General features: G+C 39.9%; 45 protein-coding genes, 1 pseudogene and 1 riboswitch (1 of these 47 running past the window's edge). Of the genes and pseudogenes, 41 read left to right on the forward strand and 5 right to left on the reverse strand.

What is annotated here, in order from left to right; all coding sequences use genetic code 11:
- Positions 1 to 153 precede the first annotated feature (153 nt).
- From eutB to ACIFOT_RS00060, 10 genes are all read left to right on the forward strand, one after another.
- Positions 154 to 1,140, forward strand: a complete 987-nt coding sequence (gene eutB / locus ACIFOT_RS00015) for a hydroxyectoine utilization dehydratase EutB (protein ID WP_430060801.1) — start codon at positions 154 to 156, stop codon at positions 1,138 to 1,140.
- A 238-nt stretch (positions 1,141 to 1,378) separates the two neighbouring features.
- Positions 1,379 to 2,563, forward strand: coding sequence for a M24 family metallopeptidase (locus ACIFOT_RS00020; RefSeq protein ID WP_430060317.1), 1,185 nt, complete (start codon positions 1,379 to 1,381; stop codon positions 2,561 to 2,563).
- Positions 2,564 to 2,588: 25 nt separating this feature from the next.
- Positions 2,589 to 3,593 carry a cyclodeaminase gene (locus tag ACIFOT_RS00025; protein WP_430060319.1) on the forward strand — a complete coding sequence of 335 codons (1,005 nt, stop codon included), beginning with the start codon at positions 2,589 to 2,591 and terminating at the stop codon, positions 3,591 to 3,593.
- A gap of 15 nt (positions 3,594 to 3,608) precedes the next feature.
- Positions 3,609 to 4,811, forward strand: a complete 1,203-nt coding sequence (locus ACIFOT_RS00030; RefSeq protein ID WP_430060322.1) for a cystathionine gamma-synthase family protein — start codon at positions 3,609 to 3,611, stop codon at positions 4,809 to 4,811.
- 33 nt (positions 4,812 to 4,844) lie between these two features.
- Positions 4,845 to 6,095, forward strand: a complete 1,251-nt coding sequence (locus tag ACIFOT_RS00035) for a M20 metallopeptidase family protein (RefSeq protein ID WP_430060324.1) — start codon at positions 4,845 to 4,847, stop codon at positions 6,093 to 6,095.
- On the forward strand, positions 6,092 to 7,147 hold the full coding sequence (locus ACIFOT_RS00040; RefSeq protein WP_430060327.1) for a homoserine dehydrogenase: 1,056 nt from the start codon (positions 6,092 to 6,094) through the stop codon (positions 7,145 to 7,147). Before ACIFOT_RS00035 ends, ACIFOT_RS00040 begins: the two co-directional genes overlap by 4 nt.
- Positions 7,148 to 7,172: 25 nt before the next feature.
- Entirely contained in the window at positions 7,173 to 8,609 is a 1,437-nt protein-coding gene (locus ACIFOT_RS00045; protein ID WP_430060803.1) for an aldehyde dehydrogenase family protein, read from the forward strand.
- Between the two features lie 66 nt (positions 8,610 to 8,675).
- Complete coding sequence (locus ACIFOT_RS00050) at positions 8,676 to 9,851, forward strand: M24 family metallopeptidase (RefSeq protein WP_430060330.1); 1,176 nt, start codon at positions 8,676 to 8,678, stop codon at positions 9,849 to 9,851.
- Positions 9,852 to 9,884: 33 nt separating this feature from the next.
- Positions 9,885 to 11,180, forward strand: a complete 1,296-nt coding sequence (locus ACIFOT_RS00055) for an MFS transporter (protein WP_430060333.1) — start codon at positions 9,885 to 9,887, stop codon at positions 11,178 to 11,180.
- Positions 11,181 to 11,552: 372 nt separating this feature from the next.
- Positions 11,553 to 12,737, forward strand: coding sequence for a cytochrome P450 (locus ACIFOT_RS00060; RefSeq protein WP_430060336.1), 1,185 nt, complete (start codon positions 11,553 to 11,555; stop codon positions 12,735 to 12,737).
- 213 nt (positions 12,738 to 12,950) lie between these two features.
- Here the strand turns inward: ACIFOT_RS00060 and yjcZ are convergent, their stop codons facing one another.
- Positions 12,951 to 13,130: a sporulation protein YjcZ gene (gene yjcZ / locus ACIFOT_RS00065; protein WP_430060339.1), complete on the reverse strand. Its 180-nt coding sequence runs from the start codon at positions 13,128 to 13,130 to the stop codon at positions 12,951 to 12,953.
- Between the two features lie 332 nt (positions 13,131 to 13,462).
- Between yjcZ and ACIFOT_RS00070 the strand changes: the two genes are divergently transcribed.
- The 9 genes from ACIFOT_RS00070 to ACIFOT_RS00110 all read left to right on the forward strand — a co-directional run bounded on the left by ACIFOT_RS00070 (position 13,463) and on the right by ACIFOT_RS00110 (position 23,257).
- Complete coding sequence (locus ACIFOT_RS00070; protein WP_430060340.1) at positions 13,463 to 14,953, forward strand: spore germination protein; 1,491 nt, start codon at positions 13,463 to 13,465, stop codon at positions 14,951 to 14,953.
- Complete coding sequence (locus tag ACIFOT_RS00075; protein WP_430060343.1) at positions 14,946 to 16,043, forward strand: GerAB/ArcD/ProY family transporter; 1,098 nt, start codon at positions 14,946 to 14,948, stop codon at positions 16,041 to 16,043. Before ACIFOT_RS00070 ends, ACIFOT_RS00075 begins: the two co-directional genes overlap by 8 nt.
- Entirely contained in the window at positions 16,040 to 17,167 is a 1,128-nt protein-coding gene (locus tag ACIFOT_RS00080; protein ID WP_430060346.1) for a Ger(x)C family spore germination protein, read from the forward strand. Before ACIFOT_RS00075 ends, ACIFOT_RS00080 begins: the two co-directional genes overlap by 4 nt.
- Before the next feature lie 317 nt (positions 17,168 to 17,484).
- The gene (locus tag ACIFOT_RS00085) at positions 17,485 to 18,069 is read left to right on the forward strand and encodes a nucleotidyltransferase family protein (RefSeq protein ID WP_430060349.1); all 585 of its coding nucleotides are present in this window, start codon (positions 17,485 to 17,487) and stop codon (positions 18,067 to 18,069) included.
- 115 nt (positions 18,070 to 18,184) lie between these two features.
- Positions 18,185 to 20,347 carry a xanthine dehydrogenase family protein molybdopterin-binding subunit gene (locus ACIFOT_RS00090; RefSeq protein ID WP_430060352.1) on the forward strand — a complete coding sequence of 721 codons (2,163 nt, stop codon included), beginning with the start codon at positions 18,185 to 18,187 and terminating at the stop codon, positions 20,345 to 20,347.
- The gene (locus ACIFOT_RS00095; RefSeq protein WP_430060355.1) at positions 20,344 to 20,820 is read left to right on the forward strand and encodes a (2Fe-2S)-binding protein; all 477 of its coding nucleotides are present in this window, start codon (positions 20,344 to 20,346) and stop codon (positions 20,818 to 20,820) included. The genes ACIFOT_RS00090 and ACIFOT_RS00095 overlap by 4 nt, the downstream gene beginning before the upstream one ends.
- Complete coding sequence (locus tag ACIFOT_RS00100) at positions 20,805 to 21,674, forward strand: FAD binding domain-containing protein (protein ID WP_430060358.1); 870 nt, start codon at positions 20,805 to 20,807, stop codon at positions 21,672 to 21,674. Before ACIFOT_RS00095 ends, ACIFOT_RS00100 begins: the two co-directional genes overlap by 16 nt.
- A gap of 28 nt (positions 21,675 to 21,702) precedes the next feature.
- Entirely contained in the window at positions 21,703 to 22,497 is a 795-nt protein-coding gene (locus ACIFOT_RS00105; RefSeq protein ID WP_430060361.1) for an XdhC family protein, read from the forward strand.
- A gap of 253 nt (positions 22,498 to 22,750) precedes the next feature.
- Positions 22,751 to 23,257, forward strand: a complete 507-nt coding sequence (locus ACIFOT_RS00110) for a hypothetical protein (RefSeq protein WP_430060364.1) — start codon at positions 22,751 to 22,753, stop codon at positions 23,255 to 23,257.
- 256 nt (positions 23,258 to 23,513) lie between these two features.
- Here ACIFOT_RS00110 and ACIFOT_RS00115 read toward each other — a convergent pair whose 3' ends face one another.
- Positions 23,514 to 24,122, reverse strand: a complete 609-nt coding sequence (locus tag ACIFOT_RS00115; RefSeq protein ID WP_430060367.1) for a TetR/AcrR family transcriptional regulator — start codon at positions 24,120 to 24,122, stop codon at positions 23,514 to 23,516.
- 122 nt (positions 24,123 to 24,244) lie between these two features.
- On the opposite strand from ACIFOT_RS00115, the gene ACIFOT_RS00120 reads away from it, so the two are divergent.
- From ACIFOT_RS00120 to ACIFOT_RS00130, 3 genes are all read left to right on the forward strand, one after another.
- On the forward strand, positions 24,245 to 24,814 hold the full coding sequence (locus tag ACIFOT_RS00120) for a cysteine hydrolase family protein (RefSeq protein WP_430060370.1): 570 nt from the start codon (positions 24,245 to 24,247) through the stop codon (positions 24,812 to 24,814).
- Positions 24,815 to 24,905: 91 nt separating this feature from the next.
- Positions 24,906 to 26,123 (forward strand): multidrug efflux MFS transporter, encoded by a 1,218-nt coding sequence (locus tag ACIFOT_RS00125; protein WP_430060372.1) that lies wholly within the window; start codon positions 24,906 to 24,908, stop codon positions 26,121 to 26,123.
- Positions 26,124 to 26,308: 185 nt separating this feature from the next.
- Entirely contained in the window at positions 26,309 to 27,121 is an 813-nt protein-coding gene (locus tag ACIFOT_RS00130; RefSeq protein WP_430060375.1) for a protein phosphatase 2C domain-containing protein, read from the forward strand.
- Between the two features lie 41 nt (positions 27,122 to 27,162).
- Here the strand turns inward: ACIFOT_RS00130 and ACIFOT_RS00135 are convergent, their stop codons facing one another.
- Entirely contained in the window at positions 27,163 to 27,780 is a 618-nt protein-coding gene (locus ACIFOT_RS00135; RefSeq protein WP_430060377.1) for an NUDIX hydrolase, read from the reverse strand.
- A gap of 279 nt (positions 27,781 to 28,059) precedes the next feature.
- Between ACIFOT_RS00135 and ACIFOT_RS00140 the strand changes: the two genes are divergently transcribed.
- The 8 genes from ACIFOT_RS00140 to ACIFOT_RS00175 all read left to right on the forward strand — a co-directional run bounded on the left by ACIFOT_RS00140 (position 28,060) and on the right by ACIFOT_RS00175 (position 46,264).
- Positions 28,060 to 28,467 carry a hypothetical protein gene (locus ACIFOT_RS00140; RefSeq protein ID WP_430060380.1) on the forward strand — a complete coding sequence of 136 codons (408 nt, stop codon included), beginning with the start codon at positions 28,060 to 28,062 and terminating at the stop codon, positions 28,465 to 28,467.
- Positions 28,468 to 29,346: 879 nt separating this feature from the next.
- Entirely contained in the window at positions 29,347 to 29,514 is a 168-nt protein-coding gene (locus ACIFOT_RS00145) for a Fur-regulated basic protein FbpA (protein WP_430060383.1), read from the forward strand.
- A gap of 282 nt (positions 29,515 to 29,796) precedes the next feature.
- Positions 29,797 to 32,421 (forward strand): phosphoenolpyruvate synthase, encoded by a 2,625-nt coding sequence (gene ppsA / locus ACIFOT_RS00150; protein ID WP_430060805.1) that lies wholly within the window; start codon positions 29,797 to 29,799, stop codon positions 32,419 to 32,421.
- A 215-nt stretch (positions 32,422 to 32,636) separates the two neighbouring features.
- The gene (locus tag ACIFOT_RS00155; RefSeq protein ID WP_430060386.1) at positions 32,637 to 34,355 is read left to right on the forward strand and encodes a hydroxysqualene dehydroxylase; all 1,719 of its coding nucleotides are present in this window, start codon (positions 32,637 to 32,639) and stop codon (positions 34,353 to 34,355) included.
- Positions 34,356 to 34,607: 252 nt separating this feature from the next.
- A complete protein-coding gene (locus ACIFOT_RS00160; RefSeq protein WP_430060389.1) occupies positions 34,608 to 36,845 on the forward strand; it encodes a hypothetical protein in 2,238 nt (745 codons plus the stop codon).
- A 26-nt stretch (positions 36,846 to 36,871) separates the two neighbouring features.
- Positions 36,872 to 40,231 carry a tubulin-like doman-containing protein gene (locus ACIFOT_RS00165; RefSeq protein WP_430060392.1) on the forward strand — a complete coding sequence of 1,120 codons (3,360 nt, stop codon included), beginning with the start codon at positions 36,872 to 36,874 and terminating at the stop codon, positions 40,229 to 40,231.
- A 25-nt stretch (positions 40,232 to 40,256) separates the two neighbouring features.
- Complete coding sequence (locus tag ACIFOT_RS00170) at positions 40,257 to 42,422, forward strand: hypothetical protein (protein WP_430060394.1); 2,166 nt, start codon at positions 40,257 to 40,259, stop codon at positions 42,420 to 42,422.
- Positions 42,419 to 46,264, forward strand: coding sequence for a hypothetical protein (locus ACIFOT_RS00175; RefSeq protein WP_430060395.1), 3,846 nt, complete (start codon positions 42,419 to 42,421; stop codon positions 46,262 to 46,264). Before ACIFOT_RS00170 ends, ACIFOT_RS00175 begins: the two co-directional genes overlap by 4 nt.
- 138 nt (positions 46,265 to 46,402) lie before the next feature.
- Here the strand turns inward: ACIFOT_RS00175 and fabG are convergent, their stop codons facing one another.
- On the reverse strand, positions 46,403 to 47,137 hold the full coding sequence (gene fabG / locus ACIFOT_RS00180) for a 3-oxoacyl-ACP reductase FabG (RefSeq protein ID WP_430060398.1): 735 nt from the start codon (positions 47,135 to 47,137) through the stop codon (positions 46,403 to 46,405).
- Between the two features lie 450 nt (positions 47,138 to 47,587).
- Between fabG and ACIFOT_RS00185 the strand changes: the two genes are divergently transcribed.
- From ACIFOT_RS00185 to ACIFOT_RS00225, 9 genes are all read left to right on the forward strand, one after another.
- A complete protein-coding gene (locus tag ACIFOT_RS00185) occupies positions 47,588 to 47,983 on the forward strand; it encodes a hypothetical protein (RefSeq protein ID WP_430060401.1) in 396 nt (131 codons plus the stop codon).
- 37 nt (positions 47,984 to 48,020) lie between these two features.
- Positions 48,021 to 48,764, forward strand: a complete 744-nt coding sequence (gene phbB, locus ACIFOT_RS00190; protein WP_430060404.1) for an acetoacetyl-CoA reductase — start codon at positions 48,021 to 48,023, stop codon at positions 48,762 to 48,764.
- Positions 48,765 to 48,840: 76 nt separating this feature from the next.
- Complete coding sequence (gene phaC, locus ACIFOT_RS00195; protein WP_430060807.1) at positions 48,841 to 49,920, forward strand: class III poly(R)-hydroxyalkanoic acid synthase subunit PhaC; 1,080 nt, start codon at positions 48,841 to 48,843, stop codon at positions 49,918 to 49,920.
- Between the two features lie 254 nt (positions 49,921 to 50,174).
- A complete protein-coding gene (locus ACIFOT_RS00200) occupies positions 50,175 to 50,864 on the forward strand; it encodes a hypothetical protein (RefSeq protein WP_430060407.1) in 690 nt (229 codons plus the stop codon).
- 127 nt (positions 50,865 to 50,991) lie between these two features.
- A riboswitch (TPP riboswitch) is annotated at positions 50,992 to 51,100 on the forward strand.
- 151 nt (positions 51,101 to 51,251) lie between these two features.
- Positions 51,252 to 51,836 carry a thiamine phosphate synthase gene (locus ACIFOT_RS00205; RefSeq protein ID WP_430060809.1) on the forward strand — a complete coding sequence of 195 codons (585 nt, stop codon included), beginning with the start codon at positions 51,252 to 51,254 and terminating at the stop codon, positions 51,834 to 51,836.
- A gap of 1 nt (position 51,837) precedes the next feature.
- Positions 51,838 to 52,968 carry a glycine oxidase ThiO gene (gene thiO, locus ACIFOT_RS00210; RefSeq protein WP_430060410.1) on the forward strand — a complete coding sequence of 377 codons (1,131 nt, stop codon included), beginning with the start codon at positions 51,838 to 51,840 and terminating at the stop codon, positions 52,966 to 52,968.
- Positions 52,969 to 52,979: 11 nt separating this feature from the next.
- Positions 52,980 to 53,183, forward strand: a complete 204-nt coding sequence (gene thiS, locus ACIFOT_RS00215; protein ID WP_335713930.1) for a sulfur carrier protein ThiS — start codon at positions 52,980 to 52,982, stop codon at positions 53,181 to 53,183.
- Between the two features lie 2 nt (positions 53,184 to 53,185).
- On the forward strand, positions 53,186 to 53,953 hold the full coding sequence (locus ACIFOT_RS00220; protein ID WP_430060413.1) for a thiazole synthase: 768 nt from the start codon (positions 53,186 to 53,188) through the stop codon (positions 53,951 to 53,953).
- Complete coding sequence (locus ACIFOT_RS00225) at positions 53,950 to 54,969, forward strand: thiazole biosynthesis adenylyltransferase ThiF (protein ID WP_430060415.1); 1,020 nt, start codon at positions 53,950 to 53,952, stop codon at positions 54,967 to 54,969. Before ACIFOT_RS00220 ends, ACIFOT_RS00225 begins: the two co-directional genes overlap by 4 nt.
- Positions 54,970 to 55,151: 182 nt before the next feature.
- On the opposite strand, the pseudogene ACIFOT_RS00230 reads toward ACIFOT_RS00225, so the two are convergent.
- Positions 55,152 to 55,220: pseudogene (locus tag ACIFOT_RS00230) on the reverse strand (YjcZ family sporulation protein); the annotation flags it as partial.
- Positions 55,221 to 55,755: 535 nt separating this feature from the next.
- Here ACIFOT_RS00230 and ACIFOT_RS00235 point away from each other — a divergent pair.
- Positions 55,756 to 56,079: a heterocycloanthracin/sonorensin family bacteriocin gene (locus ACIFOT_RS00235; RefSeq protein ID WP_430060418.1), complete on the forward strand. Its 324-nt coding sequence runs from the start codon at positions 55,756 to 55,758 to the stop codon at positions 56,077 to 56,079.
- 165 nt (positions 56,080 to 56,244) lie between these two features.
- Positions 56,245 to 57,671, forward strand: the 5' portion of a protein-coding gene (locus ACIFOT_RS00240; protein ID WP_430060421.1) for a putative thiazole-containing bacteriocin maturation protein. 511 nt of this gene lie beyond the right edge of the window; only the first 1,427 of its 1,938 coding nucleotides appear in the window; it begins with the start codon at positions 56,245 to 56,247; the stop codon falls past the right edge of the window.

Raw genomic sequence — 57,671 nt, forward strand, 5'->3', positions numbered from 1 at the left:
GGGAGACCCCGCAGGCGCTAAAGCGCCGAGGAGGCTCCCCGGCACGCCCGCGGAAAGCGAAGTGCCTGGAGTGGAAATCAACAGACAACTTTAACACAGCCAATTAAAAAATAGTTTGGTCTTGGAGGGAAGAATAAATTGACTTCTACAAAAATGACAAAAGAAACCAAAGGGATAAATATCCGTGATGTATGGGAAGCAAGAAAAAGAATTGGCCATTTAGTAAACAAAACTCCCATTATCCATTCTTCAATCCTATCAGAAAAAATGGGGCGCAATGTTTATTTAAAACTGGAAACGGTTCACGAAGTTGGAGCATTCAAGGTAAGAGGGGCGGCCAATAAAATCCTAAGTTTGAGTGACGAGGAAAAAAAACGAGGTGTTGCAACATACTCAACCGGAAATCATGGTATGGCCGTAGCATACGTAGCGAAAAAACTTGGTATTGATGCGATTGTGTGTATTTCAAATCGGGTTCCTAAAGCAAAAGTGGATTCATTAAAAAGGCTTGGGGCTCAAATCGAGATAGTGGGTGAGAGTCAGGATGCCGCAGGCGTTCGCTGTTATGAACTTGAAAAAGAGATGGGATTAACGGTTATTGAGCCTTTTGATGACCCGCATATTATTAGCGGCCAAGGAACCATTGGGCTGGAATTGTTGGAGGATCTTCCTCAATTAACAGATGTAATTGTTCCTCTTTCTGGCGGTGGGCTGCTGTCCGGAATCGGTTTGGCATTAAAGTCCAATGATCGAGACATTCGAGTAACAGGTGTTTCAATGGAAAAATCAGCCGTCATGTATGAAAGTTTAAAAGCCGGTAAACCAGTATTACTAGAGGAAAGCGAGACACTCGCTGATAGTTTACTAGGAGGAATTGGACTCGAAAATCAATACACATTTCAATTGGTTCAAAAATATATGGACGATTGTCTTTTGATTCCAGAAGATGAAATAGCGTATAGTATGGGCTTTATGATGGACAAACATCGTATGATTATGGAAGGTGCCGCTGCCACAGGAATTGCTGCTGTTTTAGGAAATAAAATCCCCTGTCATGAGGGCGATATAGCTGTGATTATTAGCGGTCAGAATATTGATCTATCTATAGTGCACACAGTAATTCAAGATTATCTAAAATAGGTGACCGTCAAAATAATCCGTATAGAAAAGGATTATTTTGACGGTCTTTTTTTCTATCAAGATTTGGTTAACCATACATTGATTCATTTATCTATTTGATAATTTTGACTATGAATCAACAAAATCTTTCATACAAAATGTCAGATGAAAAACCATCACTCAATTTCTTATAATACAAACAAATATAAATATTCAAACAATTTAATAAAGTTATGTTCAATTAGGAGGGAAAGGAACAATGTCTTTCTCAAAACACGAGTATAAAGAGCGAATCCATAAAACAAAAGAACGAATGGCAGAAAAAGGAATCGAAGTACTGCTCATTACAGATCCAGCGAATCTAAATTATCTTTCTGGCTATGATGGATGGTCGTTTTACGTACATCAGATGCTGATTTTAATGATTGATGAAGAGCAGCCAAAATGGATTGGGCGCGGGCAGGATGCAAACGGGGCAAAAGCAACAACATGGATCTCCCATGAAAACATTATTTCCTACCCAGATGACTATGTTCAATCCGATATCAAGCATCCGATGGATTTTGTCGCTGATCGATTAAAAGAATTTGGCAAGGCCAGGTGCTCTATTGGCGTAGAAATGGAAAACTATTATTTCACAGCCAAATGTTATGAGCAGTTAAAGAAAGGCCTGCCGAATGCTAGTTTCCAAGATGCTACTTTACTAGTTAATTGGGTACGTTTAATAAAGTCTGATGTGGAAATTGGCTACATGAAACGTGCAGCAAAGATTGTCGAAAAGGCGATGCAGGCAGGAATGGATTTAATTGAAGCTGGTGTAAGGGAATGTGATGTGGCGGCAAAGATTTTTTACACGCAGATTACAGGAACAGAAGAATTTGGCGGAGATTACCCATCCATTGTTCCACTGCTGCCATCTGGCGAAAAAACATCTACACCACATTTAACCTGGACGGATGAGCGCTATAAAAAAGGTGATGCCGTCATTTTAGAAGTGGCAGGTTGCTATAAAAGGTATCATTCACCGCTAGCCAGAACCGTTCAGATCGGAAAGCCCCAAGAAAAAATGAAAACCCTTTCAGATGTGGCGGTAGAAGGAATAAACACCTGCTTGGAAATGATCCGTCCGGGTATCGCCTGTGAAGAGATTGAAGAAACATGGAGAAAAACAATCGAGAAGAGTGGATTTGTAAAGGAATCGCGTCTTGGCTATTCCATGGGATTGAATTATCCGCCAGATTGGGGTGAGCACACCGTGAGCATCCGAAAAGGAGATAAAACGATTCTGGAGCCAAATATGACGTTCCACCTCATACCAGGATTGTGGTTGGATGATTACGGATTTGAAGTAAGTGAATCCATTCGAATTACGGAGAACGGTTGTGAAACATTCGCCAACCTCCCAAGGAATTTAACTGTAAAGGATTATCTCATTACCAAGTAATTGAAGTTTGGAGGTGTATAGTAAAATGCTGATTTTTACAGAACAGGAATTAAAGCAATTTGTTCAACTGAACGAAACGGCAGTGAAAGTGATTGAAGATGCCTTTACCAAACTGGCAAAAAATGAGACTATCATGCCGCCCATAATGAGAGTGGACATTGAGGATCAAAATGGTGAAGTGGACGTCAAAACAGCTTATATCCAAGGGAAAGAAATGTTTGCGATCAAAATTTCTTCCGGTTTTTTCAATAATTATCAGCTTGGCCTACCATCTGGAAATGGAATGATGGTCTTAATCAGCACTCAAACGGGAATTCCGGAAGCCATCCTGTTAGACAATGGATATTTAACAGATGTCCGGACTGCAGCTGCGGGAGCTGTAGCGGCTGCCTATCTATCAAAAGATACTATTGAAACAGCTGGTGTCATTGGGGCAGGGTCACAGGCAAGGTTTCAACTAAAGGCTTTAAGTCTTGTAAGGAAATTCAGTAAAGTCCTGGTTTATGCCCGGTCAAAAGAACGCGCCCGGAAATTTGCGGAAGAAATGACAGTTGATTTAGGGGTTGAAGTGGTTGTAGCTGAAAGTGCTGAAGCTGTGGTCAGAAACAGTGATACAGTTATTACCACCACACCTGCAAATAATCCGATCATAAAAGCAGAATGGCTGCATCCAGGTCTTCATATTACCGCAATGGGATCGGATGCTGAACATAAGCAAGAATTGGAGCCGGAAGTGTTGGCAAAAGCTGACATCCTTATCTGTGATACAAAAGCTCAATGCGCTCGATTAGGGGAACTTCATCATGCTCTTACAAAGGGTGTTCTTTCGAAGGAATCGGCCATTCTTGAATTAGGTGAACTTACATCACTGAAAGCTGCCGGCCGAACAAACGAAAAGCAAATAACCGTATGTGATTTAACAGGAACGGGTGTACAGGATACAGCCATTGCCCTGTTTGCTTATAAAGAATTGATTAAAAGAAATAAAGGTTTACGAATTGAAAATAACAAAATCCTACAAAAAAACTAACAAGGAGTGTTTTACATGACAAATACAAATCCAAAAATGGGAACGAAGGCAGTCTGGGCAGGAGAAAAAGATTATTTAGTACATGGAGCAACACAAGTACCTGTTGTGTTAAGTGTAGCCTACGGCTATGACGATATGGATGAATGGTATGATGTAGCAATTGGAAAGAAGAAGGGCCATATCTATGGGCGTAATACAAACCCTACAGTTCAGGCTTTTGAGGATAAAATCAAAATCCTTGAAGGCGCGGAAGCAGCAACAAGCTTTTCCACTGGGATGGCAGCCATCAGCAATACACTTTCTACATTTTTAGTACCAGGAGATCGAATTGTTTCCATTAAAGATACTTACGGTGGGACGAATAAAATCTTTACTGAATTCCTTCCACGTCAAGAAATTGAAGTAGCGTTATGTGAAACCGGAAATCACGATCAAATCGAGCGTGAGGTTGCCAAAGGCTGCAAAATTTTATATTTAGAAACGCCGACGAACCCAACGGTAAAAATTACCGACATTGAATTGATGGCAAAAGCAGGCAGAGCAGCTGGAGCACTTGTTGTTGTCGATAATACATTTGCTACCCCAATGAATCAAAATCCGCTTTCTTTAGGAGCTGATTTAGTTATTCATAGTGCAACTAAGTTTTTGGGAGGCCATGCCGATGCATTAGGTGGTGTGGTATGCGGATCAAAAGAATTAGTTGAAAAAATTTATCATTTCCGTGAAATTAATGGGGCAACAATGGACCCAATGGCAGCTTACCTGATTTTGCGCGGTATGAAAACACTACATTTGCGTGTTCGCCAGCAATGTGAAAATGCCATGACTCTAGCAAAATACTTACAAACAAAAGAAATCGTAGAAGCTGTGTATTATCCAGGGCTTGAAACTCACCCACACCATGATGTTGCGAAAAAACAAATGAAAAACTTTGGCGGAATGCTTAGCTTTGCGGTTAAGGGCGGTGTAGATACCGTTCGGGATCTTCTGCCTAAATTGCAGTATGCCAATCGTGCTGCTAACTTGGGTGCTGTCGAAACAACTGTTGGACCAGCCCGTACAACAAGCCATGTAGAATGTACACCGGAAGAACGTGCAGCAATGGGAATTCCTGAAGGGCTCATTCGAATTTCTTGTGGCATCGAAGAAATCGAAGATATTATTGCCGATTTTGAGCAAGCATTCAACCATGTTGAAAGTATTTTAAAAGTTAACTAATCTTCCATTCAAGTCGCAGGGGGAAATAAACAGATGGCCGATCATTCTAAACATCCTACCGTCATTCAGGCAAATGGGTTATCAAATCAACTGATTGAATGGAGACGCAGATTTCATCAACATCCCGAACTCAGTTTTCAAGAGTTCGGGACCTCCCAATTCGTTGCTGAAGTCCTAAAAAATATAAAAGGTTTACGTGTTGAAACAGGCATTGGAGTAGAAACAAGTGTAGTTGGTACCTTAACTTCAGGGGAAGGACCTGTGATTGCAATTCGTGCCGATATGGATGCACTGCCAATCAACGAAGAAAATATCTTCGATTACAAATCCAACAATGAAGGTGTTATGCACGCATGCGGTCACGATGTTCATACAGCAATCTTACTTGGAACAGCTCATCTTCTTGCAGAAAAATTTGAAAAAGATGAGTTGAAGGGAACAGTCAAATTTATTTTTCAACCAGCAGAAGAGAGTACCGATGAAAACGGACTTTCTGGTTCGCCGTACATGGTTCAAGCTGGCGCGTATGACGATGTGGATGCTGCCATTGCCCTTCATATGTGCCCATGGCTTCCGGTTGGATCGGCACAAGTGAATGATGGATACAGCATGGCAAATGTCGATGTGTTTACGGCTAAAATTTTTGGAACGGGGGGCCATGGGGCCTATCCTGAACTTGGAACGGATCCGATATGGATGCTTGGAGTCGTGATGCAGACATTACATGGCATCGTTGCCCGCAAACTTCCAGCTTTAGAAGCTGGAGTAATTAGTATTGGACAGATTCATGCGGGAACGGCCAGTAATATTATTCCGAATGAAGTTGTGATTACAGGTACGTTCCGCAGTTATACACCTGAAGTAAGGGACTTATTGAGTTCAGAACTAAAGAAAGCACTTTCCGTTGTAGAACCAATGGGGGGAGCCTATTCGCTCCATGTGGAAAGAGGAGAACCTGCCTTAAAGAATGATGAACGTATAAATGGTCTCTTTTTAAAATCAATTGAAGAAATGTATCCCGATTTTCAGATTATCAAGCGTCCGTTTGGCATGGGCGGAGAAGATTTTGGCTATGTGACGCAATTACTGCCTGGTGCATTATTTTTCCTTGGAAGTGGAACAAAGGATGGTATTCAAAGGGATTTACACACCCCGATCTTTGACATTGATGAAAACAGTCTGACAAAAGGTGCAGCAATTCTTACCCAAACGGCTGTTCATTTTTTAAAAGAAGAATCCCATTCGTCACTCAACAAAAAAGAAAAGGAGATTTTAGGTACATGACTCATAAATTAGCATTTATCGGATTCGGAGTCGTTGGTCAGGGTCTAGCAGAAATTTTGCTAAAAAAAAGAGAGGAACTAAAGCAAAAAGAAGGATTTGAAGCAACCGTTGTTGCCATTTCTGATTTTATAAAAGGCTCGATTTATAACCCAAGCGGCCTTGATTTAGATGTCGTTTTAAAGACCTTAAAAGAAACAGGAAATTTAGAAAATTATCCACAAACTCCTGGATTAATAACAGGATGGGACAGTTTAAAAACAATCGTTGATACAAACGCGGATACGATTATTGAGGTATCCTATACGGATGTAAAAACGGGGCAGCCTGCGATTGACCACTGTAAAGCTGCCTTTGAAAGTGGAAAAAATGTGGTGATGACAAATAAAGGTCCGGTTGCCCTTGCCTATAAGGAGTTAACAGAGTTAGCCCAAAGGCATGATGTTTCCTGGGGATTTGAAGGCACTGTCATGAGTGGTACACCATCTTTAAGAATGCCGATTGTGACTTTGGCAGGAAATGAAATTAAAGAAATACGCGGAATCTTGAATGGTACAACGAATTACATTTTAACGAAAATGGAACAGGAAGGCGTTTCCTATGAAACGGCTTTAAAAGAAGCCCAAGAGCTAGGCTATGCGGAAGCAGATCCTACAAATGATGTAGAAGGATACGATGCAAGATACAAGATTGTTATTCTTGCAAATTATGTCATGGGCGTACCTTTGAAAGTGGAGGACGTATCCTGCAAAGGGATCACCGATATATCGTTAACAGATATTGAAGAAGCAAAAGCTGAAGGAAAACGCTGGAAATTGCTGGCGAAGGTTAAAAATGAAAACGGCCATGTGGCGGCTTCCATCGCACCGGAAAAAGTCGACATGACGGATTCTTTAGCTTCAATCGGCGGCGCTGTCAATGCGATTACCTATGAATGTGATTTACTGGGGCCTGTCACATTAAGCGGGGCTGGAGCAGGTAAAACAGAAACAGGCTTTTCTCTTCTAATAGACTTGATTAATATCAACCGTACACGTAAACCTGTATTCGTTTAATAATAAACAGAAGGGCGGGAAGATGATGGCAGTTCAAATTAGAGGTCAGAGGATGCTGATTGGCGGGAAATGGAAAGATAGTGAGCAGATTATTGAAGTACGTGATCCCCAAGATAATAGTTTAATTGATACCGTTCCTGCAGCTACGAAGGAAGAGATGCTTCATTGTATTGAGGAGTCAAAGGAAGGGGCCAAGATTGCTGCCGCAATGCCTGTGCACGAACGGATCCGAGTGATCAATGCTGCTGCAGACTATATTGAAGAATATAAGGAAAGATATGCTCTTATCATAAGCAAAGAAGGCAGCAAAACCATAAGAGAAGCGCAAAAAGAAGCAGCCCGTTGTATACAAACATTACGAATTAGTGCCGAAGAGGCAAGAAGAATCAATGGTGAAACTCTTTCCTTTGATCAAATGCCTGGAAGTGAGAATCGAGTTGGATATTACTATCGTTTTCCAATCGGTATTATAGCGGCGATTACCCCATTTAATGATCCGTTAAATCTTGTAGCCCACAAAGTTGGACCAGCCATTGCGTCCGGAAATGCCATTATTGTGAAACCGGCAAGTGTGACACCGCTAAGTGCACTTTTACTGGCTGAAGCATTTTTGCATGCGGGTCTTCCTTCAAAGGTTTTATCCGTTATCACAGGCCATGGCAGCGAGATTGGCGATATTCTGGTCTCTCACCCTGATATTCGTATGATTAGTTTTACTGGAGGTTTAACAGCAGGGGAAGACATCGTTCGTAAGGCAGGGCTGAAGAAAATCAGTATGGAGCTTGGCTCCAATTCTCCGGTTATTGTTTTGGAAGATGCAGATATCGAGGATGCGGTGGAATCGACCGTTTCCGGAGCATTTTGGGCTGCCGGCCAGAATTGCCTGGGAGTACAGCGAATCTATATTCAAGATAGGATTATGGCGGAATTCCAAAAAGCCTTTATATCACGAACAGAGCAATATAAAGTAGGGGATAAACAATCAAACCAAACGGATATGGGACCTTTAATTAATGAAAAGGAAGCAATCCGAGTTGAAAAAATGGTGGAGGAAGCGATTGAAAAAGGTGCTCTTTTACTTACCGGCGGTCAGCGTAACGAAGCGTTTTATACTCCGACTGTTTTAACCAATGTTCCAAAGAATTGTAAAATCGCAACGGAAGAAATTTTTGGTCCAGTTGTTATACTTTACCCAGTAGCCGATCTGGATGAGGCCATTGAACAATCAAATAGTGTGGATTATGGTTTGCAAGCCGGTATTTTCACAAAGAACATTGAAAAAGCTCACAAGGCTATTGCCAAATTGGATGTTGGCGGCATTATGATCAATGACAGCAGTGACTACCGGATTGATGCCATGCCGTTTGGCGGGGTTAAAAAATCGGGATTAGGCAGAGAAGGCATAAAGTTTGCCCTTCAAGAAATGACAGAACCAAAAGTCGTGTGCTTTAAATTAAATTAGACCGGTAACTAGGTAAAACTTTTAAATATGGAATGCCGATTCCAGGCTTAGGAGGAAATTAAAACAATGTCATTTGCAACCTATGAGTATAAAGAGAGAATTCGAAAAACAAAAGAACGAATGATGCAAAAAGGAATCGATGTTCTGCTCATCACGGATCCGGCCAATATTAATTATCTATCCGGTTACGATGGCTGGTCGTTTTACGTGCATCAGATGTTAGTCCTTATTATTGACGAAGATCAGCCTATGTGGATCGGAAGAGAAATGGATGCCAACGCTGCAAAGGTAACCACATGGCTTTATCGTGAAAACATTATTCCTTATCCCGATGATTATATTCACTCCGACATCAAGCACCCAATGGATTTCATAGCAGGAATCTTAACGGAAATAGGTCAAGACAACCGCTCCATTGGTGTGGAAATGGAAAACTATTATTTCACAGCCAAGAGCTATGAGCAGCTTAAAAAAGGGCTGCCAAATGCTAAATTTCAGGATGCTACTCTATTAGTGAATTGGGTGCGGCTGATAAAATCGGATGCAGAAATCGAATATATGAAACGAGCAGCTGTCATCGCGGAAAGAGCCATGATGGCTGGCATTGAATTAATTCAGGAAGGTGTAAGGGAATGTGATGTGGCGGCAAAGATTTTCCACACGCAAATCACGGGAACAAAGGAGTTCGGAGGGGATTATCCGGCTATCGTACCGCTGCTGCCATCAGGTGAAAAGACTTCGACACCGCATTTGACCTGGACCGATGATCGCTATAAAGACGGTGATGCCGTGATTATAGAATTAGCTGGATGCTATAAAAGATATCATTCACCATTAGCCCGAACCGTTCAGATTGGCAAGCCGAATAAAGATATGAAAACCCTTTCAGAGGTGGCGGTAGAAGGCATTAACGCCTGCTTAGAAATGATTCGTCCAGGCATCGCTTGTGAAGAGATAGAAGAAACATGGAGAAAAACGATTGAAAAAAGTGGATTTGTAAAAGAATCACGGCTCGGCTATTCAATGGGATTGAATTACCCGCCTGATTGGGGTGAGCACACTGTAAGCATTAGAAAAGGAGACAAAACGATATTGCAGCCGAATATGACCTTTCACCTTATTCCGGGATTGTGGCTTGAACATTATGGTTTTGAAGTCAGCGAGTCCATCAGGATCACAGAATCGGGATGCGAAACCTTTGCCAAAATGCCAAGAAACCTTGTGTTGAAGGAATTTGTTTAGTTTAATCAAGTTTAAATAAAAGGGGATGGATGAATGAAGAAAGCTACTATGGCTACTGCAATAGGAAATCTAGTCGAATGGTATGAATACGGTATATATAGTTATACTGCTGCAATTATCGGAGCTCAGTTTTTTCCAGAAGAGAGTAGTTCTGTAGCATTATTATATGGTTTTGCGGTGTTTGCTATCTCGTTTTTCTTTAGGCCGCTTGGAGGTATCATTTTTGGCTCTATTGGGGACAGGCTTGGCCGAAAGAAGATCTTAATTGTAACGATTCTGATGATGTCATTTGCTACTGCTTTCATTGGAATTGTGCCAAATTATGAGTCTGTCGGGGTAATTGCTCCACTATTATTAATAGTCATGCGGATGGTTCAGGGATTAGCAGCAGGAGGAGAATATACAGGTGCATCTGTATTTATGAATGAGTCCGCGCCTAATTCCAGACGTGGTTTATTTACTAGTTTACTTGAATCAGGTTCATTGCTCGGCTACATACTTGGTTCCGTGTTTGTAGCGATTCTCACTACTACACTAAGTTCAGATCAAATGTCAGCATGGGGGTGGAGGATACCATTTATTTGTTCATTGCCTTTAGCATTAGTAGGAATGTATGTAAGAACGAAAATCGATGATACACCAACTTTTATCAAGATGAAGAATGATAACGATTTGTCTAAGCAGCCTTTGAAAGAGATGTTTTCTACAGCACGGAAACCGTTGGTTATCTCATTTTTATGTGTGGCATTCGCCAATGGGGCTTATTATACATTATTGACCTACCTTCCTTCGTATTTTGAGACGCAAGTTGGATTAACGACGATGGAATCATTAGTAGTCACAACCAGTGGAATGGTATTTATGATGATTCTATTCCCGATTTTCGGTATTCTAGCAGATCGATATGGCAGAGTTAAATTTCTCCTTTTATCAGCTTTACTGGCTATAATTTCAGCGATTCCGATTATTTCTTTTGTTTCGGGTGGTTCGTCATCGGGTCCGCTTGTCGGTTTCTTTGCCTTAGGCATCATAGTGGCTATTTTTATTGGCGTATTCCCTTCCACACTTCCTATGTTGTTTCCGAATCGAGTAAGAAATAGCGCCTATGGTATCTCTTACAATATTTCCACTGCCATTTTTGGCGGCGGGGCGCCTTTTATCATCACATCCATGCAGAACGCAACAGGAAATAAACTAATGCCGGCTTTTTATTTAATCGTAACAGCTTTAATGGCAATCGTGTCGATTATGTTATTGCCTAAATCAGTGAAAGTAGATAGTGCATCCAGAGGGGGCATTACGGATATAAAAACACAGGATGTAATTTAAAAACATTAATAAAAGTCCTTCACTTTATTTAAGTGAAGGACTTTTACTAATATTTTTCAAAAATCTCGCCCCCGGAGTAGACCCGACCGAACTTTGTGACAAAATGGGGAATTCATGGGTGGGTGGGCTAAAGAATGAATTCAAGAAACCGACAATAGAATAGCAGTAACGAATGATAGCTTTTATCATTTTTACAAAGATAAAGTGATATATGTGGAGCAAATCGATAATATAAAATAGTAAACTCCTTCAGTCATTTACTGAAGGAGTATTCTTTTTAAAAGACTATTAGTACAAATAGTCATTAATCATTAGATTAGGTTATATTTATATTTGTAGACTTAAATATCATTGATTAATGGGGCTGATACAATGGAATCATTCTTTTCACCAGAAATACGCCGGAATCCTTATCCAATGTACAAAATGATGCGTGAGACACAGCCGGTACTATTCTTTGAACCCTACAACATCTGGTCTGTTTTTCGCTATGATGATGTTAAAACAGTCCTATCAGATCATACTCGATTTTCATCACAATACGTTGATAAAAACTGGCCGCAAGCAACTGCCTCCATGCAAACCAGAATGAACTCTAGTTTGATTACGAGTGATCCGCCACGACACACGAAATTGCGTTCACTTGTCAGCCGTGCATTTACTCCAAGAGCAATTGAAGCAATTGAACCACGGATTCATGCCATTACGAATGAGCTTCTTGACCGAATTGCAGATAAAGAAGATTTTGATCTTGTTCAAGATCTCTCATATCCTCTACCCGTTATCGTCATAGCCGAAATGCTGGGGATTCCAAGTGGGGACCGTGAACAATTTAAGTATTGGTCAGATGAAGTCGTTGCCTCCGCAGATCAAGCAATCGGTGGAACGAGTGCAGACTCGACAAAAGCACACAAGGAAATGAATGAGTATTTCCGAAAGATTATTATGAAACGAAGAGAATGTCCGCAAGGTGATCTTATCAGCGCCTTAATTCAAGCTGAGGAGGATCATCAGCACTTAAGCGAGGAAGATGTATTATCTTTCTGCTGGCTCTTGCTGGTTGCCGGGAACGAAACAACCACAAATCTAATTAGCAATACGGTCCTAACCTTATTGGAGCAGCCGAATGAGTTCGAACGACTTCGCAACAACATGGAACTTATACCTTCTGCAATTGAAGAAACGCTGCGTTATCGTTCTCCAGTCCAAGCCATGTTCCGGTTTGCGAAGCAAGATATTGAAATTAGCGGCACAACCATTCCTGAAGGAAGTCGAATCATCGCATGGATCGGGTCAGCTAATCGTGATCCCGATAAGTTTGCTAATCCGGAACAATTTGATATGAATCGTAATCCTAATCCGCATATAGCATTTGGTCATGGAATCCATTTTTGCTTGGGTGCACCATTAGCTCGAATGGAAGCAAAAATTGCATTATCGTTGCTCCTATCTAGAATTTCTTATTTCGAAAGGATAAATAATGAACCACTAGAAATGGCTCGTGGTTTTATCGTGCATGGAGTGAAGAATCTTCCACTAAAGATCGTTGGAAGATAATACAATGCATTTGCAAATCGGCTAGATGAAGTAGGAGAAAAAATGGCTCAATATGTAGAGTTCCTATGTCTTTCCTGGACAAGGAACTTTTTTATTTCATGAAAAACCTTACTAACTCTTTTGTAGATTCCTTCTCCCAACTAGTCCATTTTTGTTAAGGGAATAATCCTCACTCTTGAGTAAAGAGGAGGATTATTAAATAGAGCTCCTTTTTCAGCAGAAGCAAACTGCACCAACAATAATTAATAAAATGAACAGCACTACTATGATGATAAAATCGTGGCACCCATGATGAGGAAAACAACCTCCATAAACAGGTGCTGCATAGCCGTAAGACAATGGTGGGTGGGGAATAACATTAGCACCAGCAATATGCGGTATGGCATTATCCATTTTTTACACTTCCTTTCTAAAGATGGAGAATTACTTAGACATTACACTATATAATACACGGAGAAAGGATATTAGAGCCCGTCTATATCAAATATGGGCAGAATTATAGAAATTGTGTTATGGCCCAAAAGTATTATTTTGACCAGAATTCAAAATAAGTTAATAGAAAAGGAGAAAAACATGTACTTAAAAAAGAAGAAAAAACTCAGTTCACGGTGAACTGAGTTAAAGTAAGGTAAACACAATCCCTGATAGTTATTAAAAAGAATAACCCCTTTTTGTACTGGAAATACTTATATAAATTGTTAAAAAGTGAGTAAAGGATGTTGTACATGCTCAGAAAATGGATGGCAAAAGGGAAAAGTTCGAATGAACGTGAAAATTTGCAACAAGAAGAAAAGAAATATTTCTCTTCCAACATAAATGACAACATCCTTTTTATTCAACATTCACTTGTTCATACTGAAGATTTGATTATTCATGAGGTATTTGAAAAGGGTTCTCTGCTCTTTATTGAATCCCTAGTCGATTTAGAGAAAATCTCTGATCAAGTTTTAACCCGGACTATGGGCAGTGAGGATGAAATCATATGCGATAAGAAAATCGTAAACTTATATGATGCCACAAGTTTGCTTTTAGATGGATATTGTCTTTTCGTTCCGGAAGGGAAGACCTTCGCGGCCGCTTTCTATACTATAGCTATAGAAAAGAGGACGATTCAAGAGCCTATAAGTGAAAAAGTGTTAAGAGGTTCACATGATGGTTTTATTGAAAGCTTAGAAACGAACATTAAATTAGTTCGAAGATCCATTAAAAATCCGAAACTGTTGGTAAGGTATATGACGCTGGGAGAGAGGTCCCGTACAAAGATTGCCATCATCTATATCGAGGATTTGATGAACAACGACATTGTTAATGAATTGTTCCGTCGATTATCTTACGTAAAGGTAGATTATATCCAGTCCCCTGGATCCATCCAAGAATTTATTGAAGATGAAGCATTTTCACCTTTTCCGCAAATGTTGAATACGGAACGGCCGGATCGGGTGGTGTCGAACCTAATGGAAGGAAGATTTGCCATTTTTTCAGAGGGGAGTCCTACTGCCATTATCGCGCCCATTAATTTTTTTGCTTTTTTGCAATCACCTGACGATTACAATAATCGCTGGGTTATTGGTTCCTTTATTACGTTATTCCGATTATTAAGTATCACGATTGCGATAGGGTTACCTGCATTATACATTGCCGTGGTTTCGTTTCATTATGAGGTTATTCCGTTTGAACTTGTCTTTGCTTTAAAAGGCACATTGGAATATGTGCCTGTTGTTCCCATCGTTGAAGCCTTGTCCATGCTCATTATCCTGGAACTTTTAAGTGAGGCGGCGACCCGTTTGCCAAGTCCGATTGCCCAAACGATTGGTGTGGTTGGCGGTTTAGTCATTGGAACAGCGGTAGTGGAGGCAAATTTAGTATCGAATTCCATGATTGTGGTCGTTGCCTTAACGGCAGTTGCGTCCTATGCCATTCCCGTCACTGAGATGGGAACAACGATTCGTCTGATGGGTTTCCCTCTCATGATCGGTGCTTCTCTATTTGGCTTTATCGGGATTGTCATTGGGTTAATGATTATTCTCGTTCACTTATGTAAGTTAGAATCCTTTGGTACGCCCTATTTTTCACCCTTAGCACCTCTTAAGTTATCGGAAAATAAATCTACCATCGTCCGACTTCCGATTTGGAAGTTGATTAAAAGGCCTACAAGTACACGACCAAAGGATATCGTCAGGACAGGCAATCCTAGAGGGTGGAAACGAAATGAATGAAAAGAGCATCACCCAAACACAATTATTCTTTTTGATTTTTCAATCCCAAGTAGGGATCGGGTTACTTTCCCTTCCCTATAGTGTTCATGAACACGTCCAAAGTGATGGATGGATTTCTGTCCTTTTAGCCGGCGCTAGTATACAGCTATTGATTATACTATTGTGGATTTTGCTTTGGGGATTTAAAGGAAAGAACATCTATGAGATTACCGTCATTGTTTTTGGCAAGTATCTGGGGAAATTTATTAATTTCTTATATATCTTTTTCTTTCTGCTTGTTATGTCTTTAGTGGCTCTTTTGTTTGCGAATCTTTTAAAGAAATGGATTTTAGATTATACCCCTTTTTCGATCATCATACTTCTATTAATTGGAACAGGAATCTATATTGGAAAACATAATTTGCGGGTCTTAGCCCGGTTTTACACGCTTGCTACCGGGTTAATCATTATTGCCATCGCTCTCCCTTGGTTTTCCTTTTCGTCTAATTTTCAATTTGCCTATCTATTTCCAATTGGGCAATCAGGGGTGAAAAATATTGTTATAGGAGCCCACAGGGCCATTGTGGCCATGATTGGATTTGAGTTAATTTTGGTGATTCTTCCCTATGTTGAAGGGACCTATAAACGATCACTAAAGAACATATCATTGGCTAATACGATGGTAACATTGTTATATGTGTATTTTACCGTGAGCTGCTATTTGATATTTAGCCCTGAGGAGATAACCATCGTTCCAGAACCGGTTTTGTATATATTGAAAGCCGCCAATTTTCAATGGATTGAGAGGCTGGATTTAATCTTTTTATCAATTTGGATCATACCCATGATTACCTCTTTTGTGACCTATTTATATCTTGCCAGTTCAGGAGCAGCGACGATCCTGCATAAAGGAAAAAGAAAGTACCCTGTTTGGTACCTGCCGGTCATTGTGTTTCTGATTGGATTCTTATTTTCCTCCGAGTCCGACATTGAACATTTTGATAAATATGTTTCTTTTATCACTTATGTCTTTCTTGCCGTTATTCCACTCCTTACTTTATTCGTATCTTTGGTAAGGAAGAAGTTCAATTATAGGAGTCCCTCCATATGAGAAAAAGAGCGGTTATCTGCTTTGTGATCATCTTGTGGTTATTAAGCGGGTGTTGGGATCAACATCTTTTAAAGGATAATAGCTTAGTGTTGGGAATTGGCTTAGATGCATCGAAAGGCGAGAAAATAGTCAATACGGCAGTCATTCGGCTTCTAAAATCAGAGAGCGGCGGGACGGGAAAACCTTCTTCCACGAACGTCCTTTATAGTGCGACTGGAAATACATTTCGGGAAACCCGGGCTGGGATTGAAAAACAATTAGGCGGAGAATATGCTCCTAATAAATTACGGGTTCTTGTTATTGGAGAAGAGTTAGCCGGAAAGGATATTTATCCTATTTTAGATATCCTTTATCGAGATCCAAGGAATTCTTTAACGGCGAAACTGGTGGTTGCCCAAGGCACGGCTAAAGAACTTTTGAAAATAAAAAAGTCAAAGGAAGTTTTTATTAGTGAAAAACTGCTGGATGTCGTCAATAGATCAGAAGAACGTACCCTTATTCCAATCGAAACCATTCAATCGATATGCCCTGATTTATTTGACCCAGGGAAAGATTTTGCATTGCCATATGTGACTTATAAAGGATCAGACTCTATTGAAATACAGGGAATGGCTCTTTTCCATGATAAAAAGTTCACAGGTACAATAATGGAAGGAGAAGATGCAACGGTCTTGTTATATCTGAACGGAGAAGAGGGGAATGTAGCAAGGTTTACCCTTAAGGTCAATCCAGAAGAAGCAAGACGTCAAAATCAATTTATATCCATCAGCTCTTTTTTAAAGGATCATAATTTAAAAGTGAAAGTAGATAAACATCATAAAATCTCAGCTGAAATTACCTTAAAAATTAATATCACAGCAATAGAATATCCGCTAAATCAACTTTCCAAGCAAACTGAAATAAATAAATTGAATAAAGAAATCTCAAAACTATTAACACAAAGAGCTGAATTTGTCATAAAGGAACTACAACAAGCAAATTGTGATTACTTTGGAATAGGCAGGAAAGTGATGGCGTACCATCCTGAAACATGGAAGGCGATTAATTGGGCAGATACCTTTCCAACCATTGATATCAAGACGAAAATAGAAACGAATATAACAGGGACGGGTATTATTAAATAACTAAATATTAAATTCACACTATATACAAGAAGAGGTGTCCTGCGTTTAAGCAGTGGCATCTTCTTTTTCATTCAGCTAGGAGCGGCCTATATTTTGAATACACACTATAAATACCTTACTCTTTTTAGGGAAAATGAAAATCTAGCAATAAGTAAAAAACTAACCAACTGAACTCAACCAGACTTTGTGAAAAATGAGGATTTCATGGGTGCGTGCACTTAAGAATTAATTCGGGATACCGGCCATAGAATAGAAATAATGAACAATTACCATTTGGGACTAGGATTAAGATTCAACGATAGGTAGAAGGTGATACTATGGAAGCAATCGTCCTGGCTGCTGGATATTCCAGTCGAGCGGATGCCTTTAAAATGACGCTGCCACTGGGCCAAAAGACTATATTGGAGCAAACGGTATCCAAATTTGAAGGAGTATGCAGCAGGGTCATCGTCGTTGCTGGGTTTCAAGCAGAAATCATTCAAGAGGAAGTGGCAAAACTCAACAGTAAAAACGCCTACTCCTTTCAAATCAAGTTTGTTAATAATGAAAACTTTTACCAAGGAATGTTTAGTTCCATTCAAAGGGGCTGCAACGAAGTAAATGCTTCATCCTTCTTTATAACACCCGGAGATTGTCCCCTTGTAAAAAAGGAGACGGTTCAGCTACTAGCAAAACACAAAGGAGAAGTAGTGATTCCGAGCTTTAACTATAAAGGGGGCCACCCTATCAAGTTATCAAGCAAAGTGAAACAGAAAATTCTCGAAACCAATCCAGAAAGTAATTTGCGTGTGGTCCTTGGCGGATATGAAAAGAAATACGTGAATGTAGATGATCCTGGAGTATTAATGGATGTTGATACACTGGAGGATTACCAACAAGCAATGGATTATGATAAAGCTTAATATTTTTTGTATAAAAATGAATCATAAAAGATTATTCTCATTTATAAAATCGTAGGAAGAGGGTTTCTATTAAAATGTGTCCAATTTAAAAAACGAGTCGAAGGGTGTTGTTGCAATGAGTCTCAAAGACATTAGTACCTCAGTGCCCAAAAAGGATCATAAAGGTAAAGTTTCGGGCCAGCTGCCCTATATTAGTGACGTGAAAGTAGAAAATATGGTGTATGGGGTTTTGGTTCGGTCGCCGATTGCTTATGGAAAAATCAAATCCATTCAATTGCCGAACCTTCCGGAAGGGTATGAAGCGGTAGGTACGGAGCACATCCCCGGACCAAATAATGTGAAAATTATCCAAGAAGATCAGCCCATTTTTGCCAATGAGTGGGTCAATTATATTGGCGAGCCGATTCTCATGCTCGTTGGAAAAGACCTGAATATCCTCTACAGTTTGTTAGATGAAGTGAAGGTTGATTTTGAAGAACATCCGGCTATATATACTTTGGACGAAGCAATCCAACAAAAATCAGTATCCGGGGTAACTATGGCAAGCTATGAATTCGGGGAAAGCTTAGAGACCATAGCTGCAATCGAGCAAGGAGCTCATCAACTCATCGAAGAAGAATATGATACGGGTTATCAGGAACATGTCTACCTTGAACCGCAAGGAATGCTCGCCATTTATAAGGAAGATGAAATTGTCGTTCAGGGATCAATGCAATGTCTTTATTATATAAAAAATGCTTTGATAAGCGCGTTAGACTGTGGGGACAATGAAGTCCGTGTTGTTCAAAGCCCGACCGGCGGAGGCTTTGGCGGCAAAGAAGAGTTTCCTTCGATGATGGCTTGTCATGTAGCGGTTGCGGCAAAAGCCGTCAAAAAATCGGTGATGCTCGTATTCGACCGGTCTGAGGATATGGTGGTGACGACGAAAAGGCATCCGGCCAAACTCAAGTATCGAACGGCCCTTGATAAGGAAGGAAATATTTTGAGCATGTGTGTGGAAATCTACCTCGATGGCGGAGCGAATGCAGGATTGAGCCAAGTCGTACTGCAGCGCGCCTTAATAAACAGTGCAGGTGTTTATAATATTCCGCATTTCCATGCAAAAGGCTATGTTTTAAAAACCAATACCGTTCCGAACGGCGCTTTCAGAGGCTTTGGAGCGCCGCAAAGCTTTGCCGGAATCGAAAGCCATATCGGACACCTTAGTAAACTGGCAAACTTCGATCCACTAGAATATAAACGAAAATACCTCGTCAAACAAGGAGACCCCACCATCACCAAAGGAGAATTCCGAGACCCGATCTTAGTGGAAGATATGATTGCAGACCTGCTCAACGCGTCACAATACAAAACGAAAAAGGCGGAGTTTCAGCGTAACAATCAACAAAATCAGCGTTATAAAAAAGGCATCGGAACTTCATTGTTCCTCCATGGATGTGGATTTACAGGCAGCGGCGAAAGAGATCATATTAAAGCAACGGTAAAGCTGGTGAAATCAAGCGACGACCTGGTATCACTAAAAATCTCTAATTCTGATATGGGACAAGGAATCTATACGACGTTGAGTAAAATTGTCGCCCAAGAACTCGACCTTCCGTACAATAGAGTTTTGTACCCTGATCCCGATACAAAAGAGGTTCCCGACTCTGGTCCGACCGTAGCCTCGAGGACGACAATGATTGTCGGGAAATTGCTGGAACGGGCCGCAAAAAGCCTGAAGGCCCAGTGGCAAACAGGGGTAGAACAGGAAGTCGTGGAGCATTATGTTCATCGTGAAATGATTCCATGGGACGAGAAAACCTTCACAGGAGATGCCTACCCGGCTTATTCCTGGGGTGTGAATATGGTGGAGGTAGAGGTAGATACGTTAACAGGAAATGTAAAGCTGGAAAAAGTATACGGCAATTATGAAGTGGGGAAGGTCATCGACGAACGGATTATGAAAGGCCAAATTGACGGTGGTTTGGCCCAAGGGCTAGCGTACGGTTATTTAGAAAAGATGACATCAAAGCAAGGCAGAATCCAACAGAAAAGCATATCAGATTATGGACCGCCGACTGCAATGGACGTTGTCTCCATCGAAAGCAAGGTCTTTGATAACCCCTATGCGGATGGTCCATACGGGGCGAAGGGCGCAGGTGAATTGACGTTAATCGGCGGCGCTCCAGCCGTTCAAGCAGCGATTGAGGATGCACTGCAAACCTCTTATCGGCAAATTCCGATTACACCGGAAGTCATTATCGAAAGCCTTTGGAGGAAAGAAGGTGAAAAGGTATGATTAAATTTACCCTAAATGGAAGAAGCGTAGAAACGGACGCCCCTCCTACCGCAAGATTACTAGATTTAATCAGAGATGAGTTTGACTTAATCGGAACAAAGGAAGGCTGCGGGGAAGGGGAGTGCGGAGCCTGCAGTGTGTTTGTGAATAACCTCCTGCAAAACAGCTGCCTTATTCCAATTGGCTCGATTGCGGGTGCGGATATTCAAACAATCGAAGGAATCATGGAAACGGAACAATTTAAGCTTTTAGATGAGAGCTATTCTAATGCCGGGGGTGTACAATGCGGCTATTGCATTCCGGGGATGATTATGGCAAGTGCCGCTTTGTTATCAAACAATCCTCATCCTTCGGAGGCTGAAATTCGGGATGGCATTTCTGGAAATCTGTGCCGGTGTACGGGCTACAATATGATTGTAGATGCGATTACAATGGCAGCGAAAAAAGGTGACGGCCTATGGCAGAAAAAATAACCGCGTATCGCTTCGATCGTTTAGACCAAACATTGAGCCAATTGAATAAAGAAGACTGTGCGATTATCGCCGGCGGCACGGATGTCATGGTTCTTCACAAAAGCCGAAGGGGAGTACCTCCGAAAATCCCGAAACCAATTGTTTTTGTTGAACATCTTTCAGAATTAAAACAGGTATATCATCTTTACAAGGATCTCCACATCGGGGCCTGCTGTACCTATAGTGAATTACTTGAACATCCGTTAATTCCAATTCCATTAAAGAATGCAATTAGAACCATTGCGGCCCCGGCCATTCGAAACCGAGGAACATTAGGCGGTAATATCTGCAACGCCTCCCCAGCCGGTGATACGCTTCCATTATTATATGTATACAATGCAAAGCTTCTGCTGCGCTCCGTAAAGGGTAATCGCATCGTTGCGATTAGCGATTTTATTCAAGGCCCACGACGTGTGCAGCGCGACCCAAATGAAATCGTAACGGAGATTATCCTGCCGTCCGTATTAGAAGAAGGCTCTCATGTCGTGTTTGAGAAAGTTGGCAACCGAAACGCAGATGCCATTGCTAAAGTAGGGTTTGCAGGCTATATCCGGATTAATGATGCTCGAATCGAAGATGTTCGCTTTGTCTTCGGGGCAGTTGGACCGACGATGGTTCGTTCCATTGATATTGAGAAGAAGCTGGTTGGAAAAACCATCCCATTAGCCGATACAGACATGGCTGAGATTGTGGCAGACTTCGATAAGATCATTAAACCCATCGACGATCAGCGCTCCACGGCCATCTACAGAAAAACCGTCGCGTTAAATCTATTACGCTATTTTCTTAGCTCGAAGCAATATCAAACGAATTGATTTTTTCAAAAAAGGGGGAGGGCTATTCATGCTACTGATGGAAAAAGTGGCCATGCTTAACCGTCAAAACGAAACATTTGCTTTAGCCATGATAATAGAATCCAAGGGCTCGACTCCCAGGCATGTTGGAAAAATGATTGTATACCGTGATGGGTCGATTGAAGGGACAGTCGGAGGGGGATTGGCTGAACACTATATCATCCAAGAAAGTGTAAAGGCAATCCAAAATGGTCAATCGAAAATCGTTGAATATAAATTAAATAGACATGCAAAAGACGGAATTCAAATGAGTTGTGGCGGTACGTTACGGGTGTTTATTGAAGTCTATACAAGCAGGCCTGAACTCGTTCTGTGTGGGGCTGGCCATTTAGGCTTTGCCTTGGCAAAGCTCGCTGATTTTCTCGAATTACCATATTGCATTGTCGATGACCGTGTTGATTTTTGTACGAAGGAGCGCTTTCCAAATGCGACAAACCTTTTTGTAGACGAAGATATTGGAAAGGCAATGCTTGCAGCCAATCTCAATGAAAAGTCATATGTGGTGATTGTGACAAAAGATGGTGATGATATTGTCTTGAAAACGGCACTACAATTTCCGTGTGCCTATGTGGGAATGGTCGCCAGCAAGCGCAAGGTCATAACCATATTTGAAAAATTAAAAAGCGAAGGGGTCACACAAGAAAAGTTGGAGCAGGTTTATTCTCCAATCGGATTGGAAATGGGCTCGGAAACAACAGCAGAAATTGCCATCAGTATTATTGGTGAAATCATTAAAGTAAGCAAAGAAAAAAAGTCTGTGAAAGTGAAACAATTAATTAGATAGCATGTATCCACCAAAACAACATAAAATTTCACCGAACTAGCATAAACGCCTTCAATTATCATTGAAGGCGTTTTTTGTACCGTTTTGCTACTTTTTATCTTTTTGTTAGTAATCTTTCCGCCTTTGGAATTTTTAAATAAAAAATAAATATCAAATAAGCCGCAAAGACTCGATAATTTGTCCATTGCAAATAGTTGTCCTTTTGCATTAACTAAGTAATGAAAGATTATATTATTGAAAGGATGATTCAATTATGGCGATTTTGCGTACAGGCCCCTTTCTAATTCCAAATTTCACGCTCGGTGCACGCCCCATAAATATTGTAATTGTGACATTAAGCAACCTAACCAACCGAATCCTGAATGTTAGGGCTATGATTAAGCAATCTTCAACTGCTACGGTCCCAGTTATTTCTCCTGTTTCATTTTCCCCACTCCTTCCGGAAACGGATATTTCACTACCACCGAAATCAGTGTCGAGTCTGGCTGTTCCTTTGTCTGTAACCAAACCAACAGAATCAGATAGTCCACAACCAAACAGTCCGCGGGTTTTATCCGTTATTGTCAGCGGTGACATCCGAAAATCAGGTGACCTAGCTCTAGTGACGGTCACAGGAGGCTCTTCATCTGATGGTTATTCACTCGACATTTCCGAACCGACGTTGTTCTTTCGACATAGTGACTTTGTAGAAGTACATCATTACCATCCATTCCCTTTTTATCATCCTCTAGATCCTAACAATGATGAAAACAATAAATAAATGAGTAATTACACAAATTTTCCATCACTCTAATCTTTAATAAATCATCATCAATAAGGAGTGATGGAAATGAGCACCTTGTTATAATGAAAGACGAAATGAAAGAGAGGATACGTTCTATGGAACTGAAGTTAATCTAATCGTTAAGGATGGAGATTTACTTAGTACATAGCATAGCGAGTTTATATAAAGCAGATAAAGGAGGCGCAATTCTAAAAAAGAATTGCGCCTTTTTGGAGGAAATAAATTATTCTAATTATTTGAAAATAAAAGTTGAACAGAGCAGTTCCAAAATTTCCTCAGGAGAATACCCACGTACATCCTTTTGGAAAAAATACGAATCGCTGCTCAAAGCCATTAATACCATATCGGCTTTAAAGGCACTGTGTGAATAGGTCTGTTCGTTTGCTTCCATTTCGTCAAAAAGTTCGACCAATATTTGATGCAATTCAACATATAAAGGGCTTTGGGTTCGCGACTTAAGTGGGTTTGTTGACTTGGCTTCCTCGACTCCTGTTAGCAGTTGTGCTTTTTTTTCCCTAAAACGAATAAAAAAGCTTAGTACTTCCTTCAATCTTTGAATTGGCGGCTCTTGATCATTCTCCTTCAAGTATTCTTCAATATCCTCGAAAAAAAGATCAACACTGTCTTTAATTAAATCCTGGCATAACTCACCTTTGTTTCGATAACGGCGATAAAGTGTTCCCGGACCAATTTGTGCTTCTGTGGCAATTTGATTCATACTTACCTGTTCAACACCAAATTTCTCAAATAACCTATGGGCTGTATCCAATATAAGCTGTCTATTCTTGGCAGCATCACGTCGTTCAGTCCGAATACGGGGTGGATTCTCGTCATTTATCATGCTTTCACATCCTAAAAAATTCAATACATACCTAGAACTTGACAAACGGAGAGGTCTCCATTTAGTATTAAAAGGAGAACTCTCCGTTTAATTTTAATCCAAAAGGGAGGAATTTACAACGTATGCAAAATCAAAATAAGAATAGTGCATTGTTAGTAATGGATCTGCAAAATGGTATTGTATCCCGTTTCGCAGAAAATACAGATGTTCTTCACCCATTTCAAAAAGCAATTGAAGCGGCTCGTCAAAACCAAATTCCCGTTATTTTTGTTCGAGTAGGGTTTAGCGAGGGATATCCGGAAGTTAGCCCACAAAATAAAGTATTCTCAGCCATTTCTAAAAACGGCGGAATGACCGTTTCTGATCCAGCCACACAAATTCACGAAGCTGTTCAGCCCAAACCAAATGAACCCGTTATAACGAAGTATCGAATTAGTGCATTTGCCGGCAGCAATCTAGAAGTAATTCTTCGTGCCCAACAAATCAACAAACTTATTCTTAGCGGCATTTCTACAAGTGGAGTCGTATTATCCACATTGAGGGAAGCGGCAGATAAAGATTTTGCCATTACAGTGCTTTCGGATGCATGTCTTGATGCTGATTCTGAGGTTCACCGTGTTCTCACCGAAAAGGTATTTCCACGCCAAGCAGATGTTCAGACTGTGGACACTTGGATTAGTACTTTAAATTGACATATTTACTCGTGTAAAACCAACAAGCGCCTCTTAACCCAAAGAGGTGCTTATTGGATTTTATAACAAAAGGAAAGGACAGCTTCCATTTATGCCAATTTGGAAAAGGAATTTAATTGTATGTTGGTTTGGGATGTTTATGTCCAGTATAGGGATGAGCCAAATAGCACCAGTACTACCTCTGTATATTAACCATCTCGGAGTTCATAATACAGCTTTAATTGCCCAATATTCGGGATTTGCGTTTGGGGCTACTTTTATCATTTCGGCTGTGTTTTCACCTATTTGGGGAGGTGCGGCTGATAAGTATGGACGAAAGCCCATGCTTTTGCGGGCAAGCCTCGGAATGGGAATTGTTATTGGATGTATGGGGTTTGCACAAAATGTCTTTGAACTGATTGGGTTAAGATTACTGTTAGGTGTGATTTCTGGTTATGGTTCTGCCTGTACAGCTTTGATTGCGACTCAAACAGATAAAGAACATGCAGGATTTGCGCTGGGTACACTTTCAACTGCTAGTACAGCAGGTTCATTGATTGGTCCAATGGTTGGCGGTTATTTGGAAGAGAGTACTGGATTGCAAAATGTATTTTTTATAACAGGCGCTTTGTTGGTTATTTCATTTATTGCCACTGCTTTATTTGTAAAGGAAACCTTCAATCGCCAAGATAAAAAAGTACTTCCTATTAAAAAAATATGGAATCAGGTTCCAGAAAAAAGTTTAACGATAACTTTGTTTGTAACCTTCTTTATACTTACATTTGCTCTTTATTCAATTGAACCTATCATTACAATTTATATTACTCTATTAACAAAGAATTCTAGCCATGTTGCTTTGTTAGCTGGAATGACATTCTCGGCAGCAGGACTGGCAAGTATCATGGCTGCCCCAAGACTTGGTAAACTATCGGATAAACTAGGAGCACAAAAGGTGATCTTTGCTGCACTTATTGTGGCAGGATTGATGTTTATACCACAAGCGTTTGTAAAAAATCCCTGGCAGTTAATGGTATTAAGATTTATTTTAGGATTGGCATCAGCAGGACTAATGCCTTCTGTAAATACTTTGCTTAAGAAAATTACACCGGATTTCCTTACGGGTAGAGTGTTTGGCATTACAATGTCTGCGGGGTATTTAGGGGTTTTTGGAGGAGCAACTATAGGTGGACAGATGGCATCGTCTTTTGGAATCAGATCTGTGTTTCTGATTACAGGTGCCTTATTACTAATTAATGCTGTTTGGGTTTATTTTAATGTCCTGAATAAAATGAATCATAAAGAAAATACATCGTACCAATCATTAAAATAAAAACGTAGAAATACATTTAGAACCAGCGAGCAGTCAAGTACTGTTCGCTTTTCTTTTGACTATGTAAGGGATGGTAACAGTTTAAAAAAGAGAAAAATTGGATGCACTAAATACCTCCAAGTGGGATTTACTGTAGAAAAGTGTTTTTTTCAACAATTAAATTGTAAAAAAGAGGTGAACAACCAATGAAGGTTGAGTCATTTTTAAGGGCTGCCCCACATAAAAGTGAAAGTGAAGATTCAGTCTTATTAAATGAAGGCTTAAATGTTTATGGTGTTTTTGATGGGTCTACACCACTAATACCATTTAAGGATGAAAACGGAAAGAACGGTGCATATTTAGCAGCTAATATATTTAAAGATTATTTCTTAAGACTCTATCGAAGTAACCTTTCATTAGTTGAAGGAATCGTGACTGCGAATAGAATGCTGAGAGAACACATGAAAAAATACAAGGTGAATCAGGAAAAATATGAAAATCTTTGGTCAACATGTGCGGCAGTGATAAAAATTGAAAAAGACGGCAGGATTTCTTATGCACAGCTGGGTGATTGCATGATCATTGCTGAGTATCAAAACGGTATGATAAAAGCCTTAACAAGGGATACAGTAAAGGATCTAAATAAAAGAGCAAAAGTATGGCGTGAGGAACAAAGAAAACAAGGAATTAACATACCAGGTGAGGAGTATTTTCAAGATATTACTAAACAGCTTGTCTTTAATCGATCATTGGCGAATAAGCAATATGGTTACACTGTAGCGAATGGAAAAGAAGACGTGATAGACTTCATTCAGCATGGTCAAGAAAATATCCGGGAAATGAAGACATTATTAATGATAACAGATGGGCTTTTTCACCCCAATTTTTCAATCGAAGAAACATTTAAAAAGATTCATATGTCTGGTATTGACGTTTATTCCCTAGAATTAGAACAATTTGAAAAAAAGAATCATCTACGTCAAGATGATAAAGCGGGGATCATTATAAGATTTGTGTAAAAAAAACGGTTTAAGAGGACCGTAACTGAAGCAAAATGAATTTAATCAAAATAAACGGTTTCTAGTGGATTTTTTAAGTATTGAAAAGCCATTTCAATTTGTGATTTTGTATTCCGGGGAGTTGAGAGAGTAGGGAGTTCGTTTTCAGCAAAGAACTTTACTTCACTTGTTTCAACGCCTTTGGAGGGCTTTCCTCCTACTATTTCACAAAGGATAAATATTTTATAAATATGAAAAGCTGAAGGAGGGTGCGGATGGCATTTATTATCGGTTATAGCTAATAATTTGATTGCTTTTACATCGAATCCCGATTCTTCTTTTACTTCCTTAACAGCAACTTCACTTAGGGTAAGTCCAATATCAGCCCAGCCGCCGGGTAATGCCCAGTTTCCATCGGAATTTTCCTGAACCATCAGTATTTTTTCATCCTTAAAGACTACAGCCCTAATATCGACCTTAGGTGTTGCATAACCTTTATCGCTAGCAAATAAATCTTTGATTACTTGCCTTTCCATATTTGAGCAATGGGCTAAGATATCCACGCTAATATTTCTTATTAACTCAAATCTCTCCAAGTCATAAACATCTTTTGAATATGTTAATCCCGCTTGAGCAATAGACTGAAGTTGCTTTGCCCAATCGAGCCATTTAGGTTCCAAAATCATCACCTCTTTTTAGTATATTAATACTTTACAATACCATATATATTAATCTAGCAAAAATCTGGTACAACTCCTGTACTAGATTTGAAAATAAAGTTTAATAAAGAATGCCATATGGAAGGTTCTCATGTCTCAAAGGAAGTAATTTTTCAGTAACAGCGAACAGTCCAGCATTGTTCGCTTTTCTTCTGTATGCGGCGCGATGACAGGCACCAACACATTTTTTCCTCATATACATGAAAAGATTTACTGATTAAAGAAAGGGGGGAGGCTGCATTGTATCCAAATTATCCTTACCAGCCTTTCTATCCATATTACTATGACTACAGACAAGGCCTATTCTCAAAAATTCTTGCTTGTTATCAGCAAAAGCGATGGATCAGATTATCTTTCCGAGATGGAACAATAGTTGAAGGTTTTATAAAGACGTATGACCCTTTAAAGGGCGTATTAATTTATTTACCGCTGCAAAGGTACACGATTTCGTGTGAAGGTGTAAAGGTGGATTCTTTGCAAAAAGCTCAAAATTGTATAGGTAAAAGATCAACTCTGACACTTCCCAACAGTATAAGCCTTACATTTTCAATTGAAGGTGTTGACCAAAATCAAAATATTGGTGGTTGGGTTAACATAAATGAACTAATGGCGGTATCTGGACAGGTAATGGATGCCAATTGTATTTAGTTGGGATGCTAAACTGAGGACATTAAATCTCCAAGCTTGAACTGGGTTGTAGCAAACGAATAACTACCTTAAGGAACCTCAGACAATATTCTAGTAATAATAGGACCTCCAAAAAGTGGAGGTCCATTTTTTTATCATGACCCTACTTCGAATGAATTTGTAAAACAATTAACATAAGCATGCTTCATTTTTCAGAATATTATGTAACAACCTATTTCGCACAAATAGGTTGGCAATGTTTAAAGAAAAAACACGTAAAGGGGGATTTCTAATGGATATTTGCATTTCCTGCGGAGAGGAGTTATGTATTCTGGAAAGAAATCGTACGGTATGCTGGGAGTGTAGAGACACAACAGCGGAGACATATTCAGAATCAGAATGACGTCAGTGGGGGATCACAAACTGAAAAAAATAATCTCTGATATCAACTGAGATTACTGAACAATCAAAGCCAGCTGTCCTTTTATTAAAGGTGCTGGCCTTCCTTTTTCATTGAGAAGTTCTTGAGTAGAACAAGAAACTGTAATACTAGTAACTTTTTTGTAAAATCAAAAACCTATATATATCCTCTTAAACTCCTTATTAACTCATATACATAACATATTATTTGAAGCAAAAAACGGAGAAGCCACTATTTCTCCGTTTTTTTTTGGAATATTAAATTTACTACTATATGACAAGTTCTTCTTTTTTTATAGAAATTTAACAATTCAATTAAGTGTTGTTAAATCCAGATAAAACGACAAATTATTAAAAGATTGCTTGTCTATAATTAGAACTGTCAAAGGGAACGGAGTAAAAAATACTAATAGAAAGTGAAATTCTATGAAAATTTGTCCTGAAGACAAAAAATAAACATTTTAAGATGAGGTGTAAAAAATGGGAAATTTACTTCGAAATGCTGTTTACTTAAAAAAGCAAAATTTAATTAATAAACTAATTAAATTTGGAATTTATAAAAAAAATAGCAAACAACTATATGAATTAACTTTGAGTGAACTTGAAAAAGAATATAGATTATATTTGGACACAAATGGCCTTGCATAATTGGAAATTAACCCCACTTTACCTTCCGCACGTACAAAATCCTAAATATCAGTTTTCTAATAAAATTATTCAAAAAGTGACAATCAACTTTAACTTTAGTTGGGTCACTTTTTATTTTTATTCTAGTTGTTTGTTGGCAGATAAAAAATGCATTTGTCAATGATTTGCAAAGTGGCGATACTAAGATCCTCTAATTCTAATCAATAAGGGTATGCAAGGATTACATTGGCGATATCCTCAATAAAATGAAAGAAGAAATCATTTATTTAGGAGGGGTCTTCCATAAATGCCTATGTGCTGGGTTTTCGAGAGATCGACCATACAACGCTTATGGCTGTTGGGGGCAAAGGGCTAAACCTTGGGGAACTGTCTAGGATTAAAGAAATTCGGGTACCGGATGGCTTTTGCGTTACCACAGAAGCATACAAAAAAATCATCTGCAATAACTGTGAGATGAGCGACTTCCTGGATAAACTCGGGCAGCTAAGAGCCGATGATAGGGGACAAATCAGTGTAATTACCGGAAAGATTCGCAGCGTGATCGAGAAAACGGAAATACCCCTGGATATCGAAACCGAGATTATTCGGAATCTATCGGAGTTTGGTGAAGAACGGGCTTATGCGGTTCGTTCCAGTGCAACAGCCGAGGATCTGCCTCTTGCTTCCTTCGCGGGCCAGCAGGATACGTTTTTGAACATCATTGGAAAAGAAGCAATCCTTACACATATCCGTAAATGCTGGGCTTCCCTGTTTACAGACAGGGCGGTGATTTATCGCATCAAGAATGGTTTCGATCACGGCAAAGTCTACTTGTCCGTCGTGATCCAAAGGATGATTTTCCCCCAAGCTTCAGGGATCATGTTTACGGCTGATCCTGTTACTTCCAACCGCAAGATGATATCCATCGATGCCAGCTTTGGACTTGGTGAAGCACTCGTCTCTGGTTTAGTAAATGCAGATAACTATAAGGTTCGAGATGGAACAATTGTTGAAAAGACGGTCTCTGCCAAGAAAATAGCCATTCAGGCATTAATAACAGGCGGTGTAGAGGAAAAAGAGATCGATTTAGACCAACAAAATAGGCAAACCCTTTCAGACACGCAGATTTTACAGCTGGAGCAAGCGGGAAGACAGATTGAGACTTATTTTTCCTGCCCGCAGGACATCGAATGGTGTCTTTCTGAAGGGGCGTTATATATCGTCCAAAGCCGCCCCATCACCACCTTATTCCCTGTCCCTGAGGGAACCGATGGACAGAACAGAGTTTACTTGTCATTTGGTCATCTGCAGATGATGACCGATGCCATTAGACCCTTGGGTATGTCCTTTTTAAAGGATTTAACTGAACAATTTCCGGTTCATTTAGCTGGTGGAAGACTGTTTATTGAACTTACTTACGACCTTGCCTCTCCCGTTGGCAGAAGAATCCTGCTTTCTGCAATAGGCAAACACGACCAGCTTTCGAAGAATGCGATTTTAAGCTTGATAAAGAGAACAGATTTTATGAATTCATTGCCAAGGGGAAAGAGAGTATTCAAATTCGGGGCTGAAGGCCTTTCCTGGACACTGCCCATGCAGGTAATCAACATCCACCGAAAAAATGACCCGGCAATCCTTCAGAATCTCATAAAGCTAAACGAGGCATCCATAACGGAACTGCAAAAAGGGATTGGAGCCGTATCGGGAGACGAACTATTTACATTCATTAGGCAAGACCTTAAGAAATTAAAAGAACGCTTGTATGATCCTCGAAGCTTAGGAGTCATTATTGCTGGGGCACTAGTATGGAACTGGATCAATGAAAAAATGGAAAAATGGCTGGGGGAAAAGAACGCTGCTGACACACTTTCCCAATCGGTATCAAACAACGTTACATCTGAAATGGGTCTTGACCTCATGGATGTTTCGGACATCGTTCGCTCCTATCCTGCGGTGATGGAATTTTTTCAGCATGCCAATGATGAGACTATGTATGAAGACCTAGCCAAACTCGAAGGCGGTCGGGCTGTCATTGACGCAATGAGGGGGTACCTTGAAAAATACGGAATGCGCTGCTCCGGAGAGATTGATATCACAAGGACCCGTTGGAGAGAACAGCCAACCACGCTCATCCCCATGATCCTCAGCAATATAAAGAACTTTGAACCTCATTCGAGCAGAGTCAAATTTGAGCATGGCAAGCTGGAGGCAGAGCAGAAGGGGCAGGAACTTCTAAAACGCTTGGAGCAATTGCCCGGCGGCAAACGAAAGGCAAAAAAGACAAAGAAGATGATCAGCGTTTTACGCAATTTTAGCGGGTTTAGGGAATATCCCAAGTACGCTTTCATCCGACGTTTTGACATATACAAGAAGGCAATCATGAAGGAGACCGCTTTATTGGTTCGAAAGGGGGTCATCCGGGAAAAAGAGGACATCTACTATTTATCCTTTGAGGAGCTCCATGAAGCGGTTCGCAACAGCCATTTGGATTGTAGGATTATTAACGAGCGAAAAGGGGATTATGAAGTCTTTGACAAGTTGACACCACCGCGGGTGATGACGTCCGAGGGCGAAGTTATATTCGGTGAATACAACACCGATCATATCCCACAAGGTGCCTTTGCGGGAATTCCTGCATCATCCGGCATAATCGAGGGCCGCGCTCGTGTCATTTTAAAAATGGAGGACACTCATTTAGAGGATGGGGATATCCTCGTAACCACATTCACCGATCCCAGCTGGACACCGCTGTTTGTATCTGTCAAAGGCTTGGTGACGGAAGTAGGCGGTCTTATGACACACGGTTCCGTCATTGCGCGCGAATACGGTCTTCCGGCCGTCGTAGGAGTAGAAAACGCCACGAAGGTAATAAAGGACGGACAGATGATCCGGGTGAACGGTTCGGAAGGGTATATAGAAATGATATGATTTTATGTTTTTTTTAAAATGGAATCATTAGTATTTGAACAACTTCTTCTCACCGCAGACACTGCCAGCATCCAGTCACCCAGCCAATGCAGCGAATATAGGGTGAAAAGAGAGCAGTACAACTTTCCTCGCTGATATTTCTGAATATTCAATCACTACCAACCTCTGATGCATAGTATGGATTAATCTATTCTCTATGCGAGGAAGGTGAGTTCATGAAGAAAGCGATTATCTTGGGAGGAGGAGTTGCAGGCCTTAGTGCCGCACATGAACTGATAGAAAGAGGGTTTGACGTAGCGGTATATGAAAGCAAAACGATTCCGGGCGGAAAAGCACGGTCCATTCCTGTTCCACATTCCGGTACGGACGGCAGAAAAAATCTACCTGGAGAACACGGGTTTCGATGCTTTCCCGGTTTTTATCGCCATATCATTGATACGATGAGACGAATCCCTTATGACCAAAACCAAAGCGTATATGATCAATTAGTTACAGCTAGGGAGATGGGCCTTGCCCGCTTTAATCATCAGCTAGTTGCCATCTCCACTTCCATTCCGAAATCCATGACCGGTATCAAAAAGAACATGAAAGCATTGTTCGATTCTGATTGGGGACTATCAGAGGAAGAAGTGGTTTTTTTTACCGAGCGGCTTTGGCAGGTGATGACGAGCTGCAGGGAACGAATCATGGATGAATATGAAAGAATTAGCTGGTGGGATTATCTGGATGGAGATAACCAATCGAAGAACTTCCATGAAGTATTTGCTTCCATTTCCCGGTCATTGGTCGCAGCGAAATCTACAGAAGCAAGCGCCAAGACCTTCGGTACCGTTCTTTCCCAACTCCTTATGGGTATCATTACGCCGACCAATGATTCGGACCGTGTCCTGAACGGACCGACCAACGAGGTGTGGATTGATCCATGGATCAGCTTTTTGAAACAAAAAGGAGTCAGCTATTATACCAATGCAACTGTAAGCGGCCTTCAACTTAAAGAAGGCAAAATAACGGGAGTCCATATCCACAGGGATGGATATGAAGAGTTAGTCAAAGCTGATTTTTACTTAAGCACACTTCCAGTGGAAGCTATGGCCCCGTTGGTTACATCAGATATGCTTAGGGCAGACCCGACACTTTCAGGATTGAAAAAGCTTGCCAAAGATGTTGATTGGATGAACGGGATCCAGTTCTTTATGAAACGGGAAGTGCCCATTGTAAACGGGCATCTAATTATTATGGATTCTCCCTGGGCAATTACGGCCATTTCACAAAAGCAATTTTGGATTGGGAATGATCTCCAGCAGTATGGGGATGGTCAGGTTAGGGGCATTATTTCGGTTGATATTTCGGAATGGAACAAACCAGGCATCCTGTTAGGAAAAAAGGCAATCGAATGCACCAAAGAAGAAATTAAAGATGAAGTATGGGCACAGCTGAAAAAAGCGTTAAATCATGAAAAAGAGTTGCTTCGGGACGAGGATGTGCACTCTTGGTTTTTGGATCCGGACATCAATTTCGACATTTCCGGCAAAATGATCAATAGTGAGCCCTTGCTCATAAACAAAGTGTTTGCGTGGAGCTTACGACCCTATGCTTTCACGGGTATTCCCAATCTCTTCCTGGCTTCCGATTATGTGCGTACAAATACGGATCTGGCGTCAATGGAAGCTGCCAATGAGGCAGCACGAAGAGCGGTGAACGGTATCCTTGATGCAGCCGATTCAAGAAAAAGGAAGTGCAAAATCTGGGACATGTATAAATTTGACCTTTTAACTCCATGGCACATTCACGATTGGGTACGCTATCGGAAAGGGCTCCCCTGGGATGGAGGCGCTTCCTTTTTTTCAAGAGGCATCCACTTGCTTCTCTATGCAGGCAAATATGCTTGGGGAAAAGCCAAAAAGTTCAAGTGGTTTCGTAGCGTATTTAAATAATAGGGTAATAGATTTGAAAGTCGAATCCGAAAAAATTCGTTCCAAATTTTCTTTTCCTCTACAACCAAAATAGTAAGCCAATAAAGTAAAGAACCTTCCCTCAGCCCATTTTTCATATGGGTTGAGGTTTTTTTATTAATTATAGATTACAAGCATGGGTCATAACCAATGGACTTACTGTATAAAATAAAATGAACTATCAAAAAATGTAAATTTACCGTCTGTGTTGATTACTGGAAGGGAGTCCAATAAATGATAGGTAAGTATAAGCAGCTTGTTGTGACGCTAATCCTGTTTATTTTTCCCTTTTTCTTCTTTATTGCAAAGGCCGATGCGAAAACGGATCCTCGGATTCCCAAAAATAAAATTGTTGCGCTTGTATATGATGATTCGGGTAGTATGTGGGAACAATCCGGAGCAAGTGGAAAACTGCCCATTGATAATTGGAAATATGCGAATTACGCTCTTCAAAGTTTCACGGCTCTTTTGGAGAAGCAGGACCAGCTAAAGGTGGTATTTATGAGTTCACCAACTGCAGCGAATCCTATTGAATTAGATGAAAGACTACGTCAAAACGAGATTGATCAAATTCGAGCATGGAAAGGGAAAAAAAACACTCCATTGGCTTCTTTACATACGGCCATAAATGAATTGAATAAAGCTGCAGAGAATAATAGAAACTCAGATTTTTGGTTGATCGTATTAACAGATGGAATATTTAATGAACTTAACCATCTTGACAAAACTAATTCGACAACCCAAATTGATGCGAATAAGAAGGCACTTTTCACTAGTCTAAAAGATTTGAAGGCTAAAGTGGAGAAAAATGGTACCAGTATCCACACCACCCTGATACCCATTGAGACCTATTTGAACCCTGAAGAATTATCCATTATGGCTGATTTTAAACGGCAATGGAAAGAAAGCTCAGGCGGGCTAGTATTAGAAAGCAAAGGGCAACTGGATATTATTCAACGGATAAATGAGGTTGCTGCTCTCATGACGAATCGTGATCCAAACGAACAGGAGCAGTTTGATTTAAATCCTGTTTGGGAGGGGAATCAATTAGTCCTGAAATCGCCTTTCCCTTTAAGGAGAATTACTCTCCTTGAACAGTCAGCCGAAGAGAATGCGTCCTTTCAAATGAAGGAATTTTATATGAACAACCAACGAATTGAACAAGGAATGGAGGGGCCATTTAAAGTTAAGACACCCGATGACCCTGCACAATTAAATCCGCCAATTAGGGGAACCTTCACGCACTTTAACAACGTGAATGGGAATGGTGTGATCGAAAAAGGCACTTACAAAATTGTCTTTGATAAGAAACTTACAGAAGAACAACAGAAGAATATTGAGGTAGTAGCGGAACCGGCGATTGATTTTAAAATCGATTTTCAGAAAATCAACAGCAATGGGAGTTTGACGAAGGATCCTTCCGTGTTCTTTAAAGGCAGTAAAATGAGGGTAGAAACGACTTTGTTGAAAAGTGACAGCTCAGATGAAGAAATTGATATCCGCGATATTGATGTGGGAAGTTTGTTTGAAGTGGAAGCGAAAATAGGTCAAAACAATCTACCGCTTAAATATGATCGTAAACTTAATAAATTCATAGGGGAGTTTACAATACTCAACAACGAAAAAATTCCTGTTAACGTAAAGGTCAATATTAAAGGATTTTATCAAAAAGAAAAAGATACGAGCCTGCAGGCCCTTCCTACTCGAAAATTGAGTTTAGCCGCCAATACGGATGCTTGGAGGGCACCATTAGACAAACTAGACCAGGCAAAACCCCTTGTGATCACTCCAATGGTTAACGGGGAAGAAATGACATCAGAAGAGCTTAAGAAGATCATGAATAAACTTAAAATAGAATCACCCAGCAGCATAAAAATTGAAAAGAAACAGAAAGGGAATCAAATTTTCATTTATCCCAAGAGTTTATCTCCTATTTCTCGAACCTCAGTGGGGGAAGTGCCCCTGCATATTACGCTGCAAGGCCAATATCCTAATGAAGTCGCCGAAGGCACTTTTACTCTGACGATTGAAGATATCTCCATTATTAAGAAATATGGCAAGGATCTCATTAAGGCTTTAATCCTGCTGGCCCTTATTGTGTATTTGATTGGAATTATCATTAAACCAAGGTTTGACAAAAACCGCATTTCCATAGAATACAAGCAGAGCCGAAAAAGAGAAAAACTGCGTGATGCACGGGTTATGACAGAGAACTTCCATACTAGCTGGGTTCAAAGATGGCTGGTGCCCTATTTAGCTGAAAAAAAGAGGATTAACGATTTAGTATTTAAAGCGGATCGAAAGAAAGACCGGGTGTTGCTGGTGAAAGAAAGCCAATACACTGACTTGATTGTGAGACATGAAAAGCTTTTGGATAGAAGTAAAAAGACAGACTTAGCGATTTATCATAACGATGAAATCCAAATCGAGAGAAGTAACAACTATTTGGTATACACGTTTAAATCACATTAATAAATTCCTAAGAGGGGGCAGCCAGCATGAGCTTTAATGTTCCAACAATATTAATCGGGTTAGGTGGAATAGGCAGTAATATTGCCAATATGGTATATGGTCGGATTCCCCCAGAGCAGCGAGGCAGAGTAGCCATACATGCTTTTGATACGGATGCAAGCAGCATCGCTCAATTGGATCATTTGAGAAACTGTGCGACACAAACAAGCACGAACCATTCTGTTAATGAATATCTGCAAGCGAATAAAGATGTCATAAAATGGTTTCCGAATAATCCTCAAATAAAACGGAAAACGATGACAGATGGAGCCGGCCAGGTTCGGGCTGTTTCAAGACTCGCCTTTCGCTCAGCGATGTCTGAAGGGAAGCTAAATGCTTTGTGGGACGGCATTGAACGAATATTTCCAGTTGACAGCGATTCAAGATCGTATAATGTCCGGGTGATTATTATTAGTTCCTTAGTAGGTGGAACCGGCTCCGGGATTTTTCTGCAAATTGCTCTCTATTTACGGGAAATGCTGGAGCGGAAGTTAGGCTCGGAAAGTGTATTAATCCGCGGCGCATTTTTACTTCCTGATATTCTAGTAAGAAGTAATACGCTGGATCAAAATGAGTGGGAAGCCGTCCAAGGGAATGGTTACGCCAGTTTAAAAGAACTGAACGCCATTACATTAAGTGCTTCCGGCAATCATAAGCAAAATGTGACCATTGAACTTGAGTATCGCCCCAATCAGATTGATTTAGAGGGCAGGACGGCACATGCGATTACCGATAAACATCTTCCATTTGATTTTTGCTTTCTTTTTGATTACGAAAATACGAAAGGGCAGCATTTGACAAATGTTTCCGAGTATATGGAACAGGTGGCACGTACAGTGTATCTGCAGCTCTTTAGCCCGATATCTGCAAAAAGCTTTTCACAGGAAGATAATCAAATAAGAAGCTTAGTAGAATCAAATGGGCAGGCAAGGTACTGTGGGTCTGGTGTTGCTTCTTTAACCTATCCGTATGAAGATATTTTAGATTATTGTGCATTAAAATGGTCTGTGAATGGACTAAATGACACTTGGCTTCGATTAGATCAGCTATTTCATGAAGAAAAAAAGCGCCATGAAGATGACGAAAGAAATGGAATCCATCATGAAAAACCAATGATTAGAGAGCTTTATGTTAAATACTTTGATCAGATTGTGAATAACCAAGAAAAACCCAATCCATTTTTCCGTCAGCTTGATATGCAGGTTCACCAAATCGAGGATAAAGGAAAAAAAGGCTCATCGAAGGCGGATTTATTTTTAGATGAGGTAGAGGAATATGCAAAAAGGGTAATTAGAGAAGATGAAGAGTTAAAAGAGGATTATGAAGAGCATTGTAAGCTTGATGCAGGAAAACTAAAAATAAAAGATCAAGCAAAACAAGAAATAAACCGGATGGAAGCATCCTTGGAAGACTATGCCAAAGAGATTAACAAGAAAATCAGTGAAAATAGTCATTTCATTGCCTACCAGGTAATCGATTCTGATTATCATTCGCCTAATGGCGGGGACGGAAGTAGATTTCATTTAAACACATGGTTACTGAAAGAGGAATCACCCATTCATCCGGTAGGAGTACGGTTTATCCTTTATAGCATTCACAATAAACTAATCAAGAAAATTTCCAGTTTAAGAGAAGAGAATCGTCTATTGAAGGAGCAGATGAATCGATATCAAGACATCTATGATTTAGACCGAAATGATGGTGACGTAGACGATGCAGTCCGCCGCGTCGATAAAGCCTTAAAGCAGGGTTTCCTTTCCAGTATGTTTAGAAATAACTTTAAAGATTTTATCAATGAATATACGGAAAAGGCCACGCATCAGTTTAATACGCTGAACCGTTATAAATATTCGATGCTGTTAGAACAGGTTTTTTCAGCACTCAATCAATCCATTAAGGAAATGATCGGAGATTGGCAAAGATTCTTTGACAATTTAATGGAGACAAAAGAAACGCTCACAGGTGAGATTCATCAATTGGCCAGGAAATTTGAGGGTGTCAGTGACCCGACGAAAACCTTCGTTCTGGCAGAAAAGGAAATGCTGGAACAAACCTGGGAGCGGATTCGCCAATCGGTGGATAATGGGTTCTTACCGGAGAGTATCTCTCAAAAAATTTATTTAAGTCTTTATAACCGCTTCATCGAGCGAAAAAATAATCGCGGGACAGAGGAATTTTATAAGGAAACAAAGGTTGAAGAGTTTTTTAAAGAAAATGTGGTGGCTTTCTGCCGGAAGGAATTGGCGAATAAACATCAGGATCAATTGGATTTAACCATTATTCAAGCATTAAAAATAGAAGCGGGCCGATTAGGCAAGGATGTGGATGATTACCTTTATCGCAAGATTAAGGCGATAGAGGAGCTTGCTCAACCTTTTGTTCCCATCACGAGTAATTATCGAAGCTTGAAGTTTTGGGGACTCCATACTGAAAGCTTTAATCTACTCAGTGAGATGGAAAAGAACGAGTTATTTAATGATAAGCAAATTGTTGAAAATGCGTTTAACCGGAATGAAATCGTTTGTTATCGTGCTCATTATGGATTATCGGTCAGTGACTTTAGCAAATTTTCTTCTGGAAAAAATGGAAAGCCGCCAGGGGTTTATTATGAGGCCTATCATCGTTTAGTGAACAAGCTAAATGAGGATGAAAATCGCACGATTACGCCTCACCTGGATCGAAATTGGCATCTTCCTGCCTATATGCCCGACTTAAATCCAGAACGGGCTGAGCTTGAAACCAATCGCACGGACAGAGCTTTAATCCTTGGTGTGATCTATGGGTGGCTCCAGCTAGTTAACTCAGATGGGAAAAGAGTCTATCAATATAGTGGAAATCAAGGCACAAAATTATTACTGAAATTCGGTGAAAAGGTGGAAGAAGATACATTTTTGCTTCATGAAGCCTTACCGCATAACCCTGTCATCTATGATGAAATTTTAGAAAGATACCAAGAAACGCAGGAAAATCAAATAAAAAATAATCGTAATATAGAAGAACACGATTTTATGCTGGGAGCTTTAGAAATCTCAAAAGTAAAAAAAGAAGGAATCAGGAATATTCTAGATTTGGTGTTGGCTTATGATCTCGAATTTATCTCCGATCCTTCCTTAACAGTAAGGGCTGATCGGTTACGAAAATGTTTGTTAAATGAAATAGTGGAATACTTTATGAAGGTTATGAAACCGGACTCAGCCAAACGGGAAGCTGCGAAGTTGATTAAACGGCTCTGGGCTGAATCGCTTGTCAGATATAAAACGGCCCAAGATACAGAAGAGTTCAACAAGTGGATGAATGATATTAATCATAAAATGAGTTCATTAAATCAAGAACAAGTATTTGTATAAGCTTGTGATAAAGGACTGATTCTTGATGCACTCCATTGTGATACATTTCGGCAAAAAGTATGAAGATTGGCATCTAGTTGAGCCATTTTTTTATAAGCTTCAGAATCATAACGAAGTAACCTTTTACTGGGAGGAGGACTCCTCCTCTCAACCTCTCTATTCCTTATTAATGGATAGAATGATTGAACATTTAGACCGTCTTCGAATAAAGGATTGGCAGTTGATTATTCTCCTGAATCTAAATGATGAACGAAATCGACATTTACGTTTAACGACGCAGCTATCAGAAATAAGGAGAGAACTACTTACACCTTTAAAGGACAAAGGTTTTTATCCGCTTCAAACCCTTTTACATTTAGTTGACATGATCAAAAGAAATTCTAATTACGCTCCAAACGAGGCAGAGTTAAAAAGGTGCTGGGAGCTGGATCATTTTGGCTATCTCGAATCAGACCAACTAGCTTTTGGAATGGGCAATGCCTTTACGAAACAGGAAATAAACAAGCTGGATGAAGAGTGGGGGGACACCATCCAGCTTCAAGATATTGTTTTAGACCAACCAGATCATGAATTCATGTTAGCTTTAAAAGATAAATGTGACCGGGTGAAAAGCTGTCTTAAACAGTTGATCAATCGAAAAAAGGAGCTTTTGGTGAATTTAGGAGAGGTTCAGGCTCATGATAATTGGATGACCTCTCGGCAGCTCGAGATTGTGTTGGAAGAGTTTAAGAATAAGCTAAAGCAAATGATGACGCCCCCTTTAACTCAATCATTAACGAACTTTTCGCCATCAAAAGAGCTTTCAAGCAGCTTGAAATTTCATGTGGGAATCCAAAGTGAAATCGGTGATATTCGTTTAATTCGTCAAGAAATTGACCAAAGCTCTCATCGGGAAAGAATGAAAGGATATTTGGAACTCGCCTATTTCCTTCTGACCATATGCCATCATCCGTCCCTTATTGAAAGGATGGACAAGGGAAGTGCGAGTGTGATCCAGGTGACATTAGAAGAGAAGCGTTTAGAGAAATTACTAAAAAATTATTATATCAATCTGGTAAAGGTGAAAAAGCAAATAAAGGATCAACTATTACTCCAAAACCAGTTTCATACCAATCGATTTCGGGATGATGAATTTGCCCCTTATACGGCGGCTGCAATTGAAAAGAAAAGGGATTTCATTCCACCACTCTCGAAACATTCAAAGATTACTTATCATTTTTTTGACCAATGGGAAGATCAGCTTTATAAAGCAGAAACCATTCTCATGGATCGCGAAAGGGAGCTTCTTCAAAAATCAAGAGAAGCCCTCAAAAAATTGAATGTATTAAAAAGGAAAAATGAATTTTTGGAAGAGGAAGAATGGATTGAGATTAATGATTATAAACAGGAATTGGTTGAAAAGATGAGTCTTGTGCACCAAGAGGTAATCGACACAGCGCCTTCTTCGTCAGAAGCTCTTTCTACCTGGAAAAATCATGTGCCAGGAGCGAAAAAGAAGATGCATTTTCTCCTGCAATTGATTCCTAGCCAGCGCCAGTACCAGACGATGGGAGCACTCATTTTTTTAATCTTAATCCTTCCTTACCTGTATATGTGGGCAGCCACCACATCTCAGAGAGAATGGACATTCAATTTTGCGATAGTCTTTGCTGTCATCATTGCTGTTACCTGCCTGGGGTATTTTTTTACAAAACGAACTTCCCATCGACCGATTTGGAAATTTCAAGAACAAACCTATGAGCACATTGAAAAAATCTATCAAATGCAAGTGAATTCCCAGCATCAATACAATCATTACCTAAACCAGTTATTCAAGCTTTTTTCGTTACGAAAATATCACGAAAAAGTATCCAGCATTGCAGAAGAGAAGAAGGAACAGAATCTGCTGCATCGCTATCACCTTATTAAATTAGAAGAATTTGCTCATATGGCCAACCGGCTGCTTCATATTCTGCAAATGAATATCGAACAGGACACGGCAAATAAAGAACGTAGTGTTCCGGTGATTAAAATGGAAAAGAGTGTAAACGAGAATCCTATTTATTCACCCTTTCAGCAGGCGGGCTTGCAGGAGGCTGGGGGAAATGGGATCGAAGTATATCTTGGCAGTGCCATTGAACAATATCAATCAACCTATTTCAATGAAATTGATCAAATTCGGATCCAAGAGGATAAGGTGTATAAACTATGAACTTACTTGCATTATTGTTAGGAAGTCTAGTCGTCTTTGTGATCAGTTTCATCCTCATTTATACAGCAAATTTATCTCAGGAACAGCGATATAAACAACTTTTGCTCCCGGCCGCAGCCCTATTCACTTCCATACCTTTACTTTTATTCGATGATAGTCTCACTCGTTTTTACGAAAAATTCCTGGATGAACAGATGCCCAGTTTCATACCGTATATCTCGCTGGTAATCAATCTATCGTTTTTGGTTGTGTTTCTGTTTGTAAAATGGTGTTGGAGAATGGTGGGGAGGCTGTCTTTTAATTCACCTGGAACAAAGACAAAAACGTACCGCTGGCTAAGCTGGATCGACACACTTCCGAAAAAAGCCAAAGCCATCTTCTATCCGGAAGATCTCGTAAATAGAACCAAAACGAAGCTATTTGTGCCGGGAACTGTTTCGCTGGTGTATATCAAAAGCCGGGGACAGATCCTTTTGAAAAAAGAATGGACGTACCTTTCATGGTTTTTCAAATATGCTAGTATTTTCCCATTCGTTTTACTGGTGCTCCTTATAATTGCCAGTGTATATCATTTATCGTTGATTCAGTATTTGCCTAAATATCCGATTATCTCCATTGTTCTGTTGATGGAGATTGCCTGGTTCTTAAATGGGCGAAAGGCTGCTTATAGTGAAGGCTTCATTGAGGGGCACGATGCCATCTCAATAAGGCTTGCCACCTATGAGGAGTTATTTAACCAATACAAGGATTTATGGGAAGACCGCTTGCTGGCAGATGGGATCATCACAGAAAATAAGCTTTTTCCTCATCGAACCAATCATTTTTCCTATGAGAATCTCTCGTCAGATCCAGAGCATCAATTGATTATGAATACCATTTGTGAAGGAATAAAGAAAAGAAATCTGATCATCGATGAGAGTTATACGAGGATGATGTTAGAAATCATCCAAGAACATGATGTGTTGATTGAGGATGTCATCTACGAGGATTTCTCTTCCTATTTTTTTCCGGCTTTGTATCATTTGTTGACGAAAAATAAGAAGATCTTGATTATCGCCCATAGCCAACATGCTGCTGAGGAAGCTGTGGAATGGGTAACGAATGGAATTAGCGAAGTGGCCGGGATCGATCAAGTATGGAAGGTAAGCACTTTTTTAGATGCCCTCGAGCAAAACATCAATTCCGATGTTTTAGTTGTTTCGCCTGATATTTTGCAGGAGAACCGATTTTTGCAATACTTAAGCCAATTAGAAAAAACAAAGATTTTGGAAGGCATTATGATATTGCAGGCGGAAAAGCTGATTCCAGCCTATTCCACCATTCTGCATGCGTTTAACTCGAATGTAAGGGAGCTAATTGGCAGAAAACCGCAGTATATCATCCTAACAGAGTGGTATGAAGGATTAGAGCCTGCCATCCGTACAGTCTTGCAATGCGAGCCAAGAGATCTCGTCGCCTCCTCAAGCATAAGTCAAAATTTACTCTATATGGTTTGGAAAAAAGAAGGAGAACATGTATTTCAGCAAACCATCCTTCCGAAGATGTCGCACCGACAGTTAGAAGCGGAAGTGGTATTATCCCTGCCAGCTATAAAGGCAAATATTGAACCCGTTCACTTCATCCATCAGCGGAAGACCACAGTGAAAGAAAGCATACAGGAAATCATGGATGCGAAGTCGGCGTTATTTGAGCTTGGGTTTGATTTAGATACATTGGACCATTTTTTAAAAAGGATGCAAATCCATGATCGAAATCTATCCATTCCGAGTGATGATTTCTCCTTTCTACTCATTCGAGACCATCACTACAATTTAGTGGATCGTTTGAATATGTGGAAAGGTGCCGGCAAAATGGCTTCCTTTGTGCATATCGTATCCCCGCCCTATTTAATTCGGGATTATTTAGCAAACCAGTTGGAGTTTTATATGAGCACCAATCGAACGATTGCTCCTTTGGCTCCACGCTTATCCCAATCGGTTTGGAGCCTTGCCTTTTACCTATTAGAGCGATTATGTCATTTTTACCTGAACGAGGAAGAAATAGAGAATTACTTAAGTAAGGCGAAAATAAATTCCTACCGCTCGGTGGTAGAAGGTGTTCACGAGTTGTTCTCGATCGCTTTTGGACCTAAATTGGCCTACCGATTGAATATCGAATCTAGAGAGTTAATAAAGTTCGACCGCACAAAAAGGGATTTTGTAAGGCAGAATCAATTTCGGATTCCGTCTACAGCTAAGGAAAAGATTTTACCAAAAGGGTTAGGTTTTATTGAGATAAGGCATAACAACAAGTGCATTTCGGAGATTTTTGAAGGGCATTTCTATCAACAATATCTGCCGGGCCAATTTCATTCCTTTAATGGCGAACTTTACAAAATCCAAAAGGCCGATCTGGAGCATGGAGTTGTGGAAGTCAGCTTTGAACCGCTATTTGAGCAGAAATATTACCGTCCTAGAATGGAATATCAACTACGTAAGTTGAAAGATGCAGGCTTCTATGAAAATAAAACCATTTCATTTGACCGGGTGGAGGTCAGCATTCGAGAGATGCAGGCGGATGTCAGAGTTCACACATTTGGCTATGTGGAGTTAAGTCAAATGTTGAATTTAAAATCAATGAAGGTTCATACCTTCCATCAAGAAGAGGAGATTACAAGGGAGTATAAGAACGGCCATCTACTAAGAATGGCGATTCGTTCAAAAGAGGGAACCATTCAAAACCCGGCTCAAATTAAATTTACGCTCGCATTATTGTTAAATGAGTTGTTTTTGTCCTTATTTCCGGAAACACATCATTTTGTGAAGGTCTGTACCCGATTAGAAGGATCATTTTTTGATGAGACAGACACCATATCTAAAAAGTTACAACTAATTACACCTTCCTTACGGATGGATGGTGAGACAGAAGACGAGGGGCAGATTATCATATACATGATAGAGGATTCTCCTGTCCACCTTGGAATTTTAGAAGCGATTCGCGATAATTGGGAACATATCTTTGATATTCTGAATGACTATTTGTATTGGTTATCAAATGAAAGTAACGGTAATAGTGATTACCTTCATTTTGGTTATGACAGGTACCCAACAGAACTTGCCTTACGTGAAACCTATTTAATGATCGATGAGCTGTTAACAAGGAAAAAACTGCGGGAAGTACGAACAGAATATCTCGGCCGTTTACAAGATAGTGACAACATGAAAATGAGTGGCGGGGTTACTCAATGCATGTTCTGTGGAAATGTGTTTTCATCCACTCAAGTTCATCAACTCGATGATGGCAGGCAAAGATGTTTTACCTGTAATGAGACGGCCATTGACGATGTATTACAGGTTGAGCCTCTCTATAACCAAGTTCGCCAATTATTCACTGAATTATTTCTAGTACCTTTGCCAGCAGATATAGAGCTGTCGGTACTAAGTGCAGCAGAGATACACAAAATAAGCGGCTTACCTTTTATTCCAGAAGCGGGGCAGCCTCGTTTAACGGGTAAAGCAAGCATGGATGTTCATGGAAAGCTTAAAGTTTTGGTAGAAAATGGGTCGCCGAAAATCTATACGCTCGCTACTTTAGCCCACGAACTGACCCATATTTGGCAGTTTGAAAATTTAGAGGTGGAGAAGCTAACGCATGAAGAGATTGAAGGATTTGCCTCATGGGTCGAAGTACACATGATGACCCATCTGGGAGAAATCCCTTACGCTAACTTGCTCAAACAACAACTCCTAAACCGGCAAGACGAATATGGCAGAGGTTACCGTCTCATCATTGAAAAATTAGCCAGACAATCAAACACAGCTAATCCGTTTGAGTTGTATGCAGCTGAGGAGGTTGGGATGTAAAAGATTCCACAGGGACGGTTCTTATGGAGTTTAGTTAGGATCACAAACATACCAAGAATAGAAGCACAAACCAAGTCCATGGTTTGTGCTTCTATTTTTTATAGTAGAAGTGAAGACAGTTAAAAGAAGCGATCGTATCTAAATAACCAAACCTCCATCTACACTTAAAATAGTTCCGTTAATATACTTTGCATCGTCTGAAGCTAAAAATAGATAGGCCGCTGCAATATCTTCAGGCTTACCAAGCCTTTTAAGAGGAGTTTTTTCTTTCATTAAATTTAGTACCTTTTCTGGGACTGCTGCGGTCATGCCTGTTTCTATGAATCCAGGTGCTACTGCATTGACTCTGATCCCTTTAGGTCCAAACTCCTTCCCCCAACTTTTTGTTAGTCCGATTACGCCGGCCTTTGTAGCAGCATAATTTGTTTGCCCAATGTTTCCATAGATACCGACAACTGAAGAAGCGTTAAGAATAACACCCGACCCTTGTTTTAGCATGATAGGAGCTACAGCTTTTGTGCATTTAAAAACACCCGTTAGGTTGACAGAAATAACTTTTTCCCAATCTGAATCCTCCATCTTTGTGAGAAATCCGTCCAGGGTAATTCCGGCATTGTTAATTAAAATGTCAATTTTACCGTATTTTTGAACAATTAATCGCACCATTTCTTCAATCTGGGAGCTTTCTGTTACATTAACTTTATAGAAATTTACTTTTTCATCATTCAATTCTCCTAATGCTTCCTTGCCGGCAGATTCATCATAATCACATATAACAACACTCGCTCCTTCTTTTAGAAATTTTTTTGCCGTTTCTTTTCCAATTCCTTGTGCCCCGCCGGTAATTAAAACGACTTTTTCTATAAACCTCAAAATTTCCACCTCTTTTTAGATTTCTTTCAATCACCTAGAATTCATGAAGAGAAAAAATGCAGTCAGAAATTTTGTCTATTTTGTGAACAAAAACAATCGAAAAAAATCATAGATTTGTCGACAATTGTTGAAAAAGAAGAGACCAAAAACCTGTGAATTTGGAACTGTTTTCCTAATAATATAATCGCGATTTGCTACAAATATTATTCATTAGATAACAAAATTAGAACAGAGGAAAATCAAACGAAAGAAGAATCCACCTGTGAAACCATTGCCGTTATTGACTTTTAGGGATAATTGAAAAATTCCTATAGGTGTAATTTACATAGAAGGTAGAAAAATGTCGTAAAATGCAATAATATTTTTTGAATGTTTTTAATGTTTGTTCTTTAAATGTTTCAAGGATGATAGTACGATAAAAACGTCGACAAAATTGCAAGGAGGAAAAAAATGAGCAGAGATTTTAACTTATTTGAAGTTTGGAAGGATCTTTATAATCAGACCAGTAATTTTTATGATGAAAAAATAATGGAGTCTTTTCCTTCCCAGGGTATAGGGCAAATTTTGGACATGAATCTACAATTTAAAAAATTGATGGATGAAACAACAGAAAAGTATTTAGAACTTGTTAATGTACCATCTCGAAAGGACCTTTCGAATGTGTCGTCACAGATTGTTAATGTCGATGCAAAAGTTGATAGTTTAGAAGAATTGCTTGAAGAGAAACTGGAAAGCAACGAAAATCTGGTATCGTTTCAACACGAATTAACGGATTTAAAACGTGAAATGAAGAACTTGGATAAAAAACTTAATCAAATTCTTTCTTTATTAAATGCCACAAAATAATTCAAATACAAAAAAATAATATATGGGGTGAGAAATAATGACAGATTTAAAGGGAAAAGTAGCTATTGTGACAGGTGGGAGCAGAGGAATTGGTTCAGCTATTTCCAAGGAACTGGCGAAAAATGGTGTGAAAGTTGTTCTTAATTATGTGACTCGTGAAGAGTTGGCTGAAAAAATGGTCGCTGATATATACGAAATCGGTGGCGAAGCTTATGCAGTTCGTGCGGATGTTTCAAATAGTGAGGAAGCAGCCTATCTCGTACAACAAACAATCGATCATTTTGGACGATTAGATATTTTAATTAACAATGCAGGAATTACGAGAGATAGCACATTCAAAAAACTAAGTTCAGAGGATTGGAGAAGGGTAATTGATGTTAATTTAAATAGTGTTTACAACACAACATCTGCTTCCCTGCCGTACCTTCTTGAATCAGATGCAGGCCGTATAATCAACATTTCCTCGATAATAGGACAAGCTGGAGGTTTTGGCCAGACCAATTATGCGGCAGCAAAAGCCGGACTTATTGGCTACACAAAATCACTAGCTCTAGAACTAGCGAAAACGAATGTAACAGTTAATGCGATTTGCCCAGGATTTATCGGAACCGAAATGGTTCAAGCGATTCCTGAAAAAGTGCTAGCTGGAATTGTGGAAAAGGTACCACAAAAACGGTTAGGAAAACCGGAAGAAGTAGCACGTGGCGTTTCTTTTTTATGTAAAGATGGTGACTATATTACTGGTCAACAGCTAAATATTAATGGCGGACTTTACATGTAATAGTTATGTAGGTGGATGGCTAAGTACATAGCAAAAAAATTACTAAACTAAGGAAGGAGTGTACAACTTGAGTATAATGGCCGAAAAAGAATGGGAAATGCTTTTTGATTTATTCCCTCAAGAGTACGGACAGCAAATAAAACGTGTCATCAAGGCAACCCAAGTGTTAACCATTGACCCAGAACCAGAAGTAGGTCCTACTCCGAAAGAAGTGGTTTGGACTAAAAATAAAACGAAACTATATCGTTATCTTTCCGAAAAACCGAAAAAGCATAAAATACCATTACTCTTGATTTATGCACTAATAAATAAACCATATGTATTGGATTTAACTAAGGGTGGAAGTCTAGTTGAATATTTAGTTAATAATGGGTTTGATGTCTATCTCCTTGAATGGGGGACCCCAGGTTACGAAGATCGAAATATGAAACTTGATGATTTTATCGTTGACTATATACCAAGAGCGGTTAAAAAAGTCTTAAAAACATCAAAAGCAGACGAATTGTCCATCCTTGGATATTGCATGGGCGGTACGATGACGTCTATATTTGCAGCACTTTACCCTGAATTACCGATTCGTAATCTAATTTTTATGACAAGTCCTTTTGATTTCGAGAATTCAGGCTCTTACGGGGCAATGCTGAATGAAAAATATTTTAATATTGATAAAGTAGTAGATACTCTAGGTGTGATTCCTCCTGAAATGATTGACTTTGGAAACAAATTGATTAAACCAATGGGAAATTTCTTTGGACCATTTGTAAGTCTTGTCGATCGTGCTGATAACGAGAAATTTGTAAAAAACTTTAAACTACTGCAAAAATGGTTGAATGATGGAATTCCATTTCCAGGTGAAGCATATCGCCAGTGGATAAGAGATTTTTATCAAAAAAACAAACTGATTAAAGGGGAACTGGTTGTCCGCGGTCGTAAGGTCCATCTGAACAATATCACTGCTAATGTACTAAATTTGGCAGGTAAATCTGATCTAATTGCCCAGCCGCATATGGTAGAAGCCTTGATGGACGCTATTTCTAGTAAAGATAAACAGTTTAAAAATTTACCTGTTGGTCATACGTCCATTACATTTGGCAGCCAAGCTACAAAAATAACTTACCCAACTATTGGTGACTGGCTTGGTGAACGTTCTAACTAATTATTTAACTATTAATAAGTGCTATTATTTTTTTCTGCAGGTGAGTGTTTTTATGCACTCACTTTTTATATTATCTGATTCATTTTTGGAAAATGAATCCATGAGAATAACATATATGAAAGGAATTATTTAATTAGTTCTTGGAATGGAAATCCTAATGGATGAAAAAACTATAGGAATGAAATCTAATTGGTAATGTAGTAAAAGGAGACACACTGGTAGTATGCATAAATGAAATTCGGGAGGCATAACGAATGAGAAGGATAAATCCAGGCTCCGTCATTTCTTACATAAAGTATGGGAATCTAAAGATACCAAAGAATATTCAGTACGAATGCCCGGAATGCAGAAAAACCACTGAATTTATGCTTAATGCAAACTACCAGAGCAGTAAGCATGGCATGGTAACTGAGAGTAGTTGTCCATTATGTAAAAAATCAGCAGTATTCGTCATAATGACTAAGGAAGGTATAGATGAACAAGGCGAAAATGCTGATACTTTTATTTATGACCTTCAAGCTTCCAAACATCCGGTAAATCAAATAGAAAGTCTACCCAATATACCCAAGGATCTGATCAGGGCCTACCGTTCAGCAATAAATGTTTATGAAGCTAGAGAAAATTCAGCTACTGCCGTTATGTCAAAACGTGTGATTGAAAGTATCCTAAAGCATTTTCTCGGGGATAAAAGTAAGGCTCAGCCTTTGTCTCAACAGCTTGAAATCCTGCCGAATCATGTGGATTTGGCAAAGCCTATTCAATCCCTTAGCCATTTATTGGCAACTGAGGGTTCCCTTCATCGGATGCTTGAATTGGAAACGGAAATGGATTACGAGACAACATCGTTAATAATGGACTTATTAGAAAACTTGATTGAGTATCTTTTTGTTTTGCCCGGGAAAATCGAAGTTACCAATAATAAGATAGGAAAGAAATTTAATTAGCAGAAAGCATAGTAAACTAAATATAAGTTAAATGAAGGTTCCCTTAGTATAAAAAAGTTATTTAACTTTTCTAACAGAAGTGTTAACATTATCCTTAAAGGTTAACATTACAAATTAATATTTCAAGCAATTCCGCTAGAGGTGCCTTTTTAAAGGGCTGAGATTGAAGTGTTACTTCGGGACTCTATGAACCTGATCTGGGTAATACCAGCGTAGGGAAGTGGAAAACTGGATATTTGAAGAACCATCGTTTCTATTCAAATTTTCGACCACTTCCTTAAACATTTGGAAGTGGTTTTTTGTTTTTCACTTTATTTCATAGATAAGCGGAATCTTCTCAAAGGAGGGACTTGTATTTTCACTAGTTTTAATGGGAAAGAGTTCCATATTATCTCCAATGGAAAAATGCCGATCGAGCAATTATGTGAAATTGTAATGGATATTCACCCATATGTAACGGCGATTCACTTACGAGAGAAACAAAGATCAGCTAGGGAGCTTTTTCACGCAGTTGAACTTTTAACAAAGAAAAACATACCCCTATCTAAGATCATTATTAATGATCGGGTCGATGTTGCCTTCGTAACAAGGGTCAGGGGAGTTCAATTAGCCTTTCATAGTTTAGATGCAGACCTTGTAAAAGAAAATTTTCCTCAACTTGTGTTAGGGAGTTCCATTCACTCCTACGAGGAAGGAGAAAAAGCAAAAGAGAAGGGTGCTGATTACCTCCTATACGGTCATGTTTTCCCTTCACAGTCAAAACCGGGTAAGACCCCAAAAGGGTTTGAAGAATTATCGAGGCTAACACAACTATCCATTCCTGTTATTGCTATCGGAGGCATAACCCCAGAGAATACGGGGCAGGTACTTCAGGCAGGGGTAAAGGGGATTGCAGTCATGTCAGGAGTTTTAGAAGCGCCCGATCCATTATCCGCTGTTAAAACTTACGTTCATGCATTAGAGGAGGGTTAAAGTGGAAAATTCATTTGATGTTGCCATAATTGGTGGAGGAATTAATGGGACCTCCATTGCCTATCAACTATCAAAAATGGGAAGAAAAGCAATCATCATTGAGAAAGATCAATTGGCTTGCCAAGCGTCAAGTGCGGCTGCCGGAATGCTGGCAGCACAAGCGGAGATTGAACAAGACGGTCCTTTATTCCAGTTGGCTTTAAAAAGTCAGGCGATGTTTTCTGCAATCACAAGTGAGTTATATGAATATTCAGGAATCGATATCGAGTATGTGAATAAAGGGATGTTCAAAATTGCTGAAACCGAAGAAATAGCAAACGAAGTAAAAAAACAGGTTGCCTTTCAAAGGAAATGGGATCCAAAAATTAAATGGCTGGATGCAAAGGAATTACAAGAAATGGAACCTTCCCTTTCGCCAAATGTAGTCGGAGCGATGTTTCTCCCTAACGATGGGCATGTGCAGCCAGCAAAGTTAACCGATGCGTTTGCCAAAGCGGCAGTCTATTTTGGGGCGGAAATACGTGAAAACACGGAGGTCCTTTCGTTTATTTTTGAAAATGGACAGGTGAAAGGGGTTAAAACCACCAAAGGCATCATACATAGCGAGCAAGTGGTCGTAGCAACTGGGGCTTGGGCGGCGAAATTAATGCGTGAATCTGGGCTGGATATTAGTGTTTACCCTGTGAAAGGTGAGTGCTTTTCGATAAAAACGGATAAACCGATCATCAACACGACGATTTTTTCCGATAAACGCTGTTACCTGGTCCCAAAACGAAATGGGGAAATTTATATTGGGGCTACCATGATTGAACATACTTTTGATAACAAGGTAACGCCAGAAGGAATTACTACATTAATAGAAAGAGCCTCTCAACTTGTTCCTCAGATCAAGAAGGCAGCGTGGGAGCGGGTGTGGTCGGGAATTAGGCCGCAAACTGCCGATGGACTTCCTTACCTTGGTGAGCATCCCAACTGGAAGGGTCTGTTTGTTGCCTCAGGGCATTTTCGAAATGGGATTTTATTAAGTCCGATTACAGGGAAACTAGTAGCTGATCTATTGTCAGGCAGATTGCTAGATGAGAGTCTTCTCTCAGCATTTCAACTAGAACGACATAAAGTAACAGTGGGTTAGGGAGGTTAAACATGAAGGTATTATTGAATGGCGAGTTGGTCCAATTGCCAGAGCAGGTCTTGTTTGTTTCAGATGTTCTCAAACATTATGAAATCCATGATAAGGTCGTTGTCGTGGAAGTTAACGGCGAGATATTAACCAAGTTAGAACACCAAAGTACTAGATTAGCAGATAAAGATAAAATTGAAATAGTCCATTTTGTAGGAGGCGGTTGATTATGTTAAAAATCGGTTCATTATCCTTTCAATCTCGTTTGTTACTGGGAACGGGAAAGTATCCAAGCTTTGAAATCCAGAAGGAAGCCGTGGAAGTTTCCGAAGCAGAAATCCTTACGTTTGCGGTTAGACGTATGAATATTTTTGAATCAAGCCAGCCGAATTTTTTAGAACAGCTAGACACCAATAAATATACACTTCTGCCCAATACGGCAGGAGCAAAAACCGCAGAGGAGGCTGTCCGGATCGCCAAATTAGCCAAAGCTTCAGGCCTATGCGATATGATTAAAGTGGAAGTGATCGGCTGTGATAAAACATTGCTCCCTGATCCGATTGAAACCTTAAAAGCGACAGAAGAATTAGTGAAGGAGGGATTTATTGTCCTGCCGTATACCTCCGATGATGTGGTTTTAGCCAGGAAGCTTCAAGAAGCCGGTTGTCATGCTGTCATGCCAGGGGCATCGCCAATCGGATCTGGTCAAGGAATCATCAATCCTGTTAACCTGAGCTTTATTATCGAACAAGCGGTCGTTCCTGTGATTGTGGATGCAGGGATTGGCTCACCAGCAGATGCGGCTTTGGCAATGGAATTAGGAGCGGATGGGGTGTTATTAAATACGGCTGTGTCAGCGGCCAAGGATCCGGTAAAAATGGCCAAAGCGATGAAACTAGCGATAGAAGCGGGACGATTAGGCTATGAAGCCGGTCGAATCGAGAAAAAGAGATATGCAACAGCAAGCAGTCCAAAGGAAGGAATGAGTATCGGGTGAATAATCGGTACTCAAGGCAAGAGCTATTTTCACCGATTGGAAAAGCAGGGCAGCAACGAATTTCCAATAAACATGTACTCATTATAGGAGTGGGAGCACTCGGGTCAGGATGTGCGGAAGCACTCGTCCGCGCTGGAATTGGAAAACTAACCATCGTGGATCGTGATTATGTGGAATGGTCCAATTTACAACGGCAGCAATTATACTCAGAAGAAGACGCCAAAAACCGGATCCCCAAAGTGATCGCGGCCAAAAATCGCTTAACAGGTATTAACTCGTGTGTGCACATTGAGGCCATCGTTGGGGATGCCACAGTCATAGAGCTGGAAGACTGGGCTCAAAAAGTGGATTTGATAATGGATGCAACAGATAATTTCGAAACCAGAATGATCATCAACGATGTTTCGCAAAAAGTTGGTGTCCCATGGATTTACGGTGCTTGTGTTGGAAGCTATGGAATTTCCTACACGATTATTCCTGAAAAGACACCTTGCCTTTCGTGTTTATTAGATACGGTTCCTCTAGGGGGATTAACCTGTGACACAGCAGGGATTATAAGTCCAGCAGTGAATATGGTCGTTTCTTATCAAATAAGTGAAGCATTGAAAATTTTGGTCGGTAATATGGATTCCTTGCGAAACAAACTAGTTTCTTTTGATTTATGGAAAAACCAATTTAGTGCGGTCCAAGTGGATAAATTGAAAAAGGCGGACTGTCCTTCTTGCGGGAATGAACGCTCTTACCCTTTTTTATCATTTGAAAATCAAACAAAATCAGCTGTCCTATGTGGGAGAGATTCTGTGCAGATCCGACCTTCCATTCCTACAGTAATTGATTTAGAAGCGTTAGAAAAGATATTGGCGAAAAATGGCGGAACTGTACAGCGAAATCCTTTCCTTTTATCTTATACATTGGGTTCTCACCGATTAGTCGTTTTTAAAGACGGAAGGGTGTTAGTCCACGGAACGAAGGATATTTCCGAAGCAAAGGCGCTATACCATCGATACTTGGGTTAATTTGATGGAAACCACTGCCGTCATAAATGGTCCATGTGTGTTCAATTTGCCGAGAAACAAAGTGCAAACTACATGGTAACGATTATTCTTACAAGAACCGTCCCCATTTCCGTATTTAAGCAAAAAAGACTCCTTAACTGGAGTCTTTTTCATATTCCAAACATCTTATCCTGTCACATTTATTAGATGAAGGACGTTCCAACAATGATAAGAAGTATGAACAATACTACGATTAAAACAAAGCTGCTGCCAAAGAAACCTCCGTAGCCATAACCTCCGTAGCCAAAACCGCCGCATCCGTATCCAAACATATTTATCACCACCCTTTGGTTTTCTAAAGAGAAAACCTTTTCCATATATATATATTTTTTAAGAGCAGTGGCGATTGGACAAACATCATAGTGACAAAAAAAAAATCAGTGTTTTCTTTAAAAGTAAAGAGACGTCTGCAATACACGCAAACGTCTCTTTGGAGGTTAATATCTATGCCTTTTGGCGGTGGCAATAATAATATATGTCAGATTATTAAAATGGAGTGGACAAGTGCTGATTTTTTGTTAAATAAAATAAATAGAAAAAAGAAGATTTTATAACGATCAGTGCTTTCTGTAATGAAGAAACATTTTACGATAATGAAATAGGCTTTTACATCAGTAACAATGACCTAAAAAGAATCATAATTTGTTTAAGAGAGTACGAGAAGGAACCTACATGGGTTCATAAAAAAACAATCAACTCTCTTTACAGGTGGATAACCTGATAATTAATAGCAAAGGGGAGGAAAAAATGCAGAATTTCCAAAATGATCTTCAAGCGTTAGGGATGGATCCTTACCAAGTGGGTCAGTTAGTTCCTATGGATTATCAAGTTCAAGATCCTAATCTTTTTGACGACAGACGTTGTGGTGGCTGTGGTCGTTGCGGTGGCATGTGCGGTGGCTTTGGTCGTTGCGGTGGCTTTGGCCGTTGCGGTGGCTTTGGCTTTGGCTTTGGTCGTTGCGGTGGATTTTTCCGTTGTGGCGGCTGTGGCAGCTGCTTTGGTTTTAGCTGTTTTGGTATTGGTTTTAGCTGTTTTGGTATTGGTTTTAGCTGTTTCGGTTTCTGGTGGTAATTTTTGAAAAAAATGCCCCTGCAGCAGGGGCATTTCTTTTTTACCGATAGGAAAATAGGTGCTTGTCAAACGTCAAGTTGGCTTTATTTTACTCATATTGGACAAATAAAAGTACATAAACTGATAGTGCATATCTACGAATAATTTGAACGAAGGAGGAGCTGAATGGCAGAACTAAACACAAATTCATGTCTGAAGGTGAAAAGAGATACCTTTTATTTACCTGATCCACAAGGTGGTGTGTATTTTAGAAATAATCAAAGTTCATTCCGTTTGGAAGGCGGTACTATCTATCAATGGATTGAAAAACTGATGCCAATGTTCAACGGGGAGCAATCATTAGAACGCATAACAGAAGGATTAACACCCCCATATCGTAAAAGGGTATATGAGATTGGAGAAACATTGTACAAGAATGGTTTTGTTAGAGATGTAAGCCAAGATCATCCTCACCAATTAAATAGCAACATTCTCAAAAAGTACACTTCACAAATTGAATTTATCGAGAGTTTTGTAGATTCCGGTCCGTACCGTTTTCAACAATACCGACAGGCTAAAGTTTTGGCTGTTGGCTCTGGGTCCTTTTTGGTTTCATTGGCTGATGCCCTACTTGAATCGGGGCTTCCGAAATTCCATTTCATGATGACGGATTCGGTACCTACAAATGAGGTACGGATTCATGAACTCGTTCAAAATGCCCGCAACGATGACTCTGAGGTGATGGTAGAACAAATACCATATCACGTTGATGACGGGAATTTTTGGCAAGAAGCAGTAAAGCCCTATGATTGGATCCTATATATCTCTCAAGATGGAAATGAAAAAGAGCTTAGGGAGCTAAATAGGGTGTGTAAAGAGGAGCGGAAGGTATTTGTACCGGCCATCTGCTTAGACCAAGTGGGGCTTGCTGGTCCAGTGGTTCATCCTGAATCAGAGGGATGCTGGGAATCCGCATGGCGCCGAATCCATCAATCTTCCTTGCAGTTAGATCGACAGCAGCCATCTTTTTCAGGAACAGCCGGAGCGATTCTTGCCCATGTCATGGTATTTGAATTTTTTAAAAGGGCTACAGACATAGCAGACTCCAATCAGAGTACCAAAATTTACAATCTTGATCTTGAAACACTGGAAGGAGACTGGATTTCATTCATCCCCCATCCATTGGTTGCGAATTATAATGTTTCGCCTCGACTTGTGGAAGTTCTCGATGTAGGGTTAGAGCAAGGGGAAAGTGAAAAGGATCCAAATCATAACCTCTTGGAGTATTTCAATCTAATAACTTCTGTAGAAACGGGTATTTTCCATATCTGGGAGGAACGTGACCTGAAACAGCTTCCTCTATCACAGTGCTATGTTCAAGCTGTTAATCCAGTTTCAGAAGGACCGGCAACACTCCTGCCGGAGGTTATCTGCACTGGATTAACCCATGAGGAAGCAAGAAGGGAAGCAGGACTCAAAGGTATAGAAATGTATGTCTCGCAAATGATAGAGGAATTCACAGATCGGAAAAATAATGTGAATGTACACAATCGATTCATGGGCGTAGGTGCGGGAGAAACAATCCAAGAGGCAGTTTGTCGAGGTCTTCAGGC

It is taken from the genome of Neobacillus sp. NRS-1170, assembly GCF_050468025.1.

Excerpts from the sequence above, each read along its gene's own strand:
- eutB (WP_430060801.1), top strand. The coding sequence starts at position 154 with ATGACAAAAGAAACCAAAGGGATAAATATCCGTGATGTATGGGAAGCA.
- ACIFOT_RS00020 (WP_430060317.1), top strand. The coding sequence starts at position 1,379 with ATGTCTTTCTCAAAACACGAGTATAAAGAGCGAATCCATAAAACAAAA.
- ACIFOT_RS00025 (WP_430060319.1), top strand. The coding sequence starts at position 2,589 with ATGCTGATTTTTACAGAACAGGAATTAAAGCAATTTGTTCAACTGAAC.
- ACIFOT_RS00030 (WP_430060322.1), top strand. The coding sequence starts at position 3,609 with ATGACAAATACAAATCCAAAAATGGGAACGAAGGCAGTCTGGGCAGGA.
- ACIFOT_RS00035 (WP_430060324.1), top strand. The coding sequence starts at position 4,845 with ATGGCCGATCATTCTAAACATCCTACCGTCATTCAGGCAAATGGGTTA.
- ACIFOT_RS00040 (WP_430060327.1), top strand. The coding sequence starts at position 6,092 with ATGACTCATAAATTAGCATTTATCGGATTCGGAGTCGTTGGTCAGGGT.
- ACIFOT_RS00045 (WP_430060803.1), top strand. The coding sequence starts at position 7,173 with ATGGCAGTTCAAATTAGAGGTCAGAGGATGCTGATTGGCGGGAAATGG.
- ACIFOT_RS00050 (WP_430060330.1), top strand. The coding sequence starts at position 8,676 with ATGTCATTTGCAACCTATGAGTATAAAGAGAGAATTCGAAAAACAAAA.
- ACIFOT_RS00055 (WP_430060333.1), top strand. The coding sequence starts at position 9,885 with ATGAAGAAAGCTACTATGGCTACTGCAATAGGAAATCTAGTCGAATGG.
- ACIFOT_RS00060 (WP_430060336.1), top strand. The coding sequence starts at position 11,553 with ATGGAATCATTCTTTTCACCAGAAATACGCCGGAATCCTTATCCAATG.
- yjcZ (WP_430060339.1), bottom strand. The coding sequence starts at position 13,130 with ATGGATAATGCCATACCGCATATTGCTGGTGCTAATGTTATTCCCCAC.
- ACIFOT_RS00070 (WP_430060340.1), top strand. The coding sequence starts at position 13,463 with ATGCTCAGAAAATGGATGGCAAAAGGGAAAAGTTCGAATGAACGTGAA.
- ACIFOT_RS00075 (WP_430060343.1), top strand. The coding sequence starts at position 14,946 with ATGAATGAAAAGAGCATCACCCAAACACAATTATTCTTTTTGATTTTT.
- ACIFOT_RS00080 (WP_430060346.1), top strand. The coding sequence starts at position 16,040 with ATGAGAAAAAGAGCGGTTATCTGCTTTGTGATCATCTTGTGGTTATTA.
- ACIFOT_RS00085 (WP_430060349.1), top strand. The coding sequence starts at position 17,485 with ATGGAAGCAATCGTCCTGGCTGCTGGATATTCCAGTCGAGCGGATGCC.
- ACIFOT_RS00090 (WP_430060352.1), top strand. The coding sequence starts at position 18,185 with ATGAGTCTCAAAGACATTAGTACCTCAGTGCCCAAAAAGGATCATAAA.
- ACIFOT_RS00095 (WP_430060355.1), top strand. The coding sequence starts at position 20,344 with ATGATTAAATTTACCCTAAATGGAAGAAGCGTAGAAACGGACGCCCCT.
- ACIFOT_RS00100 (WP_430060358.1), top strand. The coding sequence starts at position 20,805 with ATGGCAGAAAAAATAACCGCGTATCGCTTCGATCGTTTAGACCAAACA.
- ACIFOT_RS00105 (WP_430060361.1), top strand. The coding sequence starts at position 21,703 with ATGCTACTGATGGAAAAAGTGGCCATGCTTAACCGTCAAAACGAAACA.
- ACIFOT_RS00110 (WP_430060364.1), top strand. The coding sequence starts at position 22,751 with ATGGCGATTTTGCGTACAGGCCCCTTTCTAATTCCAAATTTCACGCTC.
- ACIFOT_RS00115 (WP_430060367.1), bottom strand. The coding sequence starts at position 24,122 with ATGATAAATGACGAGAATCCACCCCGTATTCGGACTGAACGACGTGAT.
- ACIFOT_RS00120 (WP_430060370.1), top strand. The coding sequence starts at position 24,245 with ATGCAAAATCAAAATAAGAATAGTGCATTGTTAGTAATGGATCTGCAA.
- ACIFOT_RS00125 (WP_430060372.1), top strand. The coding sequence starts at position 24,906 with ATGCCAATTTGGAAAAGGAATTTAATTGTATGTTGGTTTGGGATGTTT.
- ACIFOT_RS00130 (WP_430060375.1), top strand. The coding sequence starts at position 26,309 with ATGAAGGTTGAGTCATTTTTAAGGGCTGCCCCACATAAAAGTGAAAGT.
- ACIFOT_RS00145 (WP_430060383.1), top strand. The coding sequence starts at position 29,347 with ATGGGAAATTTACTTCGAAATGCTGTTTACTTAAAAAAGCAAAATTTA.
- ACIFOT_RS00155 (WP_430060386.1), top strand. The coding sequence starts at position 32,637 with ATGAAGAAAGCGATTATCTTGGGAGGAGGAGTTGCAGGCCTTAGTGCC.
- ACIFOT_RS00160 (WP_430060389.1), top strand. The coding sequence starts at position 34,608 with ATGATAGGTAAGTATAAGCAGCTTGTTGTGACGCTAATCCTGTTTATT.
- ACIFOT_RS00165 (WP_430060392.1), top strand. The coding sequence starts at position 36,872 with ATGAGCTTTAATGTTCCAACAATATTAATCGGGTTAGGTGGAATAGGC.
- ACIFOT_RS00170 (WP_430060394.1), top strand. The coding sequence starts at position 40,257 with ATGCACTCCATTGTGATACATTTCGGCAAAAAGTATGAAGATTGGCAT.
- ACIFOT_RS00175 (WP_430060395.1), top strand. The coding sequence starts at position 42,419 with ATGAACTTACTTGCATTATTGTTAGGAAGTCTAGTCGTCTTTGTGATC.
- ACIFOT_RS00185 (WP_430060401.1), top strand. The coding sequence starts at position 47,588 with ATGAGCAGAGATTTTAACTTATTTGAAGTTTGGAAGGATCTTTATAAT.
- phbB (WP_430060404.1), top strand. The coding sequence starts at position 48,021 with ATGACAGATTTAAAGGGAAAAGTAGCTATTGTGACAGGTGGGAGCAGA.
- phaC (WP_430060807.1), top strand. The coding sequence starts at position 48,841 with ATGGCCGAAAAAGAATGGGAAATGCTTTTTGATTTATTCCCTCAAGAG.
- ACIFOT_RS00200 (WP_430060407.1), top strand. The coding sequence starts at position 50,175 with ATGAGAAGGATAAATCCAGGCTCCGTCATTTCTTACATAAAGTATGGG.
- thiS (WP_335713930.1), top strand. The coding sequence starts at position 52,980 with ATGAAGGTATTATTGAATGGCGAGTTGGTCCAATTGCCAGAGCAGGTC.
- ACIFOT_RS00220 (WP_430060413.1), top strand. The coding sequence starts at position 53,186 with ATGTTAAAAATCGGTTCATTATCCTTTCAATCTCGTTTGTTACTGGGA.
- ACIFOT_RS00235 (WP_430060418.1), top strand. The coding sequence starts at position 55,756 with ATGCAGAATTTCCAAAATGATCTTCAAGCGTTAGGGATGGATCCTTAC.